At 43.9% G+C, this 57,671-nt stretch carries 49 protein-coding genes and 1 riboswitch (2 of these 50 running past the window's edge); of the genes, 31 read left to right on the top strand and 18 right to left on the bottom strand.

Annotated features, from left to right (window positions below; translation table 11 throughout):
• Positions 1-480 carry the final stretch of a glycoside hydrolase family 16 protein gene (locus tag MHB84_RS28810; protein WP_256716778.1) on the top strand. It extends 1,569 nt beyond the left edge of the window, so 480 of the gene's 2,049 nt are visible here — the last part of the coding sequence; its start codon lies beyond the left edge, outside the window; it ends in the stop codon at positions 478-480.
• A 156-nt stretch (positions 481-636) separates the two neighbouring features.
• Here MHB84_RS28810 and MHB84_RS28805 read toward each other — a convergent pair whose 3' ends face one another.
• Both MHB84_RS28805 and MHB84_RS28800 read right to left on the bottom strand, forming a co-directional pair.
• Positions 637-2,052: a M56 family metallopeptidase gene (locus MHB84_RS28805; protein WP_076288564.1), complete on the bottom strand. Its 1,416-nt coding sequence runs from the start codon at positions 2,050-2,052 to the stop codon at positions 637-639.
• Positions 2,053-2,061: 9 nt separating this feature from the next.
• Entirely contained in the window at positions 2,062-2,436 is a 375-nt protein-coding gene (locus tag MHB84_RS28800) for a BlaI/MecI/CopY family transcriptional regulator (protein ID WP_076288565.1), read from the bottom strand.
• Positions 2,437-2,673: 237 nt separating this feature from the next.
• Here MHB84_RS28800 and MHB84_RS28795 point away from each other — a divergent pair, with 237 nt between their 5' ends.
• The 4 genes from MHB84_RS28795 (at position 2,674) to MHB84_RS28780 (ending at position 5,850) form a co-directional block, all read left to right on the top strand.
• Positions 2,674-3,300, top strand: a complete 627-nt coding sequence (locus MHB84_RS28795; protein WP_076288566.1) for a hypothetical protein — start codon at positions 2,674-2,676, stop codon at positions 3,298-3,300.
• Positions 3,301-3,546: 246 nt separating this feature from the next.
• Entirely contained in the window at positions 3,547-4,140 is a 594-nt protein-coding gene (locus tag MHB84_RS28790) for a YdeI/OmpD-associated family protein (RefSeq protein WP_076288567.1), read from the top strand.
• 183 nt (positions 4,141-4,323) lie between these two features.
• Positions 4,324-5,355 carry an ABC transporter substrate-binding protein gene (locus MHB84_RS28785; protein WP_083678842.1) on the top strand — a complete coding sequence of 344 codons (1,032 nt, stop codon included), beginning with the start codon at positions 4,324-4,326 and terminating at the stop codon, positions 5,353-5,355.
• A gap of 123 nt (positions 5,356-5,478) precedes the next feature.
• Positions 5,479-5,850 carry an iron chaperone gene (locus tag MHB84_RS28780; protein ID WP_076288568.1) on the top strand — a complete coding sequence of 124 codons (372 nt, stop codon included), beginning with the start codon at positions 5,479-5,481 and terminating at the stop codon, positions 5,848-5,850.
• A gap of 70 nt (positions 5,851-5,920) precedes the next feature.
• Here MHB84_RS28780 and MHB84_RS28775 read toward each other — a convergent pair whose 3' ends face one another.
• Positions 5,921-6,811, bottom strand: coding sequence for a LysR family transcriptional regulator (locus MHB84_RS28775; protein ID WP_076288569.1), 891 nt, complete (start codon positions 6,809-6,811; stop codon positions 5,921-5,923).
• A 111-nt stretch (positions 6,812-6,922) separates the two neighbouring features.
• Here MHB84_RS28775 and MHB84_RS28770 point away from each other — a divergent pair, with 111 nt between their 5' ends.
• Positions 6,923-8,308, top strand: a complete 1,386-nt coding sequence (locus MHB84_RS28770) for an MFS transporter (protein ID WP_076288570.1) — start codon at positions 6,923-6,925, stop codon at positions 8,306-8,308.
• A 24-nt stretch (positions 8,309-8,332) separates the two neighbouring features.
• Here MHB84_RS28770 and MHB84_RS28765 read toward each other — a convergent pair whose 3' ends face one another.
• On the bottom strand, positions 8,333-9,196 hold the full coding sequence (locus tag MHB84_RS28765) for an AraC family transcriptional regulator (RefSeq protein WP_076288571.1): 864 nt from the start codon (positions 9,194-9,196) through the stop codon (positions 8,333-8,335).
• Between the two features lie 126 nt (positions 9,197-9,322).
• Between MHB84_RS28765 and MHB84_RS28760 the strand changes: the two genes are divergently transcribed.
• From MHB84_RS28760 to MHB84_RS28745, 4 genes are all read left to right on the top strand, one after another.
• On the top strand, positions 9,323-11,266 hold the full coding sequence (locus MHB84_RS28760; protein WP_076288572.1) for a glycoside hydrolase family 127 protein: 1,944 nt from the start codon (positions 9,323-9,325) through the stop codon (positions 11,264-11,266).
• 281 nt (positions 11,267-11,547) lie between these two features.
• A complete protein-coding gene (locus MHB84_RS28755; protein ID WP_143764618.1) occupies positions 11,548-13,689 on the top strand; it encodes a M1 family aminopeptidase in 2,142 nt (713 codons plus the stop codon).
• 350 nt (positions 13,690-14,039) lie between these two features.
• On the top strand, positions 14,040-15,482 hold the full coding sequence (locus MHB84_RS28750) for an amino acid ABC transporter substrate-binding protein/permease (protein ID WP_076288574.1): 1,443 nt from the start codon (positions 14,040-14,042) through the stop codon (positions 15,480-15,482).
• The gene (locus MHB84_RS28745) at positions 15,475-16,203 is read left to right on the top strand and encodes an amino acid ABC transporter ATP-binding protein (protein WP_076288575.1); all 729 of its coding nucleotides are present in this window, start codon (positions 15,475-15,477) and stop codon (positions 16,201-16,203) included. The genes MHB84_RS28750 and MHB84_RS28745 overlap by 8 nt, the downstream gene beginning before the upstream one ends.
• A gap of 55 nt (positions 16,204-16,258) precedes the next feature.
• On the opposite strand, the gene MHB84_RS28740 is transcribed toward MHB84_RS28745, so the two are convergent.
• Complete coding sequence (locus MHB84_RS28740; protein ID WP_076288576.1) at positions 16,259-17,167, bottom strand: AraC family transcriptional regulator; 909 nt, start codon at positions 17,165-17,167, stop codon at positions 16,259-16,261.
• Positions 17,168-17,402: 235 nt separating this feature from the next.
• On the opposite strand from MHB84_RS28740, the gene MHB84_RS28735 reads away from it, so the two are divergent.
• Positions 17,403-18,617 carry a sugar efflux transporter gene (locus tag MHB84_RS28735; RefSeq protein ID WP_076288577.1) on the top strand — a complete coding sequence of 405 codons (1,215 nt, stop codon included), beginning with the start codon at positions 17,403-17,405 and terminating at the stop codon, positions 18,615-18,617.
• Positions 18,618-18,684: 67 nt separating this feature from the next.
• Here the strand turns inward: MHB84_RS28735 and MHB84_RS28730 are convergent, their stop codons facing one another.
• The 3 genes from MHB84_RS28730 to MHB84_RS28720 form a co-directional block, all read right to left on the bottom strand.
• Positions 18,685-19,965: an MFS transporter gene (locus MHB84_RS28730; RefSeq protein ID WP_076288578.1), complete on the bottom strand. Its 1,281-nt coding sequence runs from the start codon at positions 19,963-19,965 to the stop codon at positions 18,685-18,687.
• A 20-nt stretch (positions 19,966-19,985) separates the two neighbouring features.
• Entirely contained in the window at positions 19,986-20,642 is a 657-nt protein-coding gene (locus tag MHB84_RS28725; protein WP_076288579.1) for a TetR family transcriptional regulator, read from the bottom strand.
• A gap of 109 nt (positions 20,643-20,751) precedes the next feature.
• Positions 20,752-21,603 carry a MurR/RpiR family transcriptional regulator gene (locus MHB84_RS28720; RefSeq protein ID WP_076288580.1) on the bottom strand — a complete coding sequence of 284 codons (852 nt, stop codon included), beginning with the start codon at positions 21,601-21,603 and terminating at the stop codon, positions 20,752-20,754.
• Positions 21,604-21,783: 180 nt separating this feature from the next.
• On the opposite strand from MHB84_RS28720, the gene MHB84_RS28715 reads away from it, so the two are divergent.
• From MHB84_RS28715 to MHB84_RS28695, 5 genes are all read left to right on the top strand, one after another.
• Positions 21,784-22,803 carry a Gfo/Idh/MocA family oxidoreductase gene (locus tag MHB84_RS28715; protein WP_076288581.1) on the top strand — a complete coding sequence of 340 codons (1,020 nt, stop codon included), beginning with the start codon at positions 21,784-21,786 and terminating at the stop codon, positions 22,801-22,803.
• A 1-nt stretch (position 22,804) separates the two neighbouring features.
• Positions 22,805-23,791: a Gfo/Idh/MocA family protein gene (locus tag MHB84_RS28710; RefSeq protein ID WP_076288582.1), complete on the top strand. Its 987-nt coding sequence runs from the start codon at positions 22,805-22,807 to the stop codon at positions 23,789-23,791.
• A 136-nt stretch (positions 23,792-23,927) separates the two neighbouring features.
• Positions 23,928-24,929 carry a LacI family DNA-binding transcriptional regulator gene (locus MHB84_RS28705; RefSeq protein ID WP_076288583.1) on the top strand — a complete coding sequence of 334 codons (1,002 nt, stop codon included), beginning with the start codon at positions 23,928-23,930 and terminating at the stop codon, positions 24,927-24,929.
• Positions 24,930-25,125: 196 nt separating this feature from the next.
• Positions 25,126-26,034, top strand: coding sequence for a helix-turn-helix domain-containing protein (locus MHB84_RS28700; protein ID WP_076288584.1), 909 nt, complete (start codon positions 25,126-25,128; stop codon positions 26,032-26,034).
• Between the two features lie 228 nt (positions 26,035-26,262).
• Positions 26,263-27,255, top strand: a complete 993-nt coding sequence (locus tag MHB84_RS28695; RefSeq protein WP_076288585.1) for an aldo/keto reductase — start codon at positions 26,263-26,265, stop codon at positions 27,253-27,255.
• 66 nt (positions 27,256-27,321) lie between these two features.
• Here the strand turns inward: MHB84_RS28695 and MHB84_RS28690 are convergent, their stop codons facing one another.
• Complete coding sequence (locus MHB84_RS28690; protein ID WP_076288586.1) at positions 27,322-28,227, bottom strand: AraC family transcriptional regulator; 906 nt, start codon at positions 28,225-28,227, stop codon at positions 27,322-27,324.
• 155 nt (positions 28,228-28,382) lie between these two features.
• Between MHB84_RS28690 and MHB84_RS28685 the strand changes: the two genes are divergently transcribed.
• The 4 genes from MHB84_RS28685 (at position 28,383) to MHB84_RS28670 (ending at position 31,908) form a co-directional block, all read left to right on the top strand.
• On the top strand, positions 28,383-29,291 hold the full coding sequence (locus MHB84_RS28685; protein WP_083678843.1) for a DMT family transporter: 909 nt from the start codon (positions 28,383-28,385) through the stop codon (positions 29,289-29,291).
• Positions 29,292-29,344: 53 nt separating this feature from the next.
• A complete protein-coding gene (csaA, locus tag MHB84_RS28680; RefSeq protein ID WP_076288588.1) occupies positions 29,345-29,677 on the top strand; it encodes a chaperone CsaA in 333 nt (110 codons plus the stop codon).
• Between the two features lie 192 nt (positions 29,678-29,869).
• Positions 29,870-31,060, top strand: a complete 1,191-nt coding sequence (locus MHB84_RS28675) for a glycoside hydrolase family 5 protein (protein WP_076288589.1) — start codon at positions 29,870-29,872, stop codon at positions 31,058-31,060.
• Positions 31,057-31,908, top strand: a complete 852-nt coding sequence (locus tag MHB84_RS28670) for a metallophosphoesterase (RefSeq protein ID WP_076288590.1) — start codon at positions 31,057-31,059, stop codon at positions 31,906-31,908. Before MHB84_RS28675 ends, MHB84_RS28670 begins: the two co-directional genes overlap by 4 nt.
• Positions 31,909-31,974: 66 nt before the next feature.
• Here the strand turns inward: MHB84_RS28670 and MHB84_RS28665 are convergent, their stop codons facing one another.
• Together MHB84_RS28665 and MHB84_RS28660 are read right to left on the bottom strand one after the other, a co-directional pair.
• Positions 31,975-32,616 carry a DUF2306 domain-containing protein gene (locus MHB84_RS28665; protein ID WP_076288591.1) on the bottom strand — a complete coding sequence of 214 codons (642 nt, stop codon included), beginning with the start codon at positions 32,614-32,616 and terminating at the stop codon, positions 31,975-31,977.
• Between the two features lie 49 nt (positions 32,617-32,665).
• Positions 32,666-33,700, bottom strand: a complete 1,035-nt coding sequence (locus MHB84_RS28660) for a DJ-1/PfpI family protein (RefSeq protein WP_076288592.1) — start codon at positions 33,698-33,700, stop codon at positions 32,666-32,668.
• Positions 33,701-33,877: 177 nt separating this feature from the next.
• On the opposite strand from MHB84_RS28660, the gene MHB84_RS28655 reads away from it, so the two are divergent.
• The 3 genes from MHB84_RS28655 (at position 33,878) to MHB84_RS28645 (ending at position 37,102) form a co-directional block, all read left to right on the top strand.
• Positions 33,878-34,564 (top strand): response regulator transcription factor, encoded by a 687-nt coding sequence (locus tag MHB84_RS28655; RefSeq protein ID WP_076288593.1) that lies wholly within the window; start codon positions 33,878-33,880, stop codon positions 34,562-34,564.
• A 1-nt stretch (position 34,565) separates the two neighbouring features.
• Positions 34,566-35,897 carry a sensor histidine kinase gene (locus MHB84_RS28650; RefSeq protein WP_076288594.1) on the top strand — a complete coding sequence of 444 codons (1,332 nt, stop codon included), beginning with the start codon at positions 34,566-34,568 and terminating at the stop codon, positions 35,895-35,897.
• 203 nt (positions 35,898-36,100) lie between these two features.
• The gene (locus MHB84_RS28645; protein WP_076288595.1) at positions 36,101-37,102 is read left to right on the top strand and encodes an NADP-dependent oxidoreductase; all 1,002 of its coding nucleotides are present in this window, start codon (positions 36,101-36,103) and stop codon (positions 37,100-37,102) included.
• Positions 37,103-37,175: 73 nt separating this feature from the next.
• Here the strand turns inward: MHB84_RS28645 and MHB84_RS28640 are convergent, their stop codons facing one another.
• Positions 37,176-38,021, bottom strand: a complete 846-nt coding sequence (locus MHB84_RS28640; protein WP_076288596.1) for an AraC family transcriptional regulator — start codon at positions 38,019-38,021, stop codon at positions 37,176-37,178.
• A 327-nt stretch (positions 38,022-38,348) separates the two neighbouring features.
• Between MHB84_RS28640 and helD the strand changes: the two genes are divergently transcribed.
• The 3 genes from helD to MHB84_RS28625 all read left to right on the top strand — a co-directional run bounded on the left by helD (position 38,349) and on the right by MHB84_RS28625 (position 45,567).
• Positions 38,349-40,778 (top strand): RNA polymerase recycling motor HelD, encoded by a 2,430-nt coding sequence (gene helD, locus MHB84_RS28635; RefSeq protein ID WP_076288597.1) that lies wholly within the window; start codon positions 38,349-38,351, stop codon positions 40,776-40,778.
• A 265-nt stretch (positions 40,779-41,043) separates the two neighbouring features.
• Positions 41,044-43,893, top strand: a complete 2,850-nt coding sequence (locus tag MHB84_RS28630) for a glycoside hydrolase family 2 TIM barrel-domain containing protein (protein ID WP_076288598.1) — start codon at positions 41,044-41,046, stop codon at positions 43,891-43,893.
• A 327-nt stretch (positions 43,894-44,220) separates the two neighbouring features.
• A complete protein-coding gene (locus MHB84_RS28625; RefSeq protein WP_076288599.1) occupies positions 44,221-45,567 on the top strand; it encodes an amino acid permease in 1,347 nt (448 codons plus the stop codon).
• A 19-nt stretch (positions 45,568-45,586) separates the two neighbouring features.
• Here the strand turns inward: MHB84_RS28625 and MHB84_RS28620 are convergent, their stop codons facing one another.
• The 6 genes from MHB84_RS28620 to MHB84_RS28595 all read right to left on the bottom strand — a co-directional run bounded on the left by MHB84_RS28620 (position 45,587) and on the right by MHB84_RS28595 (position 51,404).
• A complete protein-coding gene (locus MHB84_RS28620; protein ID WP_076288600.1) occupies positions 45,587-46,348 on the bottom strand; it encodes a YqcI/YcgG family protein in 762 nt (253 codons plus the stop codon).
• 83 nt (positions 46,349-46,431) lie between these two features.
• Positions 46,432-47,058 carry a LysE family transporter gene (locus MHB84_RS28615; RefSeq protein WP_076288601.1) on the bottom strand — a complete coding sequence of 209 codons (627 nt, stop codon included), beginning with the start codon at positions 47,056-47,058 and terminating at the stop codon, positions 46,432-46,434.
• Positions 47,059-47,170: 112 nt separating this feature from the next.
• Positions 47,171-47,794, bottom strand: coding sequence for an urea carboxylase-associated family protein (locus MHB84_RS28610; RefSeq protein WP_256716779.1), 624 nt, complete (start codon positions 47,792-47,794; stop codon positions 47,171-47,173).
• 112 nt (positions 47,795-47,906) lie between these two features.
• Positions 47,907-49,412, bottom strand: a complete 1,506-nt coding sequence (locus tag MHB84_RS28605) for an amidase (RefSeq protein WP_076288602.1) — start codon at positions 49,410-49,412, stop codon at positions 47,907-47,909.
• A 136-nt stretch (positions 49,413-49,548) separates the two neighbouring features.
• Complete coding sequence (locus tag MHB84_RS28600; RefSeq protein ID WP_076288603.1) at positions 49,549-50,529, bottom strand: DMT family transporter; 981 nt, start codon at positions 50,527-50,529, stop codon at positions 49,549-49,551.
• A gap of 144 nt (positions 50,530-50,673) precedes the next feature.
• Positions 50,674-50,825: riboswitch (FMN riboswitch) on the bottom strand.
• An 81-nt stretch (positions 50,826-50,906) separates the two neighbouring features.
• Positions 50,907-51,404, bottom strand: coding sequence for a DinB family protein (locus MHB84_RS28595; protein ID WP_076288604.1), 498 nt, complete (start codon positions 51,402-51,404; stop codon positions 50,907-50,909).
• Between the two features lie 136 nt (positions 51,405-51,540).
• Between MHB84_RS28595 and MHB84_RS28590 the strand changes: the two genes are divergently transcribed.
• The 5 genes from MHB84_RS28590 to MHB84_RS28570 all read left to right on the top strand — a co-directional run.
• Positions 51,541-52,089 (top strand): CGNR zinc finger domain-containing protein, encoded by a 549-nt coding sequence (locus MHB84_RS28590; protein ID WP_076288605.1) that lies wholly within the window; start codon positions 51,541-51,543, stop codon positions 52,087-52,089.
• Between the two features lie 221 nt (positions 52,090-52,310).
• On the top strand, positions 52,311-53,678 hold the full coding sequence (locus tag MHB84_RS28585) for an amidohydrolase family protein (RefSeq protein ID WP_326065523.1): 1,368 nt from the start codon (positions 52,311-52,313) through the stop codon (positions 53,676-53,678).
• A gap of 539 nt (positions 53,679-54,217) precedes the next feature.
• The gene (locus tag MHB84_RS28580; protein ID WP_076288607.1) at positions 54,218-55,657 is read left to right on the top strand and encodes an amino acid permease; all 1,440 of its coding nucleotides are present in this window, start codon (positions 54,218-54,220) and stop codon (positions 55,655-55,657) included.
• A gap of 312 nt (positions 55,658-55,969) precedes the next feature.
• Positions 55,970-57,043: a hypothetical protein gene (locus tag MHB84_RS28575; protein ID WP_076288608.1), complete on the top strand. Its 1,074-nt coding sequence runs from the start codon at positions 55,970-55,972 to the stop codon at positions 57,041-57,043.
• 27 nt (positions 57,044-57,070) lie between these two features.
• Positions 57,071-57,671, top strand: partial view of a tyrosine-type recombinase/integrase gene (locus MHB84_RS28570; RefSeq protein ID WP_076288609.1) — the 5' portion only. 332 nt of this gene lie beyond the right edge of the window; 601 of the gene's 933 nt are visible here — the first part of the coding sequence; it begins with the start codon at positions 57,071-57,073; its stop codon lies off the right edge, out of view.

Below are 57,671 nucleotides of genomic sequence, written 5' to 3'. Positions count from 1 at the left end.
AAGCTTCCTACTGGTGATGGCGTTTGGCCAGCACTGTGGATGCTTCCAAAAGATTCTGTATACGGCACATGGGCTGCATCAGGTGAAATTGATGTTATGGAAGCGAGAGGACGTCTTCCAGGGTCTGTAAGCGGTACTATTCACTTTGGTGGACAATGGCCTGTGAACCAGTCTTCGGGTGGCGATTATCACTTCCCAGAAGGGCAAACTTTTGCCAATGATTATCATGTGTACTCCGTAGTTTGGGAAGAAGACAACATTAAATGGTATGTCGACGGAAAGTTTTTCTATAAAGTCACTAACCAGCAGTGGTATTCCACAGCTGCACCGAACAACCCGAACGCGCCTTTCGATGAGCCGTTCTATCTTATTATGAACTTGGCAATCGGTGGAAACTTTGACGGGGGCCGTACTCCGAACGCGTCCGATATCCCGGCAACTATGCAAGTAGATTATGTACGTGTGTATAAAGAACAGTAATAAAACAGCCGTTTGCGCGATTGGGGTCGTGTCGAGGCCATTCACCATAGTTATCGGTGATGAGGCAAATTGAACGGAGAAGACTGGAAGACCAACAACAGAAATGTTGTTGGTCTTTTGGTTTGAGAAGGTAGCTGGTTAGGCTCAAACGAACTTTTAATGACGGGAATCTGATTGCGCTGGCACCACAGAAGCTTCTTCACGCACAACGTCCTGTGCTGCCGAAGGTCTTACCACAGGAGCTTCTTCACGAACAGCCGCTTGTGCGGATGGACGTGCCACTACAGCTGCTTCTTCGCGAACAGCCGCTTGAGCAGATGGACGCGTTACTACAGACGCTTCCTCACGAACTACCGCTTGAGCAGATGGTTGTGTTACTACAGGAGCTACCACTTGGGCATCCGAACGTGGTACAACCGAAACTTCCTCACGAGCTGTCGCTTGAGCTGTTGGGCGTGCTACCACAGGAGATTCTTCACGAGCTGATGGATGCGTTACTGCAGGAGCTTCTTCTCGGACAGCCGCTTGCTGTGATGGACGCGTTACCGCGGAAGCTTCCTCACTCGCAACCACCCTCGGAGTATTGCTGGAAGCCCAAGCTGTTGTCACTGTACTAATTGCAGCAACGACGAATAGCGTCGATATCGCTACAACAAAGGTTTTCTTTTTCACATTCTTTACGTTAAGCATAAAAGTTAATCTCCTTTTTAGTTGTTTGCCATCCCCGGATAAAGAGGAGCAGAATTGTATAGGTAGATTCCTTGATCCTGCCACTACGTTCAGGATGGTTTCCCCATATCGTTTACGATCCGCAAGGGACATTCCCTTTACAACTTCTTCATCGCAGGACAGTTCACTCCACGTATGAATATCTTTCGAAAGCATATGAACCAATGGATTGAACCAATGCAATGCACGGGCTACTAATATGAGCGCCTTGATCCATAGATCTTTCCTTTTCAGGTGGATCAGTTCATGATGGAACACCATACCGATATCCACACTTTCAGAATTCTTCAGAGGCAGATAAATAGTAGGTTTCCTCAATCCAATTAAAAAAGGACTGCGAATTAGAGCACTGTAAGCAAGCCGAACCTCGCTCTTGAGACCCAGATTCTCCTTGATTACAGGGAGCAGCATAGCAACATCGCTAGTCTTCGGAACGCTGGTTCGCGTAAGTTTTAATGTCTTGAGAAACCTGTGATAACAATATGTTTGCCATGCTGCAAAAGCTATGGTCCCGATTCCCCATAAGCATATAAAAGCGAGAGCTACGTTTGCTGAAATGGTCTGTACCTGGATGGCAGGAGCCGGATTGAATGGTCCAGGTAAAACTTGTTGAACATTTAAGGGTAACTCGTTTAATGTAGTACTGGATGTAAACAATGAAAAAATCCAATGAAAGACCAGAAAGATGGGCAATAGATACAAAGCTAAAGCCATTTTCCCAATTCCAAAACGCCATTTTGCAGGAATGACTTGAAAGGGAGCAAGGCGCAAAGACAGAATGAAAGCGACAACGACACTTCCGGCAACAGTCAGCGTAGACAGTAACACAAGAATGGTATTCATAGACTACACCTACTTTTCTGAAAACCATTGTCTCAGCTCTGCAATGTCTTGATCAGAAAGCTTGTCGCCATCATACAAAGCTGAAATCAAATTTTTTACAGAGCCTTGATATAATCCATCCAGGACTTGTTGTGCCTCCAATAGCTTGTAGTCTTCGGGCGAAATACGGGGGACATACTTGTTGGTACGTCCATCCCTTGTAGCTGTAAGAGCCCCTTTGTCTACTAGCCTAGAGAGAAAGGTGGAGATGGTTTGCGCCTTCCATGCTTTACCCCTTTGGGAAAACATGTTCAGCAGTTCGGTGGAGGTGACAGGTGGCTCACACTCCCAGATCACTTCCATCAGCTCCATTTCAGTATCCGATAATTTTTGAAGATGGTTCACAGTGAACACTCCTTAACTTCGTTATGCGTCCATATCGAAGGTTATTACTACACTACGTAGTAGGTATAAGTTACTACAACGTGTAGTAGATAGTCAAGTATTGAATGGATGCTGCGGAATCAGAGGCAGGTCTGTACTAGCTATCAGCTCAATCTTTGATTGATTATAATGCAGAGACGAATGTCTGGAGTATATACTTAGTCTTAAATTCTGAAATCACTATAGAGGAGAAATAATATGAATCTGTTTCATATACAATCTACATTGCAAGAGATCGATTGGACCGCATCGTTCCTGGAGAATAACTTTATCGGTATTGGTTGGCCGGCGACAGGAGATTTGGAGCATGAGCCTGCAGAAGAATGGAAAGAGCAATTAGTTCAACGCTACAGGATAGGAAAGACGGAAATTCGTGATGTCCTGGACGCGCTCCATACTTTTGCCTACGTCATGCAGGACGGGGACTATGTTTTGATAAATGATGATGAATGGACATATGTAGGGGATTTGGGTGATTATTTTTACGATGATTCCAACGGAACCGGAGAGGAATACATATGCCACCGACGAGGCGTTACCTGGCTGGGACGCATTCCCTTAGCAGAGTTAAATGATAAAGTACTTGCACTTGTGAGTCATTACTCAATCATTGCGAAATTCGAACACCCAATTACACAGGCTCAACTGGAGCCCTGGGTTTCGATCACCTCTGCAGCCACTGAAGGAGATAATCATTCTTCAGTTAGAGTAGATGAAGGCACTATTCAAGAAGCACTCAATGTTCTAAAAAAGGCATTGCATAGCGAAGAAGAGGAGCTGCGAATCCGTGCAGCGGCGGCAATTTTACAATACGCCAAATCCTAGGGCTTTCTCACTTTGGTTTCTTTAATATCGGGCTTTCTAGTAATGGAGAAGAGGTGGGACAAAGGACATATGTATATGAGTTAAATAATAGTTAGTGTTGACCAGACGCCAAATGGTGTCATAATATTTAAGCGACACTACATGGTTTCGAATGAAATTAACTGCCTTTTCTTGGCAATCATATGTAAGAGAGAATCTTTTTAGAAAACACAATAAAATGATTAGCATGATGAAGGATGGTCCCTAATGACAACTAATAAAACTAATCCCAAGGTGGATGAATATTTAAACAAAGCAAAGAAGTGGAAGGAAGAATCAGAGAAGCTAAGAGAGATCGTTCTTTCCTGCGACCTGACCGAAGACTTTAAGTGGATGCATCCTTGTTACACGTTGGAGAATAAAAACATCGTTATCATTCATGGATTTAAGGAGTATTGTGCGCTTCTTTTCCATAAAGGAGCCTTGTTAAAGGATAAGCAGGGTATTCTAATTCAACAAACAGAAAATGTACAAGCTGCTCGCCAGATCCGGTTCACCAATCTTCAACAAATCGTTGACATGGAAACCATCCTGAAAGAGTACATTCTTGAAGCCATTGAGGTTGAAAAGGCCGGATTGAAAGTGGAACTCAAAAAGAATACAGAATATGTTGTTCTAGAAGAGTTTCAAACGAAACTGGATGAAAATCCTGCTTTGAAAACGGCTTTTGAAGCACTGACACCTGGACGTCAACGAGCATACCTTTTTTATTTTTCCCAACCGAAGCAATCCAAGACTCGCGTGTCCAGGGTGGAGAAATCTACACAGCAAATTCTGGATGGAAAAGGGTTAAATGATTAAACCGTTAATTTAATTTGGGAAGCAGCTGTTTTAAAATTCATTTATATGCGTTGAAGCACCTGCCTTGGTAGGTGTTTTTTTTGTTTTGTCTTTTGTCGAATATGAAATCATCTTGTCAAATGTACTATTGCATGGTATCGTTGATAACGATTATCAATATCATTTGAAAAAGGTGGGTTTATTTTGCTGAAACGAAGAAATTCGATATGGATTATATCTGCATTGATTGTATTGCTCGTACTGAGTGCATGTGGTCAGTCCGCAACATCAAGCAATACAACGGAGACCGCAAACACAACCGGAGCTGCGGACAAGGAATCATCAACCGGCTCAACTTCTGCGTCTGATGCCGATACTACAACAGGTGCCGAAGGAGAGACTGTTACATATCAATCGGATGCAGGTGAAGTGGAAGTACCTGTGGAGCCGAAACGAATTATCGATCTGACCGCATTTTCAACAGGGTACTTTGTTGCACTCGATGCTCCAGTCGTCGGAGCCTTGTCAGGTGCAATAAACAACAAGTACATCAAGGATCAGCTCAAAAGTGAGGGGACAACAGATCTGGGAGAGCAGCCAACAGCTGAGCAACTAATCAGCCTAAAGCCTGATCTGATCATCGCATACACAGGTACGGAAGGTCTCGACAAGTTGTCGCAGATTGCACCAGTGGTACAGTTACAATATGGTAAGCGCAATTTCAAGGATCTTATGTTGGAGATGGGCAAACTGACTAATAGAGAAGCCGAAGCAAAAGACTGGATCACACAATGGGAAGCGAAGATCAATGAGTTGAAGCCAAAAGTGCTTGCCGCTGTAGGAGATCGTACAGTCTCCATTTTGAATCCATACGCCAAAGGATTATTTGTATTTGGTCATAATTACGGTCGTGGCGGTGAAATACTCTATGACGAATTTGGCCTGAAGGCACCAACAAGGGCTCAGACAGAGGCAATTGATAGTGGCACAGGCTGGGCCTCAATATCGATGGAAGTGTTACCGGAATATGCAGGCGACATCATCTTCACTAGCCCTTGGTCAGGAGATACAACCGATCCGAAGATTGTTTACGATAATACGGTGTGGAAAAACCTAACTGCGGTCAAAGAGGGCCATGTGTTCCAGCTTGATCCGACCTCTGATACATACAACGACCCTGTATCGCTTGAAGGTCAGCTGAAGTTTATTTCGGATAGCCTGCTTTCGGTGAAGTAGCCCTTGAGTAATATATATTCTTTCAACCCTTTGGCGAATTCGGACCAAAGGGTTTTTCAATTTCATTTTCATGATAATATGAGATGAAGTATGCGAAATAAATCTTGGTTAGGAGAAGATAATATGGACGTTTTTTCAGAATATCTAGCACGAATTGATAACCTGGGACATCGGGACCGTACGGAAGAAGTTTTAGAATGGATTATCAAGAAGTACCCAAATTTAGTACCTAAAATAGCGTGGAATCAGCCCATGTTTACCGATCATGGCACATTTATTATTGGATTTAGTGTATCCAAACATCATTTGGCTGTGGCGCCTGAGAAGGCAGGGATTAATCATTTTTCCGATGAAATTGTAAAGGCCGGTTATGAGCACACCAAGGAATTGGTGCGTATCCGGTGGGATGGACCGGTTGATTTTTCATTACTGGAACGAATGATTGATTTCAACATTACGGAAAAAGCAGACTGTTCAACCTTTTGGCGGAAATAGGCATGATCGATAGCCTACAACAAAAGACCTCGCTCTCACTTACGTCGGTGAGCGGGGTCTTTGTAATGGGTCATTCAGCAATTGGTTTGCACATTGCACCAAAATAATCTATGACTACGCTGCGAAACGCGATAGCTGCTTTCGAGATATATCTGTTTTTATGCGACAATAATGCAATTTCCCTCACTAGGTTCTGATCCTCGATCCGGAGATATACAATTCGTTCCTGCGGGTTTCTTGCTGTATTGGGTATAAAGGCAATCCCGATCTCCGCCTCCACAAGTGCAGTTAATCTTGCAGGCTCATCTCCTTCATAAACATACTTCGGTACGAATCCGACGGATTGACATTTGGAGTCCACCAGATCACGAATACCATATCCTTTTTTCACCCCCACAAACCACTCATCCTTAAGCTCTTCTAATGTGATGCTGCTTCGATTCGCATATTGATGACCGAGAGGCACAGCAACTACAATTGGGTCCTGGAACAGCATCTGACATTCGATATCATCTCCCTGGATTGGAGGGGAAGACAGACAAAAATCAATTTCGCCTCGGTGGAGAAGCGTGCACATATCGTCCAACGTAACCATTTGTACATGAAACTGAACATTCGGCTTATTTTTTCGGAATTCCCGCAAGATTCCTGGTAATGTGCTTGCTGTAGTAACTGCCAATTGAAGTGTACCGTGATCCGGGTTGGAGAGATCAGCAATTTCCTGTTTTCCCTGTTCCAATTCGAATAAGGCTTTTTCGGTCCGTCGAAGGAATGTTCTTCCGAATTCGTTTAACCGCAGTTTTCTGCCCAATCGATCAAATAACGGTGCACCCAAGTCATCCTCCAAACGTTGTATCGTCTTGCTCAGTGAGGATTGAGTGACATGCAGCTTACCCGCAGCTTCTGTCACATGTTCACATCGGGCTAACGTCAGAAAATAGCGTAGCTGAAGAAGTTCCATTTCGCACCACTCTCTTATTTCTTTTAGTTCATCAAATCATAACATAAAATGCGTTGGAATAAATAAAGGGATTCCATTAAGATGACAACAGAAGAAGGAGGGATATACATAATGAATGCTCGAAATATATGGTTAATGATATCTGTGGGCTTGGGAATTATGCTGAATCCGCTCAATTCCTCCATGATATCTATAGCAATTGCAAGACTACAACAGGAGTTTATACTTGATGTTACGACCGTGTCATGGATTATTTTTTCCTTTTACATTGCAAGTGCTGTGGCTCAACCGGTCATGGGCAAGTGCAGTGATCTGTTCGGCCGCAGAAAGATATTCCTTATCGGTCTGGTTGTTGTCTTTGGTTCCTCCATGTTAGCTCCGTTATCTCCAGACTTTTCTTGGCTTATCGTATTCCGGATCATTCAATCTGTTGGCACAAGCATGATGGTAGCCGTCGGAATGGCGATTGTAAGAATCCACGTTACTGAGAAACAGGCTGCTGCCCTGTCTATCCTTGCGATGTTCCTGTCTGGTGCAGCCGCGGTAGGCCCTTTTATTGGCGGTGTATTGATTCATTGGTGGGACTGGCAAAGTATTTTTCTAGTGAATATTCCATTGGTAATCGCAAGCTTTATATTCGCCTGGAAAACCATTCCCAAAGAAGCGACCCTCAAATCCAACTATGGCGACATGTCCATCAGAAAATGGTTCCTGCTGATTGATGCGCCCGGCATACTTTTGTTCACCGTTGCATTGGTGACTCTGCTAATGAGCGTGCTTTCCGTTAAATCAACCGGACATCTTTTAACTTGGCACCTTATGGCAGGAGGGATCGGATTGCTTGCATTAGCAAGTTTTATCCGACATGAATTGAAAACAGCGTCCCCCTTTATTCCGCTGAGGGTATTTGCCAAATATCCCGAAATGACCTGGGTGAATGTACAATTTATGCTGGTTAACACTCTGTTTTACGCTCTGTTTTTTGGTGTGCCATCTTATTTACAGCAGGTACGCCATCTGAACGAAGTTCATACAGGACTATTGATGCTAACCCTTGGTTTATGTTCACTCATCAGTTCTCCTCTCGCCGGACGCTGGATTGACAAATCAGGTACGCGGCCAGCTTTGATCGTTTCAGCGGTGTTAATGACGTTCGGGTCCATCTTGATTGTGGCATTGGATAAAGGCTCACCAGAGGTGAATGTCATCTTGCCCTTAGCTGTATTTGGTATAAGTAATGGGCTCAACAGTGTTGGTATGCAGGCGGCTTTGTTTAAAAGCACACCCAAAGATATGATCGGTGTCGCATCAGGTATTTTTAATACATCGAGATATCTGGGGACCATTTTGTCATCGTTGTTGATTGGAATTGTCATGGGAGACACATTCAGTTTTATAGGATTTCAAACGCTTGGAATCATCCTGACAGTATTAGCTGCATCTTTAATCATCATGACCTTACGACGCCAGAAATCATCCTCAACGCAGACGTTATAGTGCCGAATCTCATAATTCATATCATTACGTAGTCATATATTGCTTTCGAAATTGAAGCGGAGACAACCCGATATACCGTTTGAAACAGGATGAGAAGTATGGAGCATAACGAAAGCCCACTTCTTCTGCAATGCGATCAATCAACCAGTCTGTAGTAACCAGTAATCGCTTTGCACGTTCTAAACGAAGTTCATTTAAATATTCAATTGGTGTTTTACCATACTTCATCTTCATGCAACGGATAACATAGTTGGGATGAAAATGGAGAGCTGCTGCCAACGTTTCATTCGTGACCTTTGTCTTGTAATTCTGTTGAATATATATTGCTGCTTGTTCTGCTAATCGTGTCTGCACGGAATCCATTACCCGCAAGCTGCCTTCTTCCAGCATGGAAAGCAATTCACCTAGCAAGCGCTGCTCCTGCCAAAAGGAGCTATCCATTTCTAGTGTCAATAATTGCTCCAGAAGATTGAAAGCCGCTTGTGGATGGGCTAATTTCGAATGTTTAGGAAGCCTTAACGTATAAGGATTGCCAAACGGTCTGGAGGAATCTTGCAACTCCGGTTCATGATCAGAAGAGGTCAGCAAGCTTTCATATCTTTCAACATGCTCGAAATGCAGCCAGTAAAATACCGTTTTCTGTGAACACGGCCTGACCGAATAGTGTTCTCCTTCTGGCAGCAGGATTAGTGAGTCTCCTTTCTCCAAGGTCCATTGCTGATCATTCTCTCCAATATATAATTCTCCCTTGACCACAATCAGTACATCGTAGATACCAAGCTTTTTTCGGTTCGGATGTTGATCTCCGATTTCATATTCAGAACGTCCTGCTCCTAGATAATAGGGGAGTTGGGGGACGTTAAGCTCTATGATTCCATCTCCATTCAAAACAGATAACCCTCCCTATTAGTGTTAAATTTTATAGAAAAGAGTTCAATTCAATTCTATTTTCCCATGTAATCACAGCTTATAATTGAAAACCACAAGAGTCAATTTTATAGGAGGAATTCCATAATGCGAAAAGCCAAAGTAGCCATTCAAGACACCTTCTGGAAAGAATACTCCGAATTAGTCCGTCAGACTGTCATTCCTTATCAATGGGAAGCGCTCAATGACCGAATCGAAGGCGCGGAGCCGAGCTATGCCATCCGTAATTTCCGAATTGCAGCTGGCTTGGAGAAAGGTGAATTCGGGGGATGGGTATTTCAGGATAGTGATCTCTACAAATGGTTGGAAGCGGTTGCTTATTCGATCGGTAACCATCCTGATCCCAAGCTGGAGAGCATCGCTGATGAAGTGATTGATCTGATTGGTCAAGCTCAACATGAAAATGGCTATGTAAATACCTACTTCACCATTAAAGAGCCTGGAAGACAATGGACCAATCTGTATGAAGCTCACGAGCTATATTGTGCTGGACATATGATAGAGGCAGCAGTTGCATATTATCATGCGACAGGGAAGCGCATTTTTCTCGACATCGCATGTCGGTTCGCTGATCTCATTGATAGCTTGTTTGGAACCGAGCAAGGTAAAATTCAGGCGTATTGCGGGCACCAGGAAATTGAATTAGCTCTGGTTAAACTGTACAACGTTACAGGAGAACAACGTTATTTGAATCTGAGCAGTTATTTCATTAATGAGCGCGGTAACAAGCCAAGTTATTTCGTGGAAGAGTGGGAACGCCGGGGACGGAAAAATATTTGGTCACAGGGGACTCCCAATCTTGAGGTATATCAGTCTCATCTGCCAGTGAGAGAACAAACGGTCGCTGTGGGTCACTCTGTTCGTGCAGTCTATATGTACACCGCCATGGCCGATTTGGCACGCCTCACGAATGATTCAAGTTTGCAAGAAGCCTGTGAGCGGCTCTGGATCAATACAACGCGCAAGCAAATGTATATTACCGGCGGCATAGGTGCAACACATCTGGGGGAAGCATTCACGTTTGACTATGATCTGCCTAACGATACGGTTTATGCAGAGACCTGTGCTTCCATTGGACTAATTTTCTGGGCACGTCGGATGCTGCAATTGGAAGCCAAAAGTGACTATGCTGACGTCATGGAAAGAGCACTATACAATAATGTGCTTGGCAGCATGTCCAAAGATGGACAACATTTCTTCTATGTAAATCCACTAGAGGTATACCCGGACGCAAGTGAAAAAAATCCAGACAAACATCATGTGAAGCCCGTACGGCAGAAATGGTTTGGTTGTTCATGCTGTCCGCCTAATGTGGCACGTTTATTGAGTTCACTTCATGATTATATTTATGACATATCTAATGACGGAAAAACGGTGTATGTGCACTTGTTTATCGGTAGCGAGCTTCAATGGGTGACAGGAGACGGTCTGCAAGTAACAGTACACCAACGATCCGAATTACCGTGGCATGGAAAGGTGGAGTTCTCGATTTCTTTGGCTGGTAATGATGCTAAAGCTGCTCCATTTGAGATTGCAGTCCGCATTCCTCAGTGGTTTCAAAGTCAGGATCCAATATTAAAGATCAACGGAGAACCTCAACATTATCGTAAGCATAATGGTTATGCAAAAATGGAACGTGCCTGGTCCGATGGTGATACAGTAGAGTGGATATTGCCACTAGAGACCCAATTGATCGCTGCTCATCCTCTGATCCGGCCAGATGCTGGGAAAGCTGCCATCCAACGCGGCCCACTCGTTTATTGCCTGGAGCAAGTGGATAATGGATCTCCACTGTCTTCACTCTCATTCGCAGAGGAGCCAGAGTTGAGAGAACACGAAACGCCTGAACTGCTTGGTGGCTGCATTACTGTAGAAGTTGATGGGCTACTTGTGGATGAATCCGTGTGGTTGGATAATCAACCTTACCAGCCGTTACACAAAAACGTCAAACCAGTACAACTCACAGCAATCCCTTATTATTTATGGGGCAATCGACAAGCCGGAGAAATGAATGTTTGGCTTCGTACCTGATTCTATAATTCGTTTGTGACACCTTTCATTGAAAATCGGTAAAGAGACACAATTACAAAAAGTCGCCTAAATGGCGACTTTTTGCTTTATGGTCATGCTCATTTAATACAAACAGCTTCTTTTTTTAAACGAAATTTAAGATCCGCATTAAACCAATGTAAGGTTGATCTTCTATACTTGCCTCTGAGCTTCAAAAATCATTCGAGGGAGAGATTTATATCAATCATACACGTTCATACACATCAAATCGAATCAGAATAACAGCCATCAGCGCACTCGCTATGATTCTGACCGCATGCCCGATCATAAGTACGGGTAGTGCTGCCGCTAATGCAGCTCCTGTATCAGCTATTTCACAAGCAACAAAAGATATTCAGGCTCAAGCGCCTATCCAATATCGAATTCAAGCCCGGCTGGATGAGAAGAAGATGACCATAGAGGGGAGTGAATCCATTACTTACAGAAATACGAGCAAAGATACATTGAAGCAACTGGTTTTTCATACTTATGCTGATGCCAATCTTTCGGAATCGACACAGACGACCATGTTTAAACATTCCAATGAAGAGATTAGCAAAAATAACCCTGATAAGAAACCGGAAGACTTTCTTGGAGGAATTGATATTGAGAAGGTGACGACCGGTGGGCAAGCCCTTGATTTCAGTAATAAAGACCAAGCTATGTCGGTGAAATTGGAGCAACACCTTCAGCCTGGTGAATCCGTGACGGTTCAAGTCCACTTTAATCTGAAGATTCCCTATGGCTCACAGCGGTTATCGTATTACAAAGATATTATCAATGGGGCTCATTGGTTCCCTGTAATGTCAGTCTATGATGAGGCCAAGCATGAATGGGATAGCAAACCTTATAGTAAAACATTTGAAACGGATTATTATACTTCCGCGGATTATGAAGTTCAGTTCAATGTTCCCGATCAATATCAGGTAGTGATGCCTGGTACGATAACCACACGGGATGATGCAGAGACTGGACGCAAAGTGGTATCCACCGTAGCTGAGAATACGAGGGAGTTTGCTTTCTTTGCCAGCCCAAACTTCAAAGTGGACAGCGTAACCCGGAATGGCCTCACCGTAGAGTATTATTATTTTGACAACCAGCCAGGTAAGAAAAAAATCGTTGATGGGTATGTTGATCAAGCATTCAAAGCCATTGATTTTTTCAGTGATAAATACGGTAAATACCCTTATCCTGAATTTCGGATTGTTGAATCATATGTAGAAGGTGTAGCTATCGAGTATTCAAGGCTAATCCAAATGGGGCAAATCGGAATAAATTCTGCTCCAGAACAGGACACCGTATTTGTGCATGAAATCGCGCACCAGTGGTTTCATGCGTTAATCGGGAATAACTCGGAGACAGAGTCTTTCCTGGACGAAGGATTTGCAGATTTCTCCAAAGTGTATTTTTCTGAGAAGCAGGGGGATACGATGAATGGCTTCAAGTCCATCCAATTTGACGATTCCACTGTGGATAAGGCTATTGCTTCAACTAATGACGAGGTGGGAGATTGGGCAAGCCCAGTTTATTACGATAAAGGCCGTCAAGCGATATACCAATTGTACCGTTCCGTCGGTGAAGAGAAATTCGATGCCTTTATGAAAGAGTATTTTAAACGCTATGTGTACCAAAACGCTACGATTGACGGACTTCTTCAAACGATAGAAGATGTACTGGGGAAAGAGGCGCGAGATGATATGAAGACGGTTTTATATGAGCCTAATTTTACGCTGAAGCCCGAGTATCAACTGTCGAATGAGGAGAAAACGGCATACCTGCATGATCAGTTTCAATCGCTGTATGGATCAGCGTTAACTCAGGTTCCGAATTTACCTTTTGAAACGATGAGCCGTGTGATGGATAAAGCCCTTCAAGGTGAGCGATTAGCCATTGTGCTAAGTGATCAGGTGAGCAAGGCAGCGAACAAACAACAGGAAGCTATGGTAAACCAACTGACAACTCTTCTGGATTTAACCGGAGTGAAGTATGACCTGATCCAGGACCGGCAGGAATTGAAGCGAAAAATGAAAAAAGAACTGGCTACCAGCAACCTGATTGTACTTGGTAACGCCAAATCAAATGGTTTTGTACAAGCATTAAAATCCAGCATTATAGACCGTGCTACCCATATCGGTTTTCAATGGAAAACGACTATGAACCAACCGTCTGCTGCGGGAGCCTATGTGATCAAACACCCTTATAATCAAAATCGTTTGATGCTGCACTATTTCTGGAATGAAGATCATCTGAGCAGTGGGAGTCTTGAACCATTTATGATGAAGATGCAAGAATCCATTGGATTCAGCAGCGCTTATTATCAGTACTATATGTTGGACAAGAAGGGCAAGGTAACATTGGATAAAAAAGTGGAAAATCCACTTTCAAAATTTTTCGCTGAAGAATAACCCGAAGTGTCCATTCTTATAAAGAAAGATTAAATACCTTGGCAATTGTCATGCGAAGATCATCATATTGTCTGTTATAGAGTCGCCTATATGGCGACTTTTTTTATTTAAGTTCATTTTAGGTTTTTAAAACCTGTCCTGAAGGGTAAATATAACGTGGATCTTTAAATGGATGTAAAATAAAACGTTGCGGAGGAACATGAAGAATGTTAGGGAAAGCATTGATTGTTAATATACTGCAAATAATAACAATATAATGTGCAAAGACACCTAAAAATGTACGACACGACAGTAACATCAATGACAAGAAAATGATTAGGATTCGGAGAACACCGAGATGAGGAGGACATATGAAAACAACCAAGGTCTCATTTTTTGTACTATCACTAATTCTGCTCCTAGTGGCGGGGTTATCCGGATGGTCGGGGGATGCCAATGCAAACTCCAATTCAGGTAAAACCTATGTGATCGGCACGGACATCACATTTGCACCGTTTGAATATCAAGATGAAAATGGGGATTATGTAGGCATCGATATGGATTTGCTGGATGCGATCGCCAAAGACCAGAACTTCAATTATCAAATCAAAGCCCTGGGATTTAATGCGGCTGTGCAAGCTCTTGAGTCCAATCAGGTGGATGGCGTCATTGCCGGGATGAGTATCACGGATGAACGCAAACAAAAGTTTGATTTTTCAGAATCCTATTTCGATTCAGGTGTAGTTATGGGTGTGAGCGCAAATAACGATACCGTAAAAAGTTACGAAGATCTTCGCGGTAGAAAAGTCGCCGTGAAGACTGGCACAGAAGGGTACAGCTTTGCTGAATCCATCGCCTCAAAATACGGCTTTACCATCGTTCCGTTTGATGATTCTTCACAAATGTATGACGATGTAAAGACGGGGAATTCAGCAGCGTGTTTTGAAGATTATCCAGTACTGGCTTACGGGGTAAAACAAAATAACGGTTTAAAAATCGTGACCAAGAAAGAAGATGGGGCTTCCTATGGATTTGCGGTTAGCAAGGGGCAGAATCAGGAACTCCTAAAGATGTTTAATGACGGCCTAACGAATATTAAGGTAAGCGGGGAGTATGATCGTATAAAAGAGAACTACCTTGGCGAGAATGTTGTCGCAAACCAGGGTCGTTGGGAATTAGTTCAAAAATCTCTACCTGTGCTGTTCAAAGGTATGGGGAAAACACTCTTGTATACGATTATGTCGCTGTTTTTCGCCTTTATCATCGGCTTGATTTTTGCTTTTATGAAAGTGGGTCAAAATAAGTTTCTTCGTGTTGTTGCTACTGTATTTGTGGATATTTTCCGCGGGATACCGTTGATCGTCCTGGCATTATTTATTTATTTCGGGATTCCTCAGGCGATGGGCTTCACCATGCCACTGTTCCTGGCCGCCATTCTGACGTTGAGTCTAAATGCAGGAGCGTACGTAACGGAAATTATTCGCGGGGGTATTCAATCGATTGATCGTGGACAGATGGAGGCCGCCCGTTCATTGGGGCTTCCTTATCGCAAAGCGATGATAAAGATTGTAATCCCTCAGGCCATACGGGTTATGATTCCTTCATTCATTAATCAGATGGTTATTACATTGAAAGATACGTCGATCTTGTCCGTTATTGGTCTGGTGGAGTTGACGCAATCCGGTAAGATTGTCATCGCAAGAACATTCGCCTCTTTTGACATTTGGTTGACTGTTGCGATTATGTACCTGATTGTTATCATCACATTGACTAAAATTGCTGACTACCTGGAGGTGAGGGTTCGTCGTGGGTAAAATTAAAGTAGAAGGATTAAAGAAAAGTTTTGGCACGAATCATGTGCTGAAGGGCATCGATATATCGGTCAACGAAGGTGAAGTTGTCTGTGTCATTGGACCTTCAGGTTCAGGTAAAAGTACGTTTTTGCGCTGCATAAACCAGCTAGATGAGATCACAGCTGGACGGGTTATCGTAGATGATAGGGATCTAAATGATCCCAAAACGAACATTAACAAAGCTCGCGAGAACATAGGTATGGTATTTCAGCACTTTAACCTGTTTCCTCATTTCAGCGTGCTCAAAAATATTATGTTTGCACCCAAAGAACTTGGGAAATTAAAAGAACAGGAAGCACGTGATACGGCACTTCGTTTACTGGATCGGGTTGGTTTGTCGGATAAAGCTAACAGCTATCCCAACCAACTTTCGGGGGGACAAAAACAACGCGTAGCGATCGCTCGTGCGCTTGCCATGAATCCGGACGTTATGTTATTCGATGAACCAACTTCGGCGCTCGACCCCGAGATGGTAGGCGAAGTCCTTGGTGTAATGAAGGATCTTGCGAGCGAAGGTATGACGATGATTATCGTGACTCATGAAATGGGCTTTGCCCGTGAAGTTGCGGATCGGGTTGTCTTCATGGATGGTGGATATGTTGTAGAGCAGGGCACCCCTGTTGAAATATTCGGAAATCCAAAAAATGAACGGACGATCAGCTTCTTGGAGAAAGTACTCTAAAAAGCCAAATCAAAACCCCTTCAAGATCATTTCTTGAGGGGTTTTTGGTGTGCATTTAATTTGAATGGGTCATTGCTCGTAGACGTTTTACATCTTCTCTTGGCGGAAAACCAAACATGCGAGAATATTCACGACTGAATTGTGAAGGACTTTCATAGCCGACCTGGAAAGCAACATCCGCAGCATCCGTCGATTCAGACAATAACAGACGCCTTGCTTCCTGCAGTCTTAATTGTTTTTGGAACTGAATAGGACTCATGGCGGTAACCTCTTTGAAATGTCTATGCAGTGAAGCCACGCTCATTTTTCCAATCTCCGCAAGCTCCTCGATGCGAAACGTTTGATTATAACTACTTACAATCCGTTCAATCACATCTCGGATGCGGTACGTAGCACTTCCTTCAAGTGCAATCTGCTCTAACATGCCTCCATGCTCACCTTCAAGAACTCTGTAGAGAATTTCCTTGATGTACAGAGGGGCCAATATCGAGATATCCTTTGGTTTATCCAGCAACCGGACTAATCGAATTAGGGCATCCAACATCGTTAACTCCGTCGGGCTAACATATATGCCTCGTTTGGCATTTTCCTTCCGCCTACCTCGCAATTCGGTATCGCGTAATACATCCAGCACTTGCTCCGGCGTAAATACAAGATTTAGAGCCAAATAGGGAGCGTCTGAGGAAGCCTCAACCACTTGTGCGGTAACCGGAAGGTCCAAGGAGGCCACAAGATAATCGGCTGGACTGTATCTGAAGCGCTCCTCGGCCAGCCATACATCTTTTGCACCTTGAACAATAATGCACAAGGACGGTTTGTAAACAGCATGCTTCGGACCGGTCACTGATGAGCGACGAATAAAAAATAAAGAAGGAATCGCAGTTTCATTTAAACCTTCGTGTTCTGAATATTGCTGAATAACACGGGCAAGATCTTCCTGTTGCTTATATATGGGCTTAGACATAATATCCTCCTTCAACGGAATAGCCCAATTATAAACCATGAAGATCCTATATATAAATGGTCTTGAGAAGATTAGGCAATCTTTTGCGATGAATTGGTTATCGGTCTTAAATTCACTTGGTGCATAATTGGATGACAGAGACACGGCAACAGCCTTACTTTTTTAGAGAGGAGAATCAGAATGAAAAATCGTTCTCTCGCTATTAACGAAATGCGTTCTGACTGGAGGTGAGAATTTGTTTACACGGATTAAAAATCTGTTTGAGATAAAAGGATATCGTTTATTCATCATTTGCATTCTGCTGGTCGGAATAGGTATTTCAATTACTCAGCCATATCTGTCCTTGTATGCCACCGAAGTTTTGGGAATGAGCATGGGAACCTTTGGCGTTTTCATGGCAGTAAGTTCATTAGGTGGAGTACTGGTCAACTCGCTTATTGCCAAACGGTCAGATCGCGGCTTGGATCGGAAATGGTTAATTATTTTGGCAATGATATCGTCTGCGTTGGGATACGCTTCATATTTGGTATTTGATCAATTCATTATTCTGTTGGTTGTCATAACTTTTTTTAGTGGATTAGGCGCACCTGCGATGCCGCAAATCTACGCCTATGCACAGGAATCGGCAGTAGCAAGTCAAAACAATGATAAAACGTTCGCAATGTCTATATTACGTTCACTTGTGTCCTTAGGCTTCCTGATTGGACCACTTGTCGGTACAGTTATATTGGGTGTACTTGGATATAAGGGTCTCTTTCTGGGCACGTCCTTTATCTATATTACCATCGCATTTCTTGTTTTCTTTTTTCTACAAAGACGAAAATTAGTCCAGCAAAATAAGGATAAAGTAAAAAGCGCACACACTTCATCGCTGAAAAACAAAAAAATCATGCTGCCGTTTATCGCCTTTATCTTCCTGTTTGCTGTAAATGCGATGAATACCATCAACACACCGTTGTTTATTGTTCATGAGCTTCAGGGTACACCGATGGAAGTTGGATTGGTCGTTAGTATCTCTGCTTGTTTGGAGATCCCCATTATGCTTGTATTAGGTTCCTTGGGCAAGAAGATATCAAACCACACTTTGTTGATAATCGGTTGTTTTGTTGGGCTTGTTTATTACGCCATCTTAAGCCTATCCACCCATTCCTGGCAGCTTATCGCGGCGCAGCTCCTGCAGGCAATATATGTAGCCATTGTGATGGGGAATGGACTAAGCTATTTCACGGATTTGTTGCCTCATTCACCGGGACAGTCCACGACGCTCTATTACAATGGCTCTATTATTGGTCGTCTTGTGGGAAATATGGGCGGCGGTATTCTTGCCCAAATCATCGGATTTCGTCATGTGTACTGGATGTGTATCGTTATCATGATTTTCTCTGTGTTGATCCTATGGGCGACAAGGGTTCATTCAAAAGCCAAACCAACAGCAGGACACTCCGCGTAGTTCTTATTGCTTCAATTCCATGTTCAAAAGAAAGAGGCTGGCAGGTGTTCACTCAGGTGAATCTTGTTTAGGCTTCTTTTTCATCTGCAATGGCCTTCTCGCCCGTTGAATAAACCAATTGGTTACGAACCAGGGAGGGCAGGAATCTTAGATAGAAAAAGCTGACAGCGATCGTGCAGAATGCCAGCATGTAATGCAGCCAGGTGACCGATAACCAGAATGGAAAGGTGAGGGCGATACCTCCCAGAGCCAGTGAGTGCCCAAGCATCATAATTGGCTCGATTAATGAATTAACTCGGCCCATATTTTGCGGGGGAACAAGCTCTGGCATCCAACTGCCAAGCGCAATGTTAATGGGAGCTATGGTGATTCCCGCCAACAGGATGAGAACAAGATAGACTTCGATCCGCACGGTTGTTCCAAGTCCTCCGATGAGCAGGCTGGAAATGATTAGCCCCGATATCAAAATCGGAGTTCTTGTGAAGCGCCGGATGAAGTGAGGAGCAATGATACTGCCTATCAGAAAGCCGATCCCCATAAAGACAGTAATAAGCGAAGAATGAACGACGTAATTGTCGGGGCTTAGCTTGTATTTCATGGTGAAGATGGGGAGTACAGAGAAGACACCGTTTACAATACCGAAAAACAGAAATCCACTAATCAGTACGAGAAGCAATCGATTTTCGGAAATATACCGAAGGCCATGCCAGAAATCCTTAAAAAGAAGTGATAGCCGTAGTTCCCGAATAGAGGTTCTTCCGTTGGGGATACGGGCACGTTCGGGGAAATCTCCCCAGGCTAATAGAAGACCGGAGATCAGGAAACTGACACAGTCGATGATAAAGGCACCTTTAATGCCGATAAAATGATAGGCCCCTGCTCCTAAGCTCATGCCAAAAAGCATGAACATCCCCATGATCATTTGATTGAGGCCGGAGGCCTGAACGTATTGGTCCTGATCAATGCTGCCTTGCAGCAATCCCATTTCTGCTGGACCAAAAAATTTGGATATCGAGCTGCGTAAGAAGAGCATCAAAAAGCAGAAGAACAGCATGTCATAATGAACAAATAATAGCAGCAGCAGGGTAAGGCCTGCCCTGATCCAGTCACTGTAGGCGGCAATATGCTTGCGGTCGAATCGGTCAGCGATGACACCAACGATCCAGAACACAGTCAAGGTAGGCAATGAATACATCAGCTCTGCCATCGTAGCGAGTGATGGGCGCTCACTATACCTGTCTACCAAATAAAAGGCGAATGCCATATTTCCAATCACGGTTCCTAGCTGTGACGCAAAAGCCGCAATGAAAAGCTTACAGAACGTTGAATTACGAAAGAGCGTCTTCATTCCTTCCTTCCCCCCTAATGTTACATCTCTTTGATCGATACTGGATGGAGCAGATTCTTCAAATAAAGCATCAGTGCCTCATACTGCATCCGAGTGTTTGCTTTTTCAGGACCAATGGCAATGTAGTGAGTCATAATCCCCTCCTGAAAGGAAGCTGCGAGTCTGGATATATCCATAATGTTCATGACAGGTGAGAACTCTTCACGTTCCACACCGATTCGAAGCAGCTCCGCAAACTGTGCGATTCCCTTTTCATATCGTTTAAGAAGCAGCTCGCGGCGGGGCTCTTCGCGCCACCCGACCAGAAAGTACTCATAGAACGCTGGCATCAATCCTCCGTGGGGAGAACGATGGAGTTCTTGCAACTGCTGGGAGTAAATCGTAGTCACCATTTCCCATATGGAGGAAGAGGAATCCATTAGTTGATTGATATACTGTTCATAATCGGCATCCTGATAATCCAGTAATGCTTCGAAAATATCCTCTTTGGTCTGATAATACAAGTAAATCCAGCCCCGACTCATACCAGTTTCCTGAATGATATCCTTTAACGTCGCTGCACCATAACCCTTTTCGGTAAACACCCGTTTGGCTGCTTCAAGTATTTGCAGATTTCTCCGTTCTTTTTGAGTATCTGTTAGTCTGGGTGACATTTCACCACTTCCTTCCCGTTTCATCAAAATGAACCTCGTGTCATTTTTATAATAATGACACGAGGTTCATTTTGCAATAGAAAAAAATAATCAACGCAAGAACAATTCTTCAAGTGCGTTGATTATTTTTATATCACTCATCCAAATTGAAATTCTTCAACGAATAAGTAGTCATTTGCATGTTATTGGCGTAGTCAATTTGAAAGATACAGGAATATATCACGTTTAATACGTAATCAAAGGCAATTTGTGATGAAAACGTACCGATCTTTGCATGTTTTGTTTCGTCATTCGGCACCTGGATACAGATCGTACTCATCTTGGCCAACTCACTTTGATGATTCGCGGTAATCGTAATAAATGGAATTTTTGCACGCGAGAAATGTTGGGCTGCCTTTAGGAAAATGGGCGATTTTTCATGATAGGTCAAAAAAATGGCGCAATCCTGTGGGGTAAGATTTATGGTGTGGTAGGCCCATTCAGATAGCTCTGTTGTGATCACGACGTATTTATTGATTTTAATCAATTTATTCTGAAAGCTCTTCGCGCGAATCTGAGAATCCCCCAACGCATAGATGAAGATTCGTTTCGCCTGATCGAGTAAATGGGCTGCTTCTGTTAGAGAGGCTTCACCCATAAAAGCAAAGTTTTTCTCAATCGTTTCTTTCATTAGTTCAGCTATATCTTTTGCCACCTGGAGTGAAGATTCGCCAAGAGCGAACGGATAATTGGGATCGATATTGGAGATGTTCTGAGCATCCTGCTGAAACTCTCGGGCAAGCTTAATACTGAACTCCTTAAACCCTGAAAGTCCAAGCTTATGAGTTAAGCGATTGATGGCAGAATGTGACGTGTATGTAGCTTTGGCAAGCTCTTGAATATTCAAATGAAGCATTAGCTCCTTATGGGTCAGAATATAAGAAGCGATGCTTTTTTCATTTGGTGTAAAGTGGTTCATGTCTGTTAATTGGGTCAATATTTTCAACAGGTTCACCCCGGATTCATTGAAATAACGTTGATGTAGAGCGTCCAGTAAACATTTTGTTTAAAAAGAGGGCATCAGAATTACAAAACATTGATCAAATGTACCGTAATTTCTTCAAAGCTCCTCCGGAGGATTTTCTTCTTCTATAATAAACAAAAAAGAGCCTAAGGGGGAATTCATATGTTAACCATCGGTTACATTGGCAATGGCAAAAGTACAAATCGTTATCATCTTCCTTTTTCATTGAATCGGGATCATTTGAAAGTAAAAACGATATACGCCCGTCATCCGGAGAAAACGGAGTGGGAGAAAGTTCCTGGTGTTCTGTATACAGATGATCTTGCAGCTTTTATGAATGACGATGACATTCAGTTAGTAGTGGTATGTACTCACACCGAATCTCATTATGAGTATGCAAAGAAGGCACTCGATCACGGAAAGCACGTACTTGTTGAAAAACCTTTTATGCTGACCAAGGAAGAAGCCGAATCCATTTTCCAATACGCCAAAGAAAAAAATCTCTTGATTCAATGTTATCAGAACCGACGATATGATTCGGATTTTCTGACGACTAAGAAAGTGATTGAGTCAGGAAAGCTTGGCGATTTGCTGGAAGTGGAGATGCATTACGATTATTATCGACCGGAGATCCCGAATGCTACCACCCATTTTTCCAAATACAAAAGTTATTTATACGGGCACGGTGTTCACACCATTGATCAAGTATTATCCTATTTCGGGCAACCGGACAAGATACATTACGATGTCCGTCAATTGCTGGGGCCTGGCAGAATGAATGATTATTTCGATCTGGACTTTTATTACGCTTCGCTGAAAGTATCAGTCAAATCTAGCTTTTTCCGCTTAAAGCCCCGCCCGAGTTTTATAGTATACGGCAAAAAGGGAGTATTCGTAAAACAAACTGAGGATCGTCAAGAGGAACATCTGAAGTTATTTTACCTTCCTGAGGGACATCCCGATTTTGGTAAGGATTTGCCTCAACATTATGGCGTACTGACATATCTGGATGACGCAGGAATCTACCATGAAGAAAAAGTAATCTCTGAACAAGGCGATTATGCAAGAGTGTATGACGATATCTATGAAGCCATCAACCATGGCAAAGAAAAAGTGATTCAAGACAAAGAAACGATCGCGGTTATGGAAATATTGGAAAAAGGTATGAAGGAGTGTAACTAATATGAAACTTGGAATTGTCGGAGCTGGAATGATTGTAAAGGATCTATTGAGCTTTATTCATGAAATTCCTGCGATTACGTTGGAGGTCATATGTTCCAGACCTGGTCATCAGGATAAATTGCTAACTCTGCAGGAAGAGTATGGTATTGCACAAATATATTCGGAGTACAGCGATATGATTGCAAATGATGAAGTGGATACGATCTATATCGGACTACCAAATCATCTTCATTATGCATATGCCAAAGAAGCATTATTGGGCGGCAAACATGTTATCTGTGAGAAGCCGTTCACTTCCAATTTGCAAGAATTTCTTGAACTTAAAGAGATTGCACGGCAAAAACAGCTGGTGCTGGTCGAAGCCATCACAAACCAATATTTGAAGAACTATTTGTCCATGAAGGAGAACCTGCGCAAACTGGGTGACATCAAAATTGTGGAGTGTAACTATTCCCAATATTCATCCCGCTATGAGGCTTTTCAGGCTGGAGAAGTGCTGCCGGCATTTAATCCGGAAATGTCTGGTGGAGCCTTGATGGATATTAATTTGTATAATATTCATCTGGTCGTAGGGCTTTTCGGGAGTCCGAAGAAGGTGGAATACTGGGCCAACATGGAACGCGGAATAGACACTTCAGGTATGTTGCTTTTGGACTACGGTGAGTTCAAGTGTGTGTGCATTGGTTCCAAAGACAGCACAGCCCCCAATGCAACGAACATCCAGGGCAATAGAGGGTATATCCATATGACGAGCTCGACCAACAAATGTGAATCCTTTGATCTTGCGCTTCATAAGGAAACGCCGATTCGGGTAGATGTTAAGGATCATCCTCATCGCATGTATGACGAGTTTGTTGAATTCGAGCGTATGATTCGTGAACAAGATTTGGAGAAAGTCACAGCTATGCTTGAGCATAGCGAGAAGGTGATGGAGGTTATTGAACAAGCCAAACAATCTGCCAATCTTGTATTTGGACCTGATCGATAATATACTCTGAAATTACAGTATGATTATTGTATTATCTTTTTGTGCATTTCCCAAGATGACTGTGTTAAAATGCGGTGAAAGATATAAAAAGTTTATATGTCAGTGAACCAATAACAGTCTTCTTGGGGAGTATTTAATGATAACGATTAAAGACGTAGCAAAGTTAGCGGGTGTCGCGAGTTCAACTGTGTCCTATGTACTCAACGGCAAAAAACATGTAAGTGAGCACACAAGACAGAAAGTACTTGCAGCAGCAAGTGAGCTTAATTACATCAAGCACGGAGCCGCATCCGAATTAAAGCGAAAAAACACACAAACGATTGGTGTTATTGTTCATGATATGTCCGTCCCCTATTTTTCCGACTTGGTGAGTGGAATTGAATCCAGCGCCATAAGTCAGGGATATGATCTGATCGTATGCAGTTCTTTAGGCGGAGAGCGATCGACAGCCGCACGCTTTATCAGAGAGAGAAGGCTGGACGGCGTGATTGTAATCGCTGAAAATATTGAAGATGAGTTGTTGTTGCAGGCTGCTGAAACGGGATTTCCTATTGTTGTGATGGACCGGGAACTCCATAGTGAGCATATTGTAAATGTTCTGATGGATGATGAGCAGGGGGGTTATATGGCAACCCGTTTCCTTCTGGATAAAGGTCACCGCGCAATAGCCTACATTAGTGGACCTTTAAGTTCGGATTGTAATCTGATGCGATATCAGGGTTATCTGAGAGCTATGCATGAAGCTGGGGTGGAAGAAAATGAGAATTGGAGACTTGGCGGCCAATTTCTGAAAACTGGTGGCTACAACGCAGCCAAGTTGCTAATGGAGGGAGAGCTTCCAACGGCAGTCTTTTTTGCGAATGATGAAATGGCCATTGGTGGCTTAGAGGCATTTAAAGAACACCAGGTTTCCATACCCGAAGATCTATCCATTATTGGATTTGATAACATACATGTAACCGAATACTTAAATCCGCCTCTTACGACTTTTCGACAACCCAAAACAGATGCAGGCTCCTTTGCTGGACATGTACTCATTCAAATGTTAAAAGGAGAAGCTGTTGAGTCTACTTATAGGATCAATATACAGTGTGTCGAGCGAGACTCTGTTTCGCAGATGATCCTTTCTGAACGATGAGTGCACATACATTTTCAATGAACACCCTTACAGCCCTAATCACGGGCTGTTTTTCTTTTCATAAGAAATTATCCTCTTAGATCTTCTGAGACTGTAAAAAAGGTTTATCGTCTCATTCAAATGGATATCATTCCAAAAACATTGATTTCCGTTTCCTGTTATTCTATTATTAAAAGCTAAAAAGGCGGGACTATCCATGTCCATGAGAAACGGAAAGATAATCAAGGCACCACAAGAGATGGAACGTGCACCAGACAAGCAAGGAAGCTTAAAACAGGATGGGTTATCCGTTATTCAATTCTGTTTGCATACACAGGGGACAACAGGTTCATTTTTTCTGAAAGATCACATGTTGTTGTTCGTTATATCGGGTGTGTATACGGTCCGATTCAAGGATCAGGAGTACACTGTGCGCAGTGATGAAATGGTGTTTCTTCACAAATCGATTCGTATTGATTACATAAAGTCGGGTGAACCCGGCTCTGAATTTATGCTGGATTATATGATGTTTTTCCTGAATGAAAGTATGCTCGAAGAGTTTGTTCAGTTTTCTGGCTTCAAACAGACAAGTTGTGTGAATCAAATCACTCCGGTGTCCATTATTCCGGTCAATGAACTCACTCGCTCTTATATAGCGTCATTGAAACCCTATTTCGAACATCCAGACAAGGTACAAGATGGACTTATCCGGCTTAAATTCATGGAACTTCTGTTTCATCTGGCGCAAGCCAATGAACAATTCTTACATCAACTACTGCAACCGAATCATAATCAAAACAGTACCTTCGGCAAAATAATGGAGGAGAATATCACGAATCCCATCTCCATAAGCGATTTGGCTTATTTGTCCGGCAGGAGCCTGTCTACCTTCAAGAGGGATTTTCAGACGCTATACCACACTTCACCCTTGAAGTGGATTCGTAATCAGAGGCTGGACAAAGCCAAGAAACTATTGGCCGAGACGTCTCTGTCCGTCACCGACGTCTGTTTCTCAACAGGTTTCGAAAACGTTGCCCATTTTTCCAAAGTGTTTAAGCTACAGTTCGGGCTTCCGCCCTCGGAGTTTAGACAGCAATGCAAACGAAGCGAGGAAAAGATTAAATAGGGCCAGCATATTCTGTCCATACTCTAATAACAAGTGACTATGTGCAACTTTTGTGTAAAGCGCTTCGCGATAAAATATCGTGAAACGCTTTTTCCTTATTCGAGACAAATGAGCTAAATAAACAAATCCAATGAGCTTAGCAGCAAAGAAATGCATCTATTTTCTTGTTATTCTTGACACATGCGTTACAACGTTGTCTCAACCTAAATGTCTGAGGAGGATTAACCAATGGAATATGTGAAATTAGGAAATACAGGCATGGATGTATCTCGGCTTTGCCTTGGCTGCATGGGATTTGGTGAACCAGGACGTGGTTTTCATCAATGGGTGTTGAATGAAGAGAATAGTCGTCCCGTCATTCAGAAAGCGTTGGAGCTAGGCATTAATTTCTTTGATACAGCAAACGTATATGCTGACGGAACAAGTGAGGAGATTCTCGGTCGAGCTCTTAAGGACTACGCTAATCGAGATGAAATTGTCCTTGCAACAAAAGTGTTTTCCCGCATGCATGATGGTCCGAATGGCGCCGGACTTTCTCGAAAGGCAATTATGAGTGAGATCGACAAGAGCCTCAAGAGGCTGGGAACGGACTATGTGGATCTGTATCAAATTCACCGCTGGGACAACCATACCCCTATTGAAGAGACCATGGAAGCATTACATGATGTGGTGAAGGCAGGGAAGGCAAGATATATTGGTGCTTCTGCCATGTCAGCATGGCAATTCCAAAAGGCTTTGTATGTCGCCGAGAGAAATGGATGGACTCGCTTTGTATCGATGCAGAACCACTATAACCTGATCTACCGTGAAGAGGAAAGGGAAATGATACCTCTTTGTCAGGAAGAGAAAATCGGAGTAATTCCTTACAGCCCACTTGCTTCTGGTCGGTTGACCAGAGATTGGCAGGAAACAACACAACGTTCCGAAACGGATCAGGTTCAAAAGGCCAAATACGATGCGACAGCCAGCACCGATCAATTGGTAGTAGAGCGGGTTGCAGAAATCGCAGAAAAACGCGGCGTTCCCCGGGTACAAATCGCTCTTGCCTGGTTGCTGCACAAGAATCCGGTTACAGCTCCGATTATTGGCGCTACGAAGACATCCCATCTCGAAAATGCAGCTGAAGCTATATCGATTGCGTTAACATCAGAAGAAATGGCTTTCTTGGAAGAGCCGTATGTGCCTCATCCGGTATATGGACTTAATGTTGGATTTAAGTAATGTAAGAAGAAAAACCAATCCGGAAAGCGGATTGGTTTTTTTGAACAGAACAACATAGAAAACAGACTAATTCTTTCTTTGTTGTTTGATCTCATTACTCGAGTTCCGAAAACTTTTAGGCGTTTGGTTTTGATGTTTTTTGAAAGACTGAATGAAGTTATTTACATGGTTAAAACCAACCCTATGAGCTATTTCAGTTACTGTATAATCGGTTGAAATTAATAGCTCCATGCTCTTTTTGATCCGGTACTTAATTAAGTAATCATACGGTGTCATATGAATGGTCTTCTTAAAACTCCGTGTGCACTCCGAGATGCTCAGATGTGCTATATCAGCAATTTCTTGCAGGGTAATATTCGTTGAATACTGCTGATGGATAAAGCTGAGCATGAGTTGAAGGCGCTCTTGCTGAAGCTTTACATATTTGGGCGCCTCCTCGGAGGAAAGCGTAATATTATGAATCAAAATTAACCACAATTGTACGGTTTTGATCGAAACCTCATATTCCCAACCCCATTTTTTTGTCACATCAAATCTCTTTTTCATATCCCATAACATATCTAGCACAATCTGTTGCCATTCTACATCGCCCTTGATTACCAGCGACACCAGTGAAGAGTCTGTATAAGGTAAGACATAATTTTTCTCCATGGCACTATCTGCGTAGAAGGCTAACAGCTTTTCAGGGAAATTAAAACTCACATATTGACCCTTGTGGGTCAGATGTGTTGTAACATGCAAGACTCCTTTATTAATTAGGATAGCTTGACCAGCTAATAACTCATGATCAACACCGTTTACCTGTATAATCAACCTTCCTTGAGTAACCAATGTAATCTGTAGTTCTTCATGCCAATGCAAGTCATTAAATCCTCTACCTTCAGGAATAATTTTCTCAGAATTAGCTGTGTACATAATGTAAGGAAATGAAGCATCAGGGAAAAGAATCGTCTCGTGAAGCTGCTTTGACATGTAAATGCGTCCTTTCGAATGGTGATATTTATATATAATATAGCGATATTATTACACAATTAAAATATTAACGATGATATTATTATATCCAATCTTTGTTTTATCACCTTAATCCTGTGCACAGAATTTGGATAGAACATGTTGAAGGAGTAAGTATGAAAATGAATAAAACGTTGTATCCGCCTCATCCGTACCTGTTGCTTTTTATCAGCATTTTGTCCATCTCCATTTCTTCCATATTAATAAAGTCCTCAGAGACACCAACCTCTGTAGCTGGGATGTACAGATTGTTCATAACCGTAATACTAATGCTTCCTTTTGTTCCTTGGAAAAGTCTTCGAAACCTTAAGATGAGCAAAAAAGATTGGAGTGTTGTATTGTTAGCCGGACTCTTTCTCGGTTTACATTTCTTATTCTGGATGGAGTCACTGGTGCATACCTCCGTTGCAAGTTCCATGGTCATTTTATCGTTGCAGCCCTTATTTGTATTGGTCGGGTCATACTTCATCTTCAAGGAACGAGCAAACATGGTTACGATTCTATGTCTGGTCACAGCTCTTGCAGGGTCAGTTATTATCGCATGGGGTGACATCGGAGTATCTAAAGAGGCGTTGGTCGGAGATGGATTATCTTTATTGGGTACCATCGCGGTTTCGGCATATATGCTTGCTGGACAAAAAGTCAGTCACAAAATCGATGCAAATGTGTACAGCGTTATTGTCTTCTTCCTTGCGGGGAGTGTCTTGCTTATCTACAGTCTATTTAATCATATCTCCCTGACCGGATATAACACTTCAGATTGGATGTATTTCTTGTTGCTTGCCATAATCCCAACCATTTTTGGACAATTTCTTATTAATCTATTATTGAAATCTTTAGGCGCAACGACGCTTTCTGTAGGCATTATTGGAGAGCCTGTTCTTGCGATCATACTCGCCTTTGTATTTCTGGGAGAGACCATCTCTCTGTTTCAGTTTATAGGCGGGATGATGACTGTACTCGGCATGGGGGTATATTTTTGGGCAAAATCTTGGCGATACACCGTTTCTGAAGTTCGAACTTGACGTGAATTTACACAACTACAACTATAAGACAAGTAGAAGAGGAGAATATATATATGGCTACCATTGATGATTTTTTGAAACTGGACATCCGTATCGGAACCGTTACAAAAGCTGAGTTTTTTGCAGAAGCGAAAGTACCTGCGATCAAACTTGAGATTGATTTTGGAGAAGAGATTGGAATAAAAAAGTCTAGTGCACAAATTACTAAAAGATATGCAGCCGAGAAACTGATCGGTAAACAAGTCATAGGGATAGTCAACTTTCCGCCGCGCCGGATAGCCGGGTTCAAATCAGAAGTATTGGTTCTGGGAGGAATACCCGAAAAAGGGGATGTCGTTCTGTTAAAACCAGATATCAAACTGCCCGATGGAACTCCGATTGGATAATAGCTCGTTTTGTCATATTGGCGTAACAGACAACGGGTAAGATGGCTATCGAGGTGATTGATCATGAAGAAAATATCAGCAAAATCGAGTTGGCCAATCGGAAGAAATGTTTTACTCTCGGCGGCCATTTTGGTTGCACTAGCTGGATGCAGTTCTAACTCTGCTTCTCCAAAGCCATTGGAGATTTCAGGGATGAACAGCAGTCAGGAGGAGAAGCAGGCTGTCCCTTCGGAGAAAATGAGCTACTGGAATGAACAGCGAAAAGGGACCAATTTTATGAACTCCACATCTCTTCCTGACAACTATGAAGCAGCCAGGGAACAGGGCATAGAGTTCGTCCGGCTTGCGCCCGATAAGTGGAGTAAGGATCGAGATTTTTTGTTTAACGACAAGCCAGATGCCAATATCAACGCAGATTTTTTGATAGGCAGCTCGGATAAGTACGAAGGTATCGTGGAAAAGGATTTTGCCCGACTCAAAGCGGATCTGGACGCCGCCGAGGCTAAAGGGATGAAAGTGATTATTACGGTGCTCAGCTTACCGGGAGATCGCTGGCGGCAGTTCAATGGGGCCAAGAATGATGATCGGATCTGGAATGATACTGAATATCACAAGCAGGCCGCTCAGTTTTGGAAGGATCTTGCAGAACGATTGAAGAATCATCCTGCCGTCACCGGCTATAACCTGATTAATGAACCTCATCCGGAAACGGGTACGGGTTTTCATGACTTCTGGACGCAGGACTATTCCGATTGGTATGCCAAAGTGGAACATACCGCAGCTGATCTGAATTCACTCTATGACACGATAACCAAAGAGATCAGGACGGTAGACCAGACAACTCCCATCATTTTGGATTCGGGGCTCTACGCAACACCTTGGGCCTTTACGTATCTGAAACCGATTAATGATCCTAATGTGTTGTATGCTTTTCATATGTATGAGCCTTATGAGATGACAAGCCAGAACAAGAAAAAAGGATTTACGTATTCTTATCCGGGGAGCGTAAAGGTTGGAGATGATGAGACGGAAAAAGAGTTTAACCGTCAGGCCCTGAAACAATTTGTCGAGCCTGTCGCCAAATGGGCGTCCGATCATAACATACCTGCAAACCGGATTATAGCTTCCGAATTCGGGACGAATCGAATGGTTCAAGGTGCAGAACGCTACATGTCGGATCTGATATCAATCTTTAATGAATACGGATGGCATTGGGCCTTCTATGCATTTCGTGAAGATACCTGGGATGGGATGGACTATGAACTAGGCAGTGAGAAGCCCAACTGGAAGTATTTGGATGCCGTAGAAAAAGGAGAGCAGCCATTACGCGGTACGGTAGACAATCCGATTTGGAATGAGATCAAGGAAAGCCTGACGAAGTGAAATGGAGAAAGATCACCATTGCATTAGTGCTTGTTCTATTAGGGATCGGCTGTTATGCAAGGGAGATTGAACCTAAAGCTCTGGCAGTAACTCGCCTGGATATCGTCAATGAATTCGTGCCAGTATCTATGAATGGAATTCAAATCGTGCAATTTTCTGACACCCACTTGGGTTCCGATTATTCGGTGGATCAGCTTCAATCCTTAGTTGATCGTATGAATCGTCTGAAGCCAGATATCGTAGTGTTTACTGGAGATTTAATGGATCATTACACACGCTTTGGCTCAGATAATAGAAAGAAAGCACAACGAGTATTAGCGAAAATAAATGCACCTCTCGGAAAATATGCGGTTTACGGAAATCACGACAGGGGGGGAGGAGGAAGCCAAAAGTATAAGCAATACATGCAGGACGCGGGGTTTACCGTATTGGTCAATGAGGTACACGCGATCCGTACTGCCACAGGGGATAAAATAAACATAGCCGGACTCGATGATTTTTTGCTTGGAAAGCCGCAGGTTAAGCGTACGCTACAATCGCTCCGTAAACAGGATTTCAACCTGCTACTCGTCCATGAACCGGATGTTGCGGACCAATTGAGCGCATATCCGATTGACCTGCAGCTGTCCGGCCATAGCCATGGTGGGCAAGTCAGAATTCCTTTGATCAAACCGCTTATTACAACTGCATTAGCTCACAAATATGTCGCAGGACTATACTCCTTGCAAGGCAAAAGCAAGCCGCTAAAGCTATATGTCAATCGAGGAATCGGAACCACCCGAATGCCTCTGCGCTTCTTCGCAAAACCCGAGTTAACCGTGATTCGTTTGACTGCCGCTGTGAGCTGATGTTAACTAAGTAAAGCTACCACTCACGGCAGATGCAACCAAGAATGCAGAACAGCCTCCGAAAAATTATTCGGGGGCTGTTCTTGATTTGAAGTTCATTCTGATGATGAATTCTGGAATAACTAGCAGCAAAGCAATAGAGCCATAAATACTTACAGTGTAGCTTGTAACATAAGCCAACCCGAATCCCAGATGAAAAAGGGAAGTGATGATGTGAATCAACATGTTCGTGAAGCAAAAGGCATAACTTCGAATCATCCAGTTCCGGTGTTGAACCATTCGTTTCTGTTTAATTTGAATGAGAGCGGTAATCGTAGTGAATAGCCAGATGATATTAAGCGCGTTGAAACCGATACTGCTTATTTTCCCTCCAGTAGCGTAAGGGGCCATATAACCGGAAGTCAGTACAACAAGCGCTACGGACACAATGTAAACATAACCATTTATACGGTGGAACCTGCGGCTCTTTTCAAAAATCCGATTAGAGAAGTTGAGTAATCCAGACGCCATGGCCAAACATGCAAACGCAACATGAACGTACATGACATTCAGCCAGATCGGAAGATGAAGCTCACGCTTCGAACCGGTCTTATGGCTTAAAAAGCTTGAAGCTTCAGGGTCTATCCAATAGTTCTTCACTAGAGCATACACAATAAAGAAAATACTGACGCAGGCCAGCCATCCGTATAACGTTCCTCGTTTCTTCATATCAAACTACAACCCCCGAAACTCTTTTTTGTGCACATAGCTAACCAGGCTAGTTTATTCGTTTTCCTGTTAATTTGGAAGCAGGAAGAAGGCCAGCCTTAGCGATTCCATTCATTTTATCTCCATCCACGGCAACTTCGAATTTCAGATTCAAACGCATAGGTTTAGTAATTGACAGGCTCCAGGTCAACTTGTTGTCGCAGAGTACAGGGTTCATAAATGGGATTGTTTCGTTACCTTGTGTTGCCGTGCCCTGAATCACACCAGAAATTGTCTTTATGTAGAGTTTGACCTCCAGTTTACCGACAGGTGTAGCGATTGTTGTGTCCCAATTCCCATTAAAGACGGTTGTCTGAGTGTTCTCATTAAGCAGTATGCCAGAGGTCACTACCGTTTGATTCATTACAATGTTCGGTTCGTTGTCCGTCAACGACTTGTGAGTGGTGGGCGCAATGCCCTTTGCTCTCCAAACGGTTCCTCTACGCTCATACTCAAACAACTGCTCTATCTCGTGTGCGATACGTGGTCCCAGTTCACGTTCGACCAGATACAACGCAACATCAAGCCCCGAGGTCACACCGCCGCCAGTAACCAGATTACCATCATCCACTACGCGTGCCGGGACAGGAATTGCCCCAGTCGCACCAAGTAAATCCATACCCAAACGATGTGTTACAGCAGATCTTCCTTCCAGGAGTCCTCCCATAGCTAACAAGAGGGAACCACCGCAGACTGTAGCGACTAAGATGTCTTTGTGGTCGAGAGCTGTCTTGATCATTGTAGTCAATTCCGTATTCATGGCTTTACCAAGAATGGCAGGAATCGAGTCTGGACCATCTCCTTCAACATTACCGGCTGCACCAGGCACAAGTATGATACCCCCACGTTCCGGGTCAAGAGTGTTGCTCGCTTCAATTGTCAAACCATTCATACCACTAGTCACTGGTCTTGGACCTTCAGCCGTGACCATCTCTACTCTTACGGCGTTGTCGGTATGCATGGAAGCGGCGCAAAATACTTCGTAAGGTGCAACGGCATCCAATAGGTCGAAGCCATCAAATAACACGATTTGAACAGTTAACATTTCATCCATCCCCTTATCTTTAAGTCGTCTGTACTCACAGTTAGAATCGTAACAAACGAATATCTCAAAGGAAGTCCTAAAAAGGTCACAAAACGATAAACAAATCATCACAGAATTTAGTCTCGACTTGGTAAAGGAAGAAAAAATGATAAACTAGATGGCAGAGGTGGGATAAGCATGAGTATGTATCATACGATACTTGTTGTAGATGATGATCAGAGCATCGTCGAGCTATTAAGGGACTTTCTAGAGAATGACCAATTTCACGTAAAGACTGCTTGTGATACGGAACAAGCTTGGGCCATACTGCAACAGCATTCCATAGATTGCATTGTACTGGACATTATGATGCCGGGACAAAACGGATTTGAGCTATGCCGTCGAATTCGAGGGGACAGCAATGTTCCAATCCTTTTCTTGAGTGCTCGCAGTGATGATGTGGACAAGATCCGTGGCCTTACGCTCGGAGGAGATGATTATATCGTCAAAACGGCTTCGCCTGGGGAAATTGTTGCCAGAGTGAAAGCCGTGTTACGGCGCACTACTTCCAGGCAACCCATGGAAAGGAAGATCTTGGATTATGGACGTATCCAGTTAAATCTGACTGCAAGAGAAGTCCTGGTCGAAGGGGGAAAAGTCGAGCTTACACCTAAAGAATATGAGTTGTTGCGATTATTTGCGGAGCACCCGAGGCAGGTTTTCTCCTATGAACAACTGCTTGCAAAGTTTTGGGAAGGTGTAGGCGACAGGCATACCATTCGGGTACATCTTAGCCGGCTTCGCGAAAAAATTGAATCCGATCCAAACCATCCACAATTCCTCATCAACGTGTGGGGAGTAGGATACCGTTTTGAGGGAGTGTAACATGAGAAAACTCCGTATTCGTACATTTACTATGCTTTGTTTATTCTTCTTGCTTACATTGCCTTGGATCTTTTTTGTCACGGCTCACTTTATGGACACTCAGTCGTTTAGCATCTCTACAAGCCAACAGCAAAATGAAACGCTGCAAAGACATCTCACTGAGATGATCCACATGATTGAAGTTGGTACGGATAAATGGACGGATACCGGTTGGCAAAACGAACTTCATACTGAGTTGAGCAAAGCAAAGATGGATGTGGAGATTGAATCTGCGTCCAATTCGGAAATATATCGTTCCAGCCCGAAGCGTCACAGTCGATTCTCGTCGACCGAACAGTTCTCTGTCATAAAGGATGGGGAATTGCTGGGGAGGGTTGTTCTTTATCTGCCTAAATCCAACGGAGTTCCAATGATTGCTGCATTTTTCGGACTGCTGCTTTCTTTCTTTGTGGTTGGAATTGAAATGAGAAGATTCCTTCTTAAACCTCTTGAGAAAATGAGCAAGGCGGCCAGACAAATTGCAGCAGGACATTGGGAAGTCCAATTACCTAAATCCAGAATCACGGAAATTGCCGAAGTCCGTGATGGATTCGAAGTTATGGTGAAGGGGCTTGAACAATCCCACCGTAAACAAGTGGAGCTTGAGGAAGAACGCAGATTTGTCACCGCAGCCGTTGCACATGATTTACGCACACCGTTGTTTGCCTTGCGGGGGTATTTGGATGGATTGGAACAAGGAATAGCTCAGTCACCGGAGAAGGTCACCCGATATATTGCCGTATGCAAAGAGAAATCCGCTCAATTGGATCGATTGGTTGAGGACCTCTTCACTTTTACAAAAATGGAGTACTTGGAAAGTGAACTTAACACAAGAACGCTAGATTTAACACAGATCCTCCGAAGGTCGATAGAGAGTGTGAGTCCACAAGCTGAGCAGAAACATATTTCTATCTTAAACCAATTAACTGACGGTTGTTTTATTAACGGAGATTCGTATGTATTGGAGCGTGCGATGAACAATATATTGGAGAATGCCGTTAGATATACGCCATCAGGTGGCGCAATAACAGTCCGATGCTGTAAAGACGGCAAGAAAATCAGGTTTACAATCCGTGATACTGGACCTGGTTTCTCTTTCGAAGAATTAGAGCGAGTTTTTGAACCTCTGTATCGTGGGGAAACGTCTCGAAGTCGTGCAACTGGAGGCAGTGGATTAGGATTAACGATCTCACAACGAATGATGAAGCAACATGGAGGCGAACTTATGGTAAGTAACCACCCTGACGGTGGAGCAGTTCTGACAGGATGTTTACCGCTAACTGACCCGAATTAAAAAGATTTGAGCGGTCCTTGTCTCCTAAGATTAGGGTATGTTATTTAACGCATATTATGATGGATTTTGACTCCAGACTGGAAGAGAGGTAAGCCTTATCCCAGCTTCCAGTCTGGATATCACGATATTATGCTTGATTTGTTAACGTGTTAGATATAATATGTTCATATGTTTAAACTCTTAAACGTAATGGAGTGATTTAAATGCAAGCCATGGTAATTGAGAAATACGGGAAGAATGTTCCCTTGATACAGAAAGAAATGCCTATTCCTCAAATCGGAGATCATGATGTATTGGTGGAAATCCATGCAGCAAGCTTAAATCCGATTGATTTTAAAATAAAGGATGGGAAGGTAAAGCTCCTACTGAATTACAAGATGCCATTGATCCTTGGAAATGATTTTTCCGGTGTTGTGGTCAAGGTGGGTAAACAGGTAAACGCTTATAAACCTGGAGATGAGGTATATGGAAGACCTCGTAAAGACAGAATTGGAACTTTGACTGAATACATTGCTGTCCATGAAGAAGACATCGCTCTGAAGCCCCAAAACTTAAACTTTGAAGAAGCAGCATCCATACCACTGGTCGGTCTTACGACATATCAAGCCTTTTACGATATTTTGAACCTTCAGAAAGGCCAAAAAATTTTGATTCACGCAGGATCAGGAGGGGTTGGCACGTTCGCCATCCAGTTGGCCAAATTAATGGGAGCTTATGTTGCCACTACTGCCAGTGATAGAGGTTACGAATTGGTCCAATCCCTTGGTGCCGATCGTATTATCAATTATCGTAAAGAAAATTTTGAAGAAATACTGTCGGGATATGATGCGGTGTATGACACGATAGGAGGCGAGGTGCTGGAAAAATCCTTCCAAGTACTTAAGCCGAATGGGAAAATAGTATCTATTTCCGGTTTGCCGAACGCGAGATTCGGGCGAGAAGCCAACTTAGGTTGGTTAAAGACCACACTGCTATCGATTGTGAGCCATAAGATAACAACTCTTGAGAAGAAAAACCAAGCAAAATATCATTTTCTGTTTATGAAACCAAGCGGGTTGCAATTAGAGCGAATAAAGGGTTACTTGGAAGAAGGTCTCATTAAACCAGTGATTGATAAGGTTTATGATTTCAAGGATGTCGGGCAAGCATTTCAGTATCTTGAAGGTGGAAGTGCCAAGGGAAAGGTCATCGTTAAAATGAAGTGAAGTGTTCAATGGAGATGTATACCGTTCTTGTCCGAATGGAGGGCAAGAACGGATACTATAATTCTCATTCTCTTTATTTTATCGGTATCCAGATTTGTGGCGGCTTGTGAGGTCCTGAATATACTTCAAGTTCAGGTATACCCGCATGCTCGTAAGGGTTGGAAGGAAACCATTCAGAAATAATCTGCTTCCATAAACGCTGCATACTTTCTGGCATCGGACCTTCAACTTCAAAGACACTCCATTTAGAAGCTGGAATTGTGAAGGATGATAATCCTTCAGGCACTTCACCATCATAAGCCGTAGCAATCCAATATTCCATCTGCTTCTCCTGGATTTCGTTCTGATCCACACAGACACCTAACAATCCTTGAATTACACCATTATTCAATTCAAATAAACGATCTTCTGTACCACTCGTATACGCATCCTGCCACATTTTGGCTATGCCTCGCAAGTTTTCCCCATCGATATAAGAGAAAGCCTGCTTTATCCCTACTAATGTAAACGCAGCTTGTTCAACAATTCTGTGATTCATCGGTTCTGCTCCTTTTAGACTTAATTGAATAACCAAACGATTATACGATTTGATAGAAGTACTGTTCTTACGCGCTTCACTGGGGGCAATTCCGTGCTGTCTACGAAAAGCTTTGGAGAAAGATTCAGGAGTGTCATAACCATACTTGAGCGCCAGATCAATGATTTTCTGATCACTCTGTATCAGTTCATTGGCTGCCAATGTTAACCGTCTTCGTCTGATATATTCGGCTACCGTAACATCAGTTAATAAGGCAAACGTACGTTGAAAATGAAAGGGAGAAATATGAGCTTGAGCTGCAATTTGCTCCATAGTCATATTTTCGAGTAAATGTTCTTCCATATATGCAATAGCTGCCTGTAATGATTCGATCCAGTTCATACGGTTAACCACTCCTTGATTCCTATAATAGATGAAGACTGATTCAAGAACCTGTCATTATGTGCTTTCATTTGTCCGGTTAGGGAAAGAGGGAGAGGAAACCCAATACACACGAAAAAAGATGACCCCTGATGAATTCAAAGGCCATCTTTTTTCGAAAAAAAGAATTGAACGAAAAATAACGCTATGATATAATCGTTAGCGCCATTGACAAACAAAATGAAAATATGTACTTATTTTTATCCCTACTTTAATTTTACATCTGGAATTTTGATTTGTCAATGCTCTTTTTCATCCCAAAAATAGGAAAAGGAGTGGTTCGGAGAGATGCAAACACAAGATTGGCAGCTGGAACAGGAACGTCTAGAGTCTGTAAGAAGCAAACTGCAGGCCAGAATCACAGAATTGGAGCCAGAGGTTGCCGGAATGCGTGACCAGGCTTCGGAAATTCGCAAGCGCTTTTGGGAAGAAGTGACGATCAATACCAGCACCCACGAAGATTTCGAAGAGACTTTCTATACCATTAACCAGCAGTCCGCGGTATTGGCCGAGCGGGAACGGGGTCACATGCGGTTGGCACAGCAATGGAATAACATGAAGCGTTTGCTCCCGTCCCCTTATTTTGGCCGCATCGACTTTCAGGAGAAAGGTCTGGCCCTCCCCGATCAGATCTATATCGGCGTATCTTCTTTTGTCGACGAAGACGGATTGAGCTTTCTGATCTATGATTGGCGTACACCGATCGCGAGCATGTACTACGACTCTTCCCCTGGCGTAGCGTCCTATGTGACACCGATCGGGCGAATCGATGGCACAATGGAGCTGAAACGGCAATTTCAGATCCATAACGGAGAAATCCGCAATATGTTTGATGCAAACGAAACGATTGGAGACCAATTGTTGCAGCAAGTGCTCGGCAAAGGTGCAGATTCACAAATGAAAAGTATCGTGGCAACCATCCAGAAGGAACAAAACGCCATTATCCGTAATGACACAAGCCGAATGCTAATCGTACAAGGAGCAGCTGGTAGCGGTAAAACTTCCGCAGCTTTACAGCGGGTGGCGTACTTATTATACAAACACCGCCAGACGATTAGTGCTGATCAGATCGTCCTTTTCTCACCGAACCCGATGTTTGGCAGTTATATTTCCACTGTCCTTCCGGAGCTCGGCGAAGATAATATGCAGCAGACCACTTTTCAACAATTTCTCGACTATTGGCTTGGCTCTTCGTTACGTCCGGAGGATGTCTTTGATCAGATTGAATATGTACTAACCTCGCATGGAGCTCCGGGCTATGAGGCGCGGCTTCAGGGGATTGAATATAAAGCCTCCGATGCTTTTCTGCAAGCCTTGCAGAACTATGGGAACTGGCTGGGGCAGGAAGGCATGCGATTCAACAGCATTCGGTTTCGAAATCGTGATTTGATTACTGCGGAGCAAATGAGAGCCAAATTTTACGGCTATGATCGTTCCCTGCACTTGCTAAATCGTGTTGTACTCTTACAGGAATGGCTGCTGAAAGAGTTGGCTTCGCTGGAACGCAAAGAACGTGAAGAATCGTGGGTACAAGAAGAATTGAATTATCTGGACAATGATCAGTATGCGGATATTTTCGAAGTGTTGCATAAAGATAAGGAAGTATTTGATATCGCGGAACAGTACGCCCAAATTCGCGAGAAAATAAGCAACAAGCGTCGGGAAGATGAAGGCGATTTTGATTTTGCCCAGAAGGAAGAGGAGCTGCTCGGCTGCAAGATCGTGAAAGAACGTTTTAACCCACTAAGAAAAGGTATCAAGAAATTCTCGTTTGTTGATATCAAAGGTATATATGGCGATTTGTTTGTTGACGAAGCCGCTTATCGGGAGAAAACGAATGCTACGTTTATCCCCACGCTATGGCCTGAGATATGCAGTCAAACCAAGGAAAGCCTGCTCCAGAACGCGTTGTTCCATGAGGATGCGACTCCCTATTTGTATGTAAAAGAAATGATTGAAGGTGTTCGGACAAACACGGAAATTAAATATGTCTTTGTTGATGAAGGTCAGGATTATTCAACATTTCAATATGAATATCTCAAAAAGCTGTTTCCCCGAGCTCGTATGACCGTGCTCGGCGATTTCGGGCAAGCGATCTTCACACAGGCTACTAATTTAGCCGCAGCTGATTCACCACTAGTCCGTCTCTACGGTGAAGCCGAAACAAGTCTTTTCTCCCTAGTACGCAGTTATCGCTCTACGAAGGAGATCGTTGAATTTACAAGAGCGATGCTTCCAGAAGGAGATGAAATTGTACCCTTTGAAAGAAAAGGCCTAAAGCCCCTGCTGACGAGAAGCAACGACAGAGAGAAGCTGGATGCACAAATGGTGGCAGATATCGCGTCGCTAAGAGCCGAGGGATTTGATTCCATCGCTATTATTACGAAGACCGCCGCCGAAAGCCATAAGGCCTATGAATCGTTACAGATTCAAGGAGGCGAAGCGTTGCAGCTCGTTACGAAGGAAACGTTCAATTTCGAAAAAGGTATAATGGTCATCCCTGTGTACCTTGCCAAAGGTGTTGAGTTTGATGCAGTCTTGGTCTATGATGCTTCGTCTGGAGCTTATGGTCGCGACAATGAACGGAAACTGCTTTATACGGCGTGTACGCGAGCTATGCATCGGCTTCATCTGTACATGACGGGCGATTGGTCACCTTTCATACAGGCCTTGCCAGCAGATTTGTATGAGGAATCAGAAGTTTATACAGCGGAGTAAACATGCTCGCATTGTCTGATATCTAGCAGCGTATGAGAATTGAACTACTTAAATAAGTAACACTAGTCGCCTTTTAGGCGACTTTTTTTTGGATTTCTAAGTCATTATAGAGACGAACCTGTCAGCGATAACCTTTGGATTATTTCCATATTGTTATACTCAGCATAAATTTTATTATATGGGTGGACTAAGATTACAGTTATATAATAGAAATACGTAACCAGAAGAATAGATTGCATACATAAAGTATAGAGGAGCTAAGATCATGTTAACCAAAATGAACGTGCAGGGAAGCTGGGAGCTTCAACTGGATGAACATAAACAAGGCGTACAAGGTCCATTTCACGATACCATAACGCTGCCGAACACGACTTCTCATGCGCGCAAAGGAAGAAAGAATGATGTGGCTCACATCGGGTCTTTGACTGATGAATATTCATATGAAGGATGGGTGTGGCTGAAAAGGGAGATTGAAATACCTACAACGCTTGCTGGCAAGAAATGCAGTTTGTATCTGGAACGCACGCGCATAACCAAGTTATGGGTCGATGGTGAAGAAGTTGGAGCGCAGGATAGTCTTAACACCCCTCATGTGTATATCTTGCCGGAAGGGCTATCAGAGGGAGAACACACCCTCACCATTCGGGTCGATAATACGGACTATCCGACGAAAGGCGGTCATCTTACATCCGTTGATACTCAGACCAACTGGAACGGAATTACCGGGAAGCTGGAGCTTCATTTTTACCACGACGTGCACTTGGGTGAGGTACAGATCTATCCCAATGCTACAGAGCGAACATTCAGAATTACAAGTACATTGTCCAAATCGATACCAGGTACTGTATTGTCCGTTACTGCGCAAACCTTCAAGCCACTCTTAAAAGAGACTTATGGATATGTGGCATCAGACAGAGATCATGTGGTGAATGAGCAAACCTATCCATGTAGGCAGGACGAAGTTAATGTGCTCTACAAGATGGGAGACGACGCATTGCTCTGGAGTGATTCTGACCCACATCTGTATGTGCTGACCCTTACTCTGATGGGTGAACATGGCGATGTGCTGGATACAACTGAAATCATAACAGGACTGCGAGATTTTGAAGCGAATGGAGATGCTTTTACCATCAACGGTCGAAAGACCCTTCTTCGTGGAAAACATGATGGTCTAATCTTCCCGCTTACAGGTTACGCGCCAACCGATGTGGATGAATGGCTGCGAATCCTGAGCATTTCCAAATCATATGGTATAAATCATTATCGTTTCCATACCTGTTGTCCACCTGAAGCAGCGTTCACCGCTGCAGATATGCTTGGCATCTATATGGAGCCTGAATTGCCATTTTGGGGAACAATCACGGATGAACTTGACCCACAGCATAATCAGGCTGAACAGGACTATCTCATTCGAGAAGGCTTTGCCATGCTCAAGGCGTATGGGAATCATCCTTCTTTTGTAATGATGTCACTCGGTAATGAACTTTGGGGCAGTAAAGAAAGACTGAATGCCATTATCAAAGCGTATAGAGCATTTGATCCACGCCCTCTGTACACCCAGGGTTCAAACAATTTTCAGTTCACTCCGCTGATTCTAGAGGAAGAAGATTTTTACTGTGGCGTACGTTTTTCCAAAGATAGACTTTTCCGCGGCTCTTATGCCATGTGTGATGCACCGTTGGGTCATGTTCAAACCGACGTGCCTGGTACTCTGAAGGACTACGACGACATGATTTTGCCCGTTGGAACAGTTTCAGAGAATGAGAGAATTCAAGCAGAAGAATCTGAAATTCAAATTCAATATGGCACGGAAGCCAAGACCGTGAAAGCCGCTTCTGTTGAACAACAACTCATTCCACATCTACCCGTCATCTCCCATGAGATTGGACAATATGCCATGTATCCCAATTATGAAGAGATCGAGAAGTATACCGGATCGCTGAAGGCAAAAAACTTCGAGGTGTTTCGGGAACGATTGCAATCCAAAGGAATGGGACATCTGGCTGAACCCTTTTTCAAAAGCTCTGGCAAACTTGCAGTAGCCTGCTATAAGGAGGAGCTTGAGGCGGCATTTCGATCCAATCATCTGGCAGGATTTCAATTGCTCGATCTTCAGGACTTTAGTGGACAGGGGACAGCACTGGTAGGTATTTTGGATGCCTTCATGGATTCGAAAGGGCTGGTTACTCCCGAGGAGTGGAGAACGTATTGCTCCGATGCAGTGCTTCTGGCCCGATTCGAGAAATTTAACTACAATTCGGGTGTAGATTTTAATGCCCACATTCAATTAAGGTACTACCGAACAGATTCATTGAGGGGTCATACTGTGGAGTGGGAAATGCGTGATTCGGATCAGCGAATTGCACAAGGAAAAGACGAGATTTCCTTTGTCTCTGGAGAAACTTGGTTTGAGATTAGCCAAATTAAGTTCAAGCTGCCTGATGTGAAAAAGATGACGCCGATCACTCTATCCCTGCATATTCCAGGTACCGATATTCGGAAACAATATGACCTATGGATATACCCTGATCATGATGTGACAGCTATTGAACATGACTATATTTATAAGGAATTGTCCAATGAAGTCATTAATTTACTGGAAAAAGGCGAGAGTGTGCTGTTACTCCCAACACTCGAGGATAACGATAATTCAGTTGAAGGCACATATTGTACCGATTTCTGGTGTTATCCGATGTTCCGATCCATTTCGGAAAGCATGAACAAGCAAGTTCCCATCGGCACACTTGGACTTCTAATTAATAACGCACACCCAGCATTGAAGCACTTCCCAAGTGAGGTGTATTCCACTTATCCTTGGTGGCATATCGTTATGAATTCACGGTCTATTATTTTGGATAAGGTCGCAGAAAATGTTCAGCCTTTCGTTCAAACCATCGATAATTTTGAACGTAATCATAAGCTGGGGCTGCTGTTTGAATGCCAGGTTGGAAAAGGTAAGCTGCTTGTTGGGGCACTAAATTATGATAAATTGATTAATCAGACAGAAGGGCGCCAGTTACTTTACAGCCTTGCACAATATGTAAAAAGTGAGGACTTCCAACCGGAAGCCAAGATAGAGCTGGATGAGCTTCAACAGTTGTTAGGCAAGAAATAGAACCTGAATAGCAGGTTCTTAGTGACAAAAACATCCACCGATCAGATCCGCCATACTAAACGAGAGTTTGTTCTCAGAAACTAACAAGAAACCCTTCAAACTGTTTTTTTTACAGTTCGAAGGGTTTTCATTAATTATAGACGCTTAAAAGTGTCACTACTGTTTTACTCCCAAAAGCATCGACGTAATCAACAGTAACATAGTTAGTTAACAAGAAAATTATTATGTAAACTTAGTAAAAAGTCAGTTTTATTTCTTTTTACCTTAATGACATAAAACCTCCATCATATGTAAACCGTAATGGGGTACGCATGAAGGAGGATACATATGAAAAGCCATGTGCATCAAAAAGAAGAAGAGAAACTGAGCTGGATTAGTCTTTCCTTATTTGGAGCAGGATGTACGCTAGGGACCGGATTTTTCCTCGGAACAAGTCTGGCTATTCATTGGTCCGGTTTATCCGTGCTTGTACTTTTGGTGCTGGCTGCTGCGGGGACCTATTTTGTATTTGGAGCATTGGCTCAGATGACGGCAGAAGATCCGAAAGAAGGGGCTTTTCGAACATATGCCGGGGAAGCGTTCGGCCCATGGGCCGGTTTCGGAAGCGGATGGATGTATTGGTCTTCCGAAATGCTGATCATGGGCAGTTCATTAACGGCGCTCGGATTATTCTCTCAATTTTGGTTTCCTAAGTTTCCATTGTGGGTGTTTGTGGCAGTATACGCATGCATTGGATTGTTCATCGCCGCATTGGGAGCCAAAGGGCTAACTCAAACAGAAAATGTGCTCGCCGTAATCAAGTTAGCTGCAACGGTTGCTTTTATCGCGATTGCAGCTGCGGCTTGTCTTGGCTGGTTAGATGTGAAGATTACACCGCAGAAAATAACGAATGAATGGTTCCCTCACAAAATAAAAGGCGTGTGGACTGGGTTTATTTATGCCTTTTTTGCCTTTGCCGGGATTGAGGTCATGGGTTTAATGGCAGCCAAGCTGAAAGAACCTAAGGACGCTGTGAAGTCAGGCAGAGTGATGTTGTTAACCGTCAGTACGCTGTATGTTGTGGCGATTGCCTTGATCCTGCTACTGGTCCCCGCTGCTAAGTTAACACCAGACGAGAGTCCTCTCGTCAAAGCAATGTCATCGATTGGATTTACGGTTGTGGTTCATATTCTCAATGGGATTTTAATAATCGCAGGATTCTCCACGATGGTCGCTTCAATCTATGCGATTACGTCCATGTTGGTTAAACTGGGTGAGGACGGAGATGCACCGAAGATGTTTACGAAGACTTGGGGAAAAAAGAACATGCCCCTATATTCATTAGGATGCACTGCGGCTGGATTAATCCTTTCTACTCTCCTGGCATTATGGATGCCTAAGAGCCTATTTGAATATGTAACAACCGCAGGTAGCTTGGTATTAATGTATACCTGGCTTCTGATTTGCATCACGTATATCAAGAAAATGAAGCCAACAAGTTGGAATCGCATCAAAGTGTGGATCGCCATGGTCCTTATACTTGCAGCAGTAGCTGGCACGGCTATGGAAAAAGCCAGCAGAAGAGGTCTGCTGGCAAGTATAGGTCTTGTTGTATTGATAGCCTTGATTACTTACATTGTAAACAAAGTACGAAAACCGCAATCTTCGCCATCTACTGAGCCATCAAAGCCTTGAATGGGTGGACTGGTATCAGCTATTTCGTCAATTTGCTAATGGCTTGCTTCATGCGCAAAAAAGGACATTTGGAAGGGGTCTGCTCGTCATCGGGCAGGAAGTATTGTTTCCATTCCAGATTATCCTGCTCCCCATACCACATGAGCGAAGGATGAGCCGGAACGGCATCATAGGCTGCCAAACGCTTACGAATCAAGGTTTTCATTTTCCGGCCAAGAGGTGTGTTGTCATTAATGGATTCAAACACCCACCTTGGTTGAAAAGCAAACATAAGATAAGGGAAGTGCCTACTGGCTCTAAGCTCGTGCGCGGGAGTGGCACAGAAACAAAAGTAAGGCTCCCCGCCAAAGCAAAATTCCCATGTGGCTTCATGCGGATCAGTTGAAATATGTTCAGGCCAGGAGGCAGTATCGAGTGAACTTACCCGGTTAAGCATCTCCCAGAACAAGGACTGATACTGCTCCACCGTTGTGTTGTTTCTCAAATCATCCGGTGTCTCGCAAATGACAACCAAAGAAGCGTAATGTCCCGTATCCCGGGAAACGGGTCCATATTGACTAAGTAATTCCGCCATGTCTTCAGCAGAAGCTTGTGTACGCGGATCCCTGGTGAATCCGTATCTCAAATGTCCTGAGAGAAAACCCATCCTTCCGGGAACACAAGGATACGTATTACCCTCATCTGCAATCATATTGGAAAATTTTGAATAAGCGTTCTGCTGCCATTCGGGCAGACCTTTGAATGATGCATTTATTTCATCGGCACTGTACAGCTCTGCCATGGATTCCCCAACTCCATTCCACATGATACCGTTAACGTATTAATGCGGATGGCGTTGGGTGACTGTCCAGTGTAGTTTTTATGTCAGAAAAAGATAGATCGTACAGCTTCAAAACCGAAGTACAGGCCAAATCCGATCAGACAGATCCCCGAGATAATGGAGATCCAGCGCAAAACGGTTTCGTTGCTGCGTTTATGAAATCGACTAGCCATGCCAGCCATGATGACATCCCAGACAAGGATGCCTATGAAAATACCAGAACTGTATATTAGCAGATGAGCGGTGTCAGTATGCTTCACGGTTGTAGCAAGAATAGAGCCGTAAATACCGAGCCAAAATAAAATATTCAGCGGATTGGACAGGGCCATGAGAAAGCCAGAAACAAAAGATTTCCCAACCCTCGCTTCTGCTGTAGAAGAGGCCTGAATGCCATCTTTTAACTTAGATAGTGTTTCCACACCGGTATACACCAGAATAAAGCTGCCAAATGACCAAAGAAACGAGCGCATGAACGGCGTGTCCAGAAAATGAGCAACTCCAAAGTAGATCAGAAGCATGTACACCAAATCGGCAAACATGGCTCCCAGTCCCAGAATCCAGGCATGCATAAATCCGTGGCGGGCTCCGCGATCCAACTGAGCGGCATTAATCGGACCAATTGGAGCTGATAGTGAGATTCCCAGAATAATATAACTAAACAGTACAGACATATACGCGTTCACTCCTTAACGGGTTCGACGAATTGTACCGGTAAGTCACACACATATGGGTACAAGTCATCGTATTCCCGTCTGGAGCAAATTAGAACAAGCTGTTCGTCGCTTAATCTAATAAGGACTCTACATCCAGCTGAATAGCTGTACAATGATATCCGTTGCATGAGCTTTCTTCACATGGGCAGGCGGATAAACCGACAACCAGATCGGTCAATGCCTCCATCTCCACATAATCACCAGCACGCGAATCAGGAGCTACGACATCAATCTTGCCCAGATCATCTACAACCGATTTCATAAACAGATTAAATGGATAATGCTGATCCGGTGGCAAAATCCCGAACGGTTCAAGAGCCTGATTTAGGTTATGATAGCAGCTGGCATGATCTTTTTTGTCATATAATACTTCATACATTTCCGGACGACAGGCGGAGTTGAAGAAATCATGAACACCAACCGTGTCGCGAACGATCTTAAGCAATGGTTGATATTGATTGGAATACACGGATTGTCCTGGTTTGATCCGGTAGGAGCGCAAAACGTCCATCGTTACACCTGGATCTAGTCGATTATTGGCATTTTGAGCATCATATGCAACAAAATCAACGACCTGCTGCCCCTCCAAATCGGTCACCCGAATTAATGAACCTTTATTTACCTTAACGGCATAACCCGTTTTGGCCGGGATACGAACAGACTGCTTATGGCGTTCCGTTGTATTCATATTCATTCGTCACATTCCTCCGCTGTTTTTGCTTTCAGTATGCGGAGCTGACATGGCTTTCATGCACTTTGGCAAACATACGGCTCACATTGAAAATGATGTAGGTTGTATTCTGTTTTTATACTGGAAACAGTGGATTACCCTTCATGCCGACCCATAGTTCGGATGTTTCCAGCTGACCAGCCAGATGAAGCAACCAGTCTTCACGGCCTTTCGTTGCCATAATCTGTACACCCATCGGCAGGCCTTCAGGAGTCAGATGCACAGGAACACTCATGGCTGGTTGACCCGTCAGATTCGCGAGCTGAGTGAACGGAGTGTAGGTAAGACTTGGCTCAAACATCTCATAAATCAGCTGCTGCTGCTGGATCTTGTCCAAATCGCTAATACGCATCAGATGCTGAATCTGTTCATCATGAGGTGTCAATTCGCCGATTTTGGGTGCTGGAAAAGCATTGACAGGTGTGACATAAAAATCATAGCGTTCAAACAATGTGGACATCTGAGCTGCGGCAACATCCCATTCGGCCAGACTATGTACGAATTCGGCAGCGGATACTTTTTTGCCGGCTTCAGCCAGCACCCAGGACTCGATCTCCATATCAGCAGAGGTTAATGCTCTGCCCATAGAACGTTCCATCGATGAGATCATCGCCGCCATTTCGCCGCTGTTCATCATGTAATAGTTCTCCATCAATTTGACTCCATTAACCGGACTCAGCTTTTCTTCAACCTCATGACCTTGTTCTTCCAGCCAGCGGACGAGCTTGTATACAGATTCTTTGGCTTCCGCGCTGACAGGTGTCCCCACAGGCGAATCCGTAGTATACGCAATTTTCAGTTTGCGTTGATGAGGATAGTTCATATCAGCCAAGTAGCTGCCCGGAAAGAGGGGAGCATGGAACGCAGCTTCGGGTTGAATCACTTGCAATGTATCAAGCAAAGCAGCGCTGTCGCGAACTGAACGAGACAATGCAAAATCAATCGAAGCACCCTGCCATTGACGGCCAACACCCGGTCCAACAGGTGTCCGCCCACGTGTAGGCTTGAGTCCGAACAGGCCGCTGAATGAAGCAGGGATTCGGATGGAACCGCCACCGTCACTGGCTCCCGCAAGGGGTACAATACCCGAGGCTACTGCGGCAGCGGCGCCTCCACTTGAACCGCCTGGCGAGTGATTCGTATTCCATGGATTTCGACTTGGTCCGTGAAGACGGGGCTCGGTAATATTTTTCAGGCCAAATTCCGGTGTATTGGTATGTCCAATGATAATGAAGCCTGCATCGCGCAAATGGGAAACGAAATTAGAATTCCGCTGCGCGCGATGCTCACTGAGAAGAAGAGAACCCGAGGTGAGAATTTCACCTTCCAGGGATTGAGAGATATCTTTCAATAACAAGGGCACGCCGGCAAAGGGCTGCTCTCCCGGACGAACTATACTCGCTTCCTGACGTGCACGTGTTTCATATGTACGAATGACTGCATTAAGCTGCGGGTTCACTTCTTCGAGGCGTGCATACGCCGCTTCCAGCAATTCGACAGGGGATATCTCCCGTGCGCGAACCAGTTCAGCCAAACCTATGGCATCGTAAGATGTATATGAAAATGATGAAGATGAAGACATGATGATCGTTCCTCTCTAAATTGACTTAATCTACTATTCCATAAGTCATCGTACCACCGGAATAGCGAAAAGACAAAAGGCACTGAACATCTCAAAGGATGTCCAGTGCCTTAATTGATTTGCTTTTATATAAAATTCAATTCGTACGAAGTTTTGGTGCACCGTCAGCCGGAGTCGCTGATCGTTCTTGCTGTTTGGAGATGGCGAATAGGGCAATCCAGATGAGGATGAAGCCCACCAGTTGCTCCCATGTAATTAATGTACGGAATGCAATCCAGTTTACCAGTACACCGGCCATCGGGAAGCTCAGTTCTGCAAGCGTTGCGACTGAGGCCTTGGTGGAAGAGAGCCCTTTGTAATATAAGAGAAGACTCAGTAAGCCTGGCAGTAAAGCCTGGCCCAGAATATTAAGTGCTACAGCCGCCTGTTCACCTGTAGCGGAAGGGAATGTCCAGGCAGCACCTTCGTTCCACGTCATAAAGATCAGTAGCGGCAAGGCTACGACAAAGCGCAGAGAGGTGACCGTTTCATAACGGGTTTGCCCCAGCATCAGCCGCCCCATAACCGTTGAACCGCCCCACAACGCAGCTGCACCCAGTGATAACAGGCTGCCTGCATGAACCCAATTGTCCCAGTTGCCAAGGGGAAGGGTAAATCCGAAAGTGAGCAGGTATGTTCCTGCAAGTGCAATGATAAACAGTCCACCGAAGCGGCGAGGCAATGTTTCTTTCAGCAGCAGCTTAGCCAGAACAATCGCAAATAGCGGCTGCATCTTTTGCAGTAACAAAACAGTGTTGGGATCGTTATGCGTAAGTGCCAGAGTGAACAATACCGTGGCGAGAGCAGATCCTCCCCAGGAGATAAATATCACGGCTATCCAGTGGCGTGCACGCAGGTTTTTCAAATCGGCCCGGAACTTCCACAAGACGGGAATTGCCACAAGGCTGACAATAATATGTTCCACCAGTACAATCTGAGTGGAGGTCATCGTTTTGAGCAAAATAATACGGAACAGTGGATCTACACCCCAAAGGGCGGCGCCGAGCACGACGAGCCAGAATCCGGTATTACTTCGTTCCTTGTGGTAAACTGTTGATGCAGATTGGGTCTTTTCCATATTCAGGACTCCTTCGTCAGAACACGGAATCTTCAGTTGGCAAAATCGACAAAAGCCCCCGTTTTGGTATACACCAAATAAACGGGGGCTCAATCATTAACATGTCGTACGAAAATAAGCCTTTCCGTAACGGCATGTCAATGTGTTGATCTTCTCTCATCCGGACTGTACCGTCGGCCTTGGAGTCACACCAAGTCAGTCGCTGAATCCCTACATCGGGTCAAACAGCGAGTCGCGGGCTGGTTCCGAAGAACATCACCGCCGGTTGGGAATTGCACCCTACCCCGAAGATCCTATTCAATTATATTGTGTTGAACAAGCTGTAACATTAATAAGTCCATCTTATTCCTGTAAGCGCTAGCAGTTCAAGTGTTTTTTTAGAATATGATATTCCAGCTTCCCTGTTGTCTGCGTAATAATACAATCTGCCCTGCATGATACGCATCGTGTAGTACCCAGCGAGCTAGTTCATGTGCCCATTTTTCATCCGTATCCATGTACGGAGCTTCAAGATCGGATTCTTCTAATGAAGAGAGCTGATCACGAAGCTGTCCGGCTAATTGTGTTGTGTTTTGCATAAGTGCACTCCAGCCAGTGGTATCGGAAGGGTCGCCGGGATCTCCAAAGGTGGATTCATTGTTTTCGGCAGGTGTACCGGAGGGTGTTTTGCCCTGAATACGACTCAACAAGCGATGATTATAGTAATACATATGGTTAACCAACTGCCAGATGCTTAATCCACCGGATGATGGAACCCAGGCTGCCTGTTCAGCAGTCAGTCCTTCGAGTGCCTTGGATAAAGGCACAATCCAGTTACATTGATCCCAGGTATCATCTTTCTGAATGAGCAATAGTTCTGTTGCTGTTGTAGTCATTGATTTTTCCTCCCTAAAATGAATTCATGGTAACTAGCTAAAGTGCTTAAATGTGGTTACAATTAATATAACCCAAACACGAATAATTGTAACTATCTTTTTAATTTTAGATGGTTACAATTTAGCGGAGGTACGTATGGATAGACTATGGACTGATTTTGTAAACAGTGATTACCATGACTGGCGTGGTGGAAATCGCTCAGAGGACAGGCTTGGCAAAGCCGAATGGCAGCAGGCATTCCTCAAACAATGGCAACTGAATGCATCTGTACCTGCTTCTTCTGAAGAAGAGGGAGTTTTGAGAAACTTCAGAAATGAATTGCAGGCTATTGCAACTGGTTTATCTGACGGAAATGCATTATCAAACAAAGACCAGGAATGGCTTAACGGCATAATGGAGGAAGGTCAAGTCATAAGAAGACTGAACGCTGGAGATGAGGGACTGAATCTTTCACTTATTCCTGTAGGAACTCAATGGCAGCAGGTCATGGCAGAGGTCGCAGCCGATTTTGCCATCACTGTAGTTGAAGGGGATGGGGGAAGAATTCGTATCTGTGACAATACGGATTGTCGTTGGATTTTCTATGACGATACACGTAGTAGAACCCAGAAATATTGTGATGACAAGATGTGTGGTAATCTGATGAAGGTTAGAAGGTTTCGGGCAAAACAGAAGAAGGATTAGCAGCAAGAGTAGGGTATATGCAAGGAAAGTGTGATTTATTGTACTTTGCAACAGACAGGAAATATTCAATAAGATTTGTATAAAACCAAAATTGAATCTTACTATCCACTTCTATATAATGGTTATATACTTAAAATATTTCAGCTAGTCATTTCATCAGAGATTAACATCCAGGATTCAAGCGTATATCCAACAAAAAATAATGATTGGAGATGTGTCTTGTGGGGACAAGTTATCTACTGAAAAATGGTTGTGTATTGTCTATGGATTCGTCGGTGGGTCAGTATAAACGGGCGGACGTTCTCATTGAGGATTCTCTTATTACTGCTATCCAGCCCGATCTGAGTTGTATTGAAGCGGAAGTGATAGATGCATCGGAGATGATCATACTCCCTGGACTTGTAGATACGCACCGGCATGTATGGGAGTCACTTGTAAAAACAGCGGGAACCAACTGGTCACTGCCGGTCTATCTGCAGAATCTCTACTATGGAGCGATGGGAAGTAAACTCCGGCCACAAGACAGCTATATCGCCAATTTGCTGGGTTCATTGGAAGCGCTTAATGCAGGAGTGACCACGGTGCTTGACTGGAGTATGCCTTATTCCCCGGAGCACACGGATGAACTGATTCGCGGACTTCAGGATGCGGGTATTCGGTCGGTTTTCGCTTATGGTGTACCAGGTGAGACGCCCTACTGGAACAGAGAAAGCAAGCTGACGTATTCGAATGATGTGAGAAGAGTTAAGGAACAGTATTTTTCTTCACGGGATCAGCTGCTCACGTTCGGTCTTGCTATTCGAGGTCCGGAGTTTAGCCATTGGGATACCACGGTGAAGGAAATTCAGCTTGCCCAAGAGCTGGATGCGATATGTTCAATGCATGTTGGCTTTGGAAGCTGGGGGTCTGTAGATCGTTCGATAAGTAAAATGTATGAGGCTGGTTTACTGAGCCCAGGTCTGAACGTCGTACACGGAAATACAATGGATACGGATGAATATAAAATGTTGGCCGATAGCGGCGCATCACTGTCCGTCACACCGGAAGTAGAGATGATGATGGGGCACGGGTATCCGGCAACGGGGTACTTCCTTGAAAATGGTGGAACCCCAACGCTCGGAGTCGATGTTGTAACATCAACAGGTGGGGATATGTTCTCCCAGATGAAATTTGCGCTTCAAGCTGAACGTTCCCGTGAAAATGAACAACTTTTGCTCCATGGTGAAATGCCTGGTGAGCTTAATCTGCAATCCAGTCAAGTGCTGAGATTTGCAACTTCTGCTGGAGCGAAGGCTCTGGGACTTGAGCGGAAGGTTGGCACACTTACGCCAGGTAAAGAAGCCGATCTGATTATGATCCGAACCACCGACCTTAACTTGTTCCCGGTGCATGATCCGGTTGGAGCCGTCGTTCAATTTGCCAACCCATCCAATGTGGATACTGTGTTTGTAGCAGGTCGTCCGGTGAAGCGCGGAGGCAAGCTGCTGCATGTCGATCTGAACGAGGTCCGGCGGAAGGCTTTGGACAGCAAGGAATATCTGCTATCTCAATATCGGATGTCGGATGCAGAACGAATTGTATTTTCATAAGTTAGACAATCCATGTGAGTGAAAGTTGATTCTCTTCTGGAATGAAAAGAGAGAGTTTTCATCTGGCTTATACATTTAATAGCATTACAAGTGAGGGGCCGCATAAGGGTATGCGGCTCTTTAGCGTACCTGATTATCGTGCAAGATGACAGGTGGAGCAAGGAATAAACCACAAAAAGAGGCGAAAAGGCACTGTATTGGCATGGTTGCATGTAACAACGAGTTTATAATGTTTTGTTGAAGAAAAAAGCTGTTAAAAAACTGCGCATAATATAAATTATACGCAGTTTTGTTTTAAAACGATTTTCATATTCACCCCTGCCCAACAGATCATGATAATTTTCGTCTGGAATGGACAGAATATACCATCATCCCAAAATAAATTTAACAAAGCAACGCGACGAAGTGTAGAAATCGATAGATTTTTGTAGTTGGTCAGTAAGATAGAACAAAGGGATTTTTCATAGAACAGATGAACCAAACAAATATTTGAAGTATAGAGACACAATCATCATTTTCAATACGAGAGGAAACTGTGTATGAACCAAAACCAGAATCGATCTTCCCTGTTTAGAAAAAAGCCGATTGCCACCGGAGATAACGAAAGCAACATGTTGAAGAGGGTGCTTGGCCCATTGGATCTGATGACTCTTGGGGTAGGTGCGATTATCGGTACGGGTATCTTTGTACTCACAGGCGTTGCTGCCGCAAAATATGCAGGTCCCGGTTTGGTACTGTCTTTTCTGCTGGCAGGTATTATCTGCGCCTTCGCTGCTTTGTGTTACTCGGAGTTTGCATCCAGTGTGCCTGCTTCAGGAAGTGCGTATACATATAGCTATACCGCTTTTGGCGAAGTCATTGCCTGGATTCTCGGATGGGATCTTATTCTGGAGTATGGATTTGCGAGTGCCGCTGTTGCTAGCGGTTGGTCTGGATATTTTCAAACGTTATTGTCCGGATTCGGGTTGCAATTACCCCATGCGCTCACCAGTGCATTTAGTCCTGAAAAGGGAACCTATTTTGATATCACCGCAGCAGCGATCACGTTAATCATTACGTTCCTGCTCACCCGTGGGGTGAAAGAGGCTGCTCGTGCCAACGGAATTATGGTAGCGATTAAAATTATCGTAGTTCTGATCTTCATCGGTGTGGGTGTGTTCTATGTGCAGCCGGATAACTGGCAACCATTCCTTCCATTTGGTATCTCCGGGGTAACCGCAGGGGCGGCAACGGTATTTTTTGCTTACATTGGGTTCGATGCTGTCTCTACGGCTGCGGAAGAAGTTAAACGTCCTCAACGGGACTTGCCAATCGGTATCATTGCATCTCTTGCGATCTGTACCGTGCTTTACATCGTTGTATCGTTGATCCTGACAGGGATTGTACCTTATCACATGCTGAATGTGAGTGATCCAGTTGCCTTTGCTTTTGAATTTGTGCAGTTGAAAGGATTGTCCTGGATTGTTTCGCTTGGAGCGATTACAGGGATTACCACTGTATTACTTGTTATGATGTATGGTCAGACACGTTTGCTTTATTCCATGTCACGGGACGGACTGTTGTCTCCGGTTTTCTCCAAAGTCAGTGGCAAAAGCCAAACACCTGCTACCGGCACTTGGGTTGCTGGGATCATCGTCGCTTTATTCTCGGGATTCATCTCACTTGGCCATCTGGCAGAGTTGACCAACATCGGAACACTGTTCGCTTTCGCGGTTGTGAGTCTGGGGATTATCGTATTGCGGAAAAACAACCCGGAACTGAAAAGGGGATTCCGCGTGCCTTTGGTTCCGCTGATTCCTATTCTAAGTGCTGTTGGCTGTATGTATCTCATGACACGTCTTGCGGCTCTGACTTGGATTACGTTCTTCGGTTGGTTGATTATTGGTTTAATCATCTACTTTGCCTACGGTCGTCATCACAGTCATTTGAATCCGGCACGGCGTATATCGGACTCGTTCAAAACAACAAATGGGAAATAGCTGTCATAGCTGATTTATACATTGTAGAGATATCGTGAAAGATTAGTAAATTAATTTGTCACACTGAAACTATACGTTAATAGAGTCAACTCAACTGTCTCATACCGCATCGCCAAAACGGCGGGGTATGGGGCTTTTTTTTGTGCGAGCAGTTCGTGTGTTATAAAAAAATGCTGATATTTAAGGTTATATTTGGGTATCTAATAAGTAATATATCTGTCCATTTGAGCGGAGTTGGGGTTGCGGTCAGGGCAAATATGACATATATTTGGGGGTGTGACATGCCATCAGACATAGGAGAGGGGATGTATCATGAACACACCATTACATACCAATCAACATCACCAAAATTCGAATTTCGGTTTTGCGTTGGCTGACTCAGCCGTACTTGCCGAGGCGAAGCTAATCCTTTCACATCCAGAAGACACAAACGAATTTCAATTGGACATTGATCCACAGCGCCTTTTGAAGGATGGACGCAAAGTATCGGTTGTTGCGCGGCATATGGATACACCGCCGGATCGGCAAGATACAATTATCATATATGGGGAGGAGTTGGGATTTTCACAATATACAGTTGATCTGCGACCAGACAGTACATGCTCACTCACTCTCATTGAAGGAATAGATCATCCGATCGTATTGGATTTGGGAGAATTTGCAGAAGGGGAGTACGAGCTGCGAATTTCACTGCACGTGAAAACACCCCGCATCGCAGAAGGACCACTGGAGCCCGAGCAGCACGCCATGGTGAAATATGCTCAGGTGGTAACTGTAGCGATATGTCTGTTTCCAGCCGAAGTTGTGCAGATGAACGCTGTACCCGAGAAGGTATGGACACGGGATAATCATGTGTTTGACTCCTACGGCAGTGGTGGCTTTATTCTCGCAGATTTGCCTCGTATGGCGAAACGTGTAGAAGATCTGATCGGTTCTGGAAACCATAATCTGATTGAACAATTCAGTGAGGGTGACCTTTCGGACACCTTGCTGGAGGAAGGTCTCATGGCGATTGCCTGGGGAGTAACACCATGGTGTTATTCGATATATTCGGCTCCGGATGAACATTCGAGAATTTTACTTTCGGTAGACAAGCTGGGTGATGAACCTCAGACTACGGGAATATACCGTGTGCATCCTGGAATTAAACAATTAAGTATCGTGCCGGTGAACGAATTGGCCTACTGGCCATCTTGTGCAGAGAAAGCATGGCCTGTAATTGATGTTGCGGGTGACGGAGAGACGCTGCGTATGGACTTGTATGTTCAGGTCTGTGAATCAGTGAACGGACTGCACGAAAATCCACTACCTTCATTTGTACTCACCCGCAGTGAGGGACAACCCGAAGCGATCATTCCACTAATCGATGTCGTAATTGTAGATTAATAAATAGAAGTGTGGTGACGAATACAGATGATGACCGAAGAGATTCAGGAGCAATACGCCGATGAGCTTGAAGCTTTTCATATATGGATGAAAGATGCGGGCTACACGGGACATACGGTAAAATCATACACAGGTGACGTTGCTGAATTTCTCGTCTCTATTCATGGAAAGTCACTGGAGCAGGTCAAAAAACTTCATGTGTTATCCTTCTTGTCCCGAGCTCGAGAAAGAGGGGTCAGTGACTCGACGCGGAATCGGAAACACGCAGCGGTGAACTGTTTTTATAAGTCATTGATTGAGCTTGAACTGGTGACCAATAACCCTGCATTCGGAATCAAGAAATCCAAAACCGAGCAAAATCGGGCCCCCGTCTTCCTTGATGAAAGCGGTTTGGAACGATTTTTGCAATCGGTCGAGGGCAAATATCGCACACGAAACCTGGCTATTTTTCTGCTCATGGGATACATGGGATTGCGGGTCGGAGAGGTGCATGCCTTGAACTGCAAAGACTATAATGCGGAACGGCGCACACTGGATGTATTCGGTAAGGGCCGGAAATGGCGTACATTGCCTGTGCCTGAGACCGTTGCCGAACTGTTATCCCAGGCTCTTCAGGAGCGGCTGGATC

Origin of the sequence: Paenibacillus sp. FSL F4-0087, assembly GCF_038020215.1 — a bacterium.
Lineage (GTDB): Bacteria > Bacillota > Bacilli > Paenibacillales > Paenibacillaceae > Paenibacillus > Paenibacillus taichungensis.
This window is presented reverse-complemented; position numbering and strand designations above follow the sequence as displayed.

Coding starts and splice junctions, on each gene's coding strand:
- MHB84_RS28685 (WP_083678843.1), top strand. CDS start 28,383: ATGAAAATGAATAAAACGTTGTATCCGCCTCATCCGTACCTGTTGCTT.
- MHB84_RS28580 (WP_076288607.1), top strand. CDS start 54,218: ATGAACCAAAACCAGAATCGATCTTCCCTGTTTAGAAAAAAGCCGATT.
- MHB84_RS28605 (WP_076288602.1), bottom strand. CDS start 49,412: ATGTCTTCATCTTCATCATTTTCATATACATCTTACGATGCCATAGGT.
- MHB84_RS28790 (WP_076288567.1), top strand. CDS start 3,547: ATGACAACTAATAAAACTAATCCCAAGGTGGATGAATATTTAAACAAA.
- MHB84_RS28695 (WP_076288585.1), top strand. CDS start 26,263: ATGGAATATGTGAAATTAGGAAATACAGGCATGGATGTATCTCGGCTT.
- MHB84_RS28665 (WP_076288591.1), bottom strand. CDS start 32,616: ATGAAGAAACGAGGAACGTTATACGGATGGCTGGCCTGCGTCAGTATT.
- MHB84_RS28615 (WP_076288601.1), bottom strand. CDS start 47,058: ATGTCTGTACTGTTTAGTTATATTATTCTGGGAATCTCACTATCAGCT.
- MHB84_RS28755 (WP_143764618.1), top strand. CDS start 11,548: ATGATTCTGACCGCATGCCCGATCATAAGTACGGGTAGTGCTGCCGCT.
- MHB84_RS28710 (WP_076288582.1), top strand. CDS start 22,805: ATGAAACTTGGAATTGTCGGAGCTGGAATGATTGTAAAGGATCTATTG.
- MHB84_RS28595 (WP_076288604.1), bottom strand. CDS start 51,404: ATGACTACAACAGCAACAGAACTATTGCTCATTCAGAAAGATGATACC.
- MHB84_RS28705 (WP_076288583.1), top strand. CDS start 23,928: ATGATAACGATTAAAGACGTAGCAAAGTTAGCGGGTGTCGCGAGTTCA.
- MHB84_RS28795 (WP_076288566.1), top strand. CDS start 2,674: ATGAATCTGTTTCATATACAATCTACATTGCAAGAGATCGATTGGACC.
- MHB84_RS28600 (WP_076288603.1), bottom strand. CDS start 50,529: ATGGAAAAGACCCAATCTGCATCAACAGTTTACCACAAGGAACGAAGT.
- MHB84_RS28750 (WP_076288574.1), top strand. CDS start 14,040: ATGAAAACAACCAAGGTCTCATTTTTTGTACTATCACTAATTCTGCTC.
- MHB84_RS28725 (WP_076288579.1), bottom strand. CDS start 20,642: ATGAAACGGGAAGGAAGTGGTGAAATGTCACCCAGACTAACAGATACT.
- helD (WP_076288597.1), top strand. CDS start 38,349: ATGCAAACACAAGATTGGCAGCTGGAACAGGAACGTCTAGAGTCTGTA.
- MHB84_RS28775 (WP_076288569.1), bottom strand. CDS start 6,811: ATGGAACTTCTTCAGCTACGCTATTTTCTGACGTTAGCCCGATGTGAA.
- MHB84_RS28805 (WP_076288564.1), bottom strand. CDS start 2,052: ATGAATACCATTCTTGTGTTACTGTCTACGCTGACTGTTGCCGGAAGT.
- MHB84_RS28740 (WP_076288576.1), bottom strand. CDS start 17,167: ATGTCTAAGCCCATATATAAGCAACAGGAAGATCTTGCCCGTGTTATT.
- MHB84_RS28610 (WP_256716779.1), bottom strand. CDS start 47,794: ATGAATATGAATACAACGGAACGCCATAAGCAGTCTGTTCGTATCCCG.
- MHB84_RS28675 (WP_076288589.1), top strand. CDS start 29,870: ATGAACAGCAGTCAGGAGGAGAAGCAGGCTGTCCCTTCGGAGAAAATG.
- MHB84_RS28590 (WP_076288605.1), top strand. CDS start 51,541: ATGGATAGACTATGGACTGATTTTGTAAACAGTGATTACCATGACTGG.
- MHB84_RS28640 (WP_076288596.1), bottom strand. CDS start 38,021: ATGAACTGGATCGAATCATTACAGGCAGCTATTGCATATATGGAAGAA.
- MHB84_RS28650 (WP_076288594.1), top strand. CDS start 34,566: ATGAGAAAACTCCGTATTCGTACATTTACTATGCTTTGTTTATTCTTC.
- MHB84_RS28715 (WP_076288581.1), top strand. CDS start 21,784: ATGTTAACCATCGGTTACATTGGCAATGGCAAAAGTACAAATCGTTAT.
- MHB84_RS28625 (WP_076288599.1), top strand. CDS start 44,221: ATGAAAAGCCATGTGCATCAAAAAGAAGAAGAGAAACTGAGCTGGATT.
- csaA (WP_076288588.1), top strand. CDS start 29,345: ATGGCTACCATTGATGATTTTTTGAAACTGGACATCCGTATCGGAACC.
- MHB84_RS28645 (WP_076288595.1), top strand. CDS start 36,101: ATGCAAGCCATGGTAATTGAGAAATACGGGAAGAATGTTCCCTTGATA.
- MHB84_RS28655 (WP_076288593.1), top strand. CDS start 33,878: ATGAGTATGTATCATACGATACTTGTTGTAGATGATGATCAGAGCATC.
- MHB84_RS28730 (WP_076288578.1), bottom strand. CDS start 19,965: ATGAAGACGCTCTTTCGTAATTCAACGTTCTGTAAGCTTTTCATTGCG.
- MHB84_RS28660 (WP_076288592.1), bottom strand. CDS start 33,700: ATGTTAACTGTTCAAATCGTGTTATTTGATGGCTTCGACCTATTGGAT.
- MHB84_RS28770 (WP_076288570.1), top strand. CDS start 6,923: ATGAATGCTCGAAATATATGGTTAATGATATCTGTGGGCTTGGGAATT.
- MHB84_RS28760 (WP_076288572.1), top strand. CDS start 9,323: ATGCGAAAAGCCAAAGTAGCCATTCAAGACACCTTCTGGAAAGAATAC.
- MHB84_RS28575 (WP_076288608.1), top strand. CDS start 55,970: ATGAACACACCATTACATACCAATCAACATCACCAAAATTCGAATTTC.
- MHB84_RS28690 (WP_076288586.1), bottom strand. CDS start 28,227: ATGTCAAAGCAGCTTCACGAGACGATTCTTTTCCCTGATGCTTCATTT.
- MHB84_RS28780 (WP_076288568.1), top strand. CDS start 5,479: ATGGACGTTTTTTCAGAATATCTAGCACGAATTGATAACCTGGGACAT.
- MHB84_RS28630 (WP_076288598.1), top strand. CDS start 41,044: ATGTTAACCAAAATGAACGTGCAGGGAAGCTGGGAGCTTCAACTGGAT.
- MHB84_RS28700 (WP_076288584.1), top strand. CDS start 25,126: ATGTCCATGAGAAACGGAAAGATAATCAAGGCACCACAAGAGATGGAA.
- MHB84_RS28620 (WP_076288600.1), bottom strand. CDS start 46,348: ATGGCAGAGCTGTACAGTGCCGATGAAATAAATGCATCATTCAAAGGT.